General features: G+C 69.6%; 67 protein-coding genes and 1 tRNA gene (2 of these 68 cut by a window edge). 36 read left to right on the top strand and 32 right to left on the bottom strand.

Annotated elements, in window-relative coordinates:
* From BM360_RS14410 to BM360_RS14400, 3 genes are all read right to left on the bottom strand, one after another.
* A protein-coding gene (locus tag BM360_RS14410; RefSeq protein ID WP_093315725.1) for a retropepsin-like aspartic protease crosses the window boundary here: on the bottom strand, positions 1 to 294 show its start. 630 nt of this gene lie to the left of the window's left edge; only the first 294 of its 924 coding nucleotides appear in the window; it begins with the start codon at positions 292 to 294; its stop codon lies beyond the left edge, outside the window.
* 81 nt (positions 295 to 375) lie between these two features.
* Entirely contained in the window at positions 376 to 888 is a 513-nt protein-coding gene (locus tag BM360_RS14405) for a methylated-DNA--[protein]-cysteine S-methyltransferase (RefSeq protein ID WP_093315724.1), read from the bottom strand.
* Positions 889 to 930: 42 nt separating this feature from the next.
* Positions 931 to 1,494, bottom strand: a complete 564-nt coding sequence (locus BM360_RS14400) for a hemerythrin domain-containing protein (RefSeq protein WP_093315723.1) — start codon at positions 1,492 to 1,494, stop codon at positions 931 to 933.
* A 74-nt stretch (positions 1,495 to 1,568) separates the two neighbouring features.
* Between BM360_RS14400 and BM360_RS19795 the strand changes: the two genes are divergently transcribed.
* Positions 1,569 to 2,435, top strand: coding sequence for a winged helix DNA-binding protein (locus BM360_RS19795; protein WP_207544602.1), 867 nt, complete (start codon positions 1,569 to 1,571; stop codon positions 2,433 to 2,435).
* A 52-nt stretch (positions 2,436 to 2,487) separates the two neighbouring features.
* A tRNA-Val gene (locus BM360_RS14385) sits at positions 2,488 to 2,560 on the top strand.
* 18 nt (positions 2,561 to 2,578) lie between these two features.
* Here BM360_RS14385 and BM360_RS14380 read toward each other — a convergent pair.
* From BM360_RS14380 to BM360_RS14365, 4 genes are all read right to left on the bottom strand, one after another.
* Positions 2,579 to 3,319 (bottom strand): NUDIX hydrolase, encoded by a 741-nt coding sequence (locus BM360_RS14380; protein WP_093315722.1) that lies wholly within the window; start codon positions 3,317 to 3,319, stop codon positions 2,579 to 2,581.
* A gap of 93 nt (positions 3,320 to 3,412) precedes the next feature.
* The gene (locus tag BM360_RS14375) at positions 3,413 to 3,889 is read right to left on the bottom strand and encodes an RcnB family protein (protein ID WP_093316066.1); all 477 of its coding nucleotides are present in this window, start codon (positions 3,887 to 3,889) and stop codon (positions 3,413 to 3,415) included.
* Between the two features lie 161 nt (positions 3,890 to 4,050).
* A complete protein-coding gene (locus BM360_RS14370) occupies positions 4,051 to 4,593 on the bottom strand; it encodes a (2Fe-2S)-binding protein (protein ID WP_093315721.1) in 543 nt (180 codons plus the stop codon).
* Complete coding sequence (locus tag BM360_RS14365) at positions 4,593 to 5,360, bottom strand: class II aldolase/adducin family protein (RefSeq protein WP_093315720.1); 768 nt, start codon at positions 5,358 to 5,360, stop codon at positions 4,593 to 4,595. The genes BM360_RS14370 and BM360_RS14365 overlap by 1 nt, the downstream gene beginning before the upstream one ends.
* A 202-nt stretch (positions 5,361 to 5,562) precedes the next feature.
* Here BM360_RS14365 and rpsU point away from each other — a divergent pair, with 202 nt between their 5' ends.
* Positions 5,563 to 5,769 (top strand): 30S ribosomal protein S21, encoded by a 207-nt coding sequence (rpsU, locus tag BM360_RS14360; protein WP_093315719.1) that lies wholly within the window; start codon positions 5,563 to 5,565, stop codon positions 5,767 to 5,769.
* Between the two features lie 68 nt (positions 5,770 to 5,837).
* On the top strand, positions 5,838 to 6,452 hold the full coding sequence (locus tag BM360_RS14355) for an FKBP-type peptidyl-prolyl cis-trans isomerase (RefSeq protein ID WP_093315718.1): 615 nt from the start codon (positions 5,838 to 5,840) through the stop codon (positions 6,450 to 6,452).
* A gap of 316 nt (positions 6,453 to 6,768) precedes the next feature.
* Here BM360_RS14355 and BM360_RS14350 read toward each other — a convergent pair whose 3' ends face one another.
* Entirely contained in the window at positions 6,769 to 7,176 is a 408-nt protein-coding gene (locus BM360_RS14350) for a hypothetical protein (RefSeq protein ID WP_093315717.1), read from the bottom strand.
* A gap of 142 nt (positions 7,177 to 7,318) precedes the next feature.
* Here BM360_RS14350 and panB point away from each other — a divergent pair, with 142 nt between their 5' ends.
* From panB to BM360_RS14320, 6 genes are all read left to right on the top strand, one after another.
* On the top strand, positions 7,319 to 8,179 hold the full coding sequence (gene panB / locus BM360_RS14345; protein ID WP_093315716.1) for a 3-methyl-2-oxobutanoate hydroxymethyltransferase: 861 nt from the start codon (positions 7,319 to 7,321) through the stop codon (positions 8,177 to 8,179).
* Between the two features lie 66 nt (positions 8,180 to 8,245).
* On the top strand, positions 8,246 to 8,941 hold the full coding sequence (locus BM360_RS14340; RefSeq protein WP_093315715.1) for a tetratricopeptide repeat protein: 696 nt from the start codon (positions 8,246 to 8,248) through the stop codon (positions 8,939 to 8,941).
* 11 nt (positions 8,942 to 8,952) lie between these two features.
* Complete coding sequence (locus tag BM360_RS14335) at positions 8,953 to 10,293, top strand: PQQ-like beta-propeller repeat protein (RefSeq protein ID WP_093316065.1); 1,341 nt, start codon at positions 8,953 to 8,955, stop codon at positions 10,291 to 10,293.
* 83 nt (positions 10,294 to 10,376) lie between these two features.
* Entirely contained in the window at positions 10,377 to 11,759 is a 1,383-nt protein-coding gene (gene der, locus BM360_RS14330; protein WP_093315714.1) for a ribosome biogenesis GTPase Der, read from the top strand.
* Positions 11,756 to 11,971 carry a sulfurtransferase TusA family protein gene (locus tag BM360_RS14325; protein WP_093315713.1) on the top strand — a complete coding sequence of 72 codons (216 nt, stop codon included), beginning with the start codon at positions 11,756 to 11,758 and terminating at the stop codon, positions 11,969 to 11,971. The genes der and BM360_RS14325 overlap by 4 nt, the downstream gene beginning before the upstream one ends.
* Before the next feature lie 59 nt (positions 11,972 to 12,030).
* Positions 12,031 to 12,432, top strand: coding sequence for an Hpt domain-containing protein (locus BM360_RS14320; RefSeq protein WP_093315712.1), 402 nt, complete (start codon positions 12,031 to 12,033; stop codon positions 12,430 to 12,432).
* Positions 12,433 to 12,469: 37 nt separating this feature from the next.
* On the opposite strand, the gene bfr is transcribed toward BM360_RS14320, so the two are convergent.
* The 4 genes from bfr to purL form a co-directional block, all read right to left on the bottom strand.
* A complete protein-coding gene (gene bfr / locus BM360_RS14315) occupies positions 12,470 to 12,970 on the bottom strand; it encodes a bacterioferritin (protein WP_093315711.1) in 501 nt (166 codons plus the stop codon).
* A 107-nt stretch (positions 12,971 to 13,077) separates the two neighbouring features.
* Positions 13,078 to 13,254 carry a (2Fe-2S)-binding protein gene (locus BM360_RS14310; protein ID WP_093315710.1) on the bottom strand — a complete coding sequence of 59 codons (177 nt, stop codon included), beginning with the start codon at positions 13,252 to 13,254 and terminating at the stop codon, positions 13,078 to 13,080.
* A 40-nt stretch (positions 13,255 to 13,294) separates the two neighbouring features.
* On the bottom strand, positions 13,295 to 14,539 hold the full coding sequence (locus BM360_RS14305) for a DUF418 domain-containing protein (RefSeq protein ID WP_093315709.1): 1,245 nt from the start codon (positions 14,537 to 14,539) through the stop codon (positions 13,295 to 13,297).
* A gap of 1 nt (position 14,540) precedes the next feature.
* The gene (purL, locus tag BM360_RS14300; protein ID WP_093315708.1) at positions 14,541 to 16,730 is read right to left on the bottom strand and encodes a phosphoribosylformylglycinamidine synthase subunit PurL; all 2,190 of its coding nucleotides are present in this window, start codon (positions 16,728 to 16,730) and stop codon (positions 14,541 to 14,543) included.
* A 95-nt stretch (positions 16,731 to 16,825) separates the two neighbouring features.
* Between purL and BM360_RS14295 the strand changes: the two genes are divergently transcribed.
* Positions 16,826 to 17,203, top strand: coding sequence for a four-helix bundle copper-binding protein (locus BM360_RS14295; RefSeq protein WP_093315707.1), 378 nt, complete (start codon positions 16,826 to 16,828; stop codon positions 17,201 to 17,203).
* A gap of 63 nt (positions 17,204 to 17,266) precedes the next feature.
* Here BM360_RS14295 and BM360_RS14290 read toward each other — a convergent pair whose 3' ends face one another.
* The 6 genes from BM360_RS14290 to BM360_RS14265 all read right to left on the bottom strand — a co-directional run bounded on the left by BM360_RS14290 (position 17,267) and on the right by BM360_RS14265 (position 22,448).
* Positions 17,267 to 17,644, bottom strand: a complete 378-nt coding sequence (locus tag BM360_RS14290; protein ID WP_093315706.1) for a hypothetical protein — start codon at positions 17,642 to 17,644, stop codon at positions 17,267 to 17,269.
* Between the two features lie 108 nt (positions 17,645 to 17,752).
* A complete protein-coding gene (locus BM360_RS14285; RefSeq protein ID WP_093315705.1) occupies positions 17,753 to 19,372 on the bottom strand; it encodes a M28 family peptidase in 1,620 nt (539 codons plus the stop codon).
* Between the two features lie 118 nt (positions 19,373 to 19,490).
* The gene (gene rpsI, locus BM360_RS14280) at positions 19,491 to 20,042 is read right to left on the bottom strand and encodes a 30S ribosomal protein S9 (RefSeq protein ID WP_093315704.1); all 552 of its coding nucleotides are present in this window, start codon (positions 20,040 to 20,042) and stop codon (positions 19,491 to 19,493) included.
* Positions 20,043 to 20,047: 5 nt separating this feature from the next.
* Positions 20,048 to 20,524, bottom strand: a complete 477-nt coding sequence (gene rplM / locus BM360_RS14275) for a 50S ribosomal protein L13 (protein WP_093315703.1) — start codon at positions 20,522 to 20,524, stop codon at positions 20,048 to 20,050.
* A gap of 164 nt (positions 20,525 to 20,688) precedes the next feature.
* On the bottom strand, positions 20,689 to 21,432 hold the full coding sequence (locus BM360_RS14270; RefSeq protein ID WP_093315702.1) for a hypothetical protein: 744 nt from the start codon (positions 21,430 to 21,432) through the stop codon (positions 20,689 to 20,691).
* A complete protein-coding gene (locus tag BM360_RS14265; RefSeq protein WP_093315701.1) occupies positions 21,429 to 22,448 on the bottom strand; it encodes a COX15/CtaA family protein in 1,020 nt (339 codons plus the stop codon). The genes BM360_RS14270 and BM360_RS14265 overlap by 4 nt, the downstream gene beginning before the upstream one ends.
* Before the next feature lie 155 nt (positions 22,449 to 22,603).
* On the opposite strand from BM360_RS14265, the gene BM360_RS14260 reads away from it, so the two are divergent.
* From BM360_RS14260 to BM360_RS14230, 7 genes are all read left to right on the top strand, one after another.
* Entirely contained in the window at positions 22,604 to 22,927 is a 324-nt protein-coding gene (locus tag BM360_RS14260) for a MerC domain-containing protein (protein ID WP_093315700.1), read from the top strand.
* Between the two features lie 43 nt (positions 22,928 to 22,970).
* Complete coding sequence (locus tag BM360_RS14255) at positions 22,971 to 23,435, top strand: Fur family transcriptional regulator (protein ID WP_093315699.1); 465 nt, start codon at positions 22,971 to 22,973, stop codon at positions 23,433 to 23,435.
* Positions 23,432 to 23,683 carry a hypothetical protein gene (locus tag BM360_RS14250; protein WP_093315698.1) on the top strand — a complete coding sequence of 84 codons (252 nt, stop codon included), beginning with the start codon at positions 23,432 to 23,434 and terminating at the stop codon, positions 23,681 to 23,683. The genes BM360_RS14255 and BM360_RS14250 overlap by 4 nt, the downstream gene beginning before the upstream one ends.
* 48 nt (positions 23,684 to 23,731) lie before the next feature.
* Entirely contained in the window at positions 23,732 to 23,857 is a 126-nt protein-coding gene (gene ykgO / locus BM360_RS14245) for a type B 50S ribosomal protein L36 (protein WP_004210176.1), read from the top strand.
* A gap of 55 nt (positions 23,858 to 23,912) precedes the next feature.
* On the top strand, positions 23,913 to 24,530 hold the full coding sequence (locus BM360_RS14240) for an HAD-IA family hydrolase (RefSeq protein ID WP_093315697.1): 618 nt from the start codon (positions 23,913 to 23,915) through the stop codon (positions 24,528 to 24,530).
* 43 nt (positions 24,531 to 24,573) lie between these two features.
* The gene (locus BM360_RS14235) at positions 24,574 to 25,944 is read left to right on the top strand and encodes a serine hydrolase domain-containing protein (protein ID WP_093315696.1); all 1,371 of its coding nucleotides are present in this window, start codon (positions 24,574 to 24,576) and stop codon (positions 25,942 to 25,944) included.
* Positions 25,945 to 26,030: 86 nt separating this feature from the next.
* Positions 26,031 to 26,855, top strand: coding sequence for a hypothetical protein (locus BM360_RS14230; protein WP_093315695.1), 825 nt, complete (start codon positions 26,031 to 26,033; stop codon positions 26,853 to 26,855).
* On the opposite strand, the gene pyk is transcribed toward BM360_RS14230, so the two are convergent.
* A complete protein-coding gene (gene pyk / locus BM360_RS14225) occupies positions 26,846 to 28,300 on the bottom strand; it encodes a pyruvate kinase (protein WP_093315694.1) in 1,455 nt (484 codons plus the stop codon). The genes BM360_RS14230 and pyk overlap by 10 nt on opposite strands.
* Positions 28,301 to 28,381: 81 nt before the next feature.
* Here pyk and BM360_RS14220 point away from each other — a divergent pair, with 81 nt between their 5' ends.
* The 7 genes from BM360_RS14220 to ruvA all read left to right on the top strand — a co-directional run bounded on the left by BM360_RS14220 (position 28,382) and on the right by ruvA (position 33,005).
* Complete coding sequence (locus BM360_RS14220) at positions 28,382 to 28,699, top strand: DUF1244 domain-containing protein (RefSeq protein ID WP_093315693.1); 318 nt, start codon at positions 28,382 to 28,384, stop codon at positions 28,697 to 28,699.
* Between the two features lie 29 nt (positions 28,700 to 28,728).
* Positions 28,729 to 30,042, top strand: coding sequence for a metal-dependent hydrolase family protein (locus BM360_RS14215; RefSeq protein ID WP_093315692.1), 1,314 nt, complete (start codon positions 28,729 to 28,731; stop codon positions 30,040 to 30,042).
* Between the two features lie 65 nt (positions 30,043 to 30,107).
* Positions 30,108 to 30,347 (top strand): DUF2312 domain-containing protein, encoded by a 240-nt coding sequence (locus BM360_RS14210; RefSeq protein ID WP_093315691.1) that lies wholly within the window; start codon positions 30,108 to 30,110, stop codon positions 30,345 to 30,347.
* Between the two features lie 50 nt (positions 30,348 to 30,397).
* On the top strand, positions 30,398 to 31,042 hold the full coding sequence (locus BM360_RS14205) for a hypothetical protein (RefSeq protein WP_093315690.1): 645 nt from the start codon (positions 30,398 to 30,400) through the stop codon (positions 31,040 to 31,042).
* A 53-nt stretch (positions 31,043 to 31,095) separates the two neighbouring features.
* The gene (locus BM360_RS14200) at positions 31,096 to 31,845 is read left to right on the top strand and encodes a YebC/PmpR family DNA-binding transcriptional regulator (RefSeq protein ID WP_093315689.1); all 750 of its coding nucleotides are present in this window, start codon (positions 31,096 to 31,098) and stop codon (positions 31,843 to 31,845) included.
* Positions 31,846 to 31,873: 28 nt separating this feature from the next.
* Complete coding sequence (ruvC, locus tag BM360_RS14195; RefSeq protein WP_093316064.1) at positions 31,874 to 32,392, top strand: crossover junction endodeoxyribonuclease RuvC; 519 nt, start codon at positions 31,874 to 31,876, stop codon at positions 32,390 to 32,392.
* A gap of 16 nt (positions 32,393 to 32,408) precedes the next feature.
* Complete coding sequence (gene ruvA, locus BM360_RS14190; protein ID WP_093315688.1) at positions 32,409 to 33,005, top strand: Holliday junction branch migration protein RuvA; 597 nt, start codon at positions 32,409 to 32,411, stop codon at positions 33,003 to 33,005.
* Between the two features lie 34 nt (positions 33,006 to 33,039).
* Here ruvA and BM360_RS14185 read toward each other — a convergent pair whose 3' ends face one another.
* Entirely contained in the window at positions 33,040 to 33,336 is a 297-nt protein-coding gene (locus tag BM360_RS14185) for a hypothetical protein (protein ID WP_093315687.1), read from the bottom strand.
* Positions 33,337 to 33,447: 111 nt separating this feature from the next.
* On the opposite strand from BM360_RS14185, the gene ruvB reads away from it, so the two are divergent.
* The 8 genes from ruvB (at position 33,448) to BM360_RS14145 (ending at position 39,581) form a co-directional block, all read left to right on the top strand.
* Entirely contained in the window at positions 33,448 to 34,470 is a 1,023-nt protein-coding gene (ruvB, locus tag BM360_RS14180; protein WP_093315686.1) for a Holliday junction branch migration DNA helicase RuvB, read from the top strand.
* A gap of 55 nt (positions 34,471 to 34,525) precedes the next feature.
* Positions 34,526 to 34,993 carry a YbgC/FadM family acyl-CoA thioesterase gene (locus tag BM360_RS14175; protein ID WP_093315685.1) on the top strand — a complete coding sequence of 156 codons (468 nt, stop codon included), beginning with the start codon at positions 34,526 to 34,528 and terminating at the stop codon, positions 34,991 to 34,993.
* Positions 34,986 to 35,687: a protein TolQ gene (tolQ, locus tag BM360_RS14170; protein ID WP_093315684.1), complete on the top strand. Its 702-nt coding sequence runs from the start codon at positions 34,986 to 34,988 to the stop codon at positions 35,685 to 35,687. Before BM360_RS14175 ends, tolQ begins: the two co-directional genes overlap by 8 nt.
* Entirely contained in the window at positions 35,687 to 36,130 is a 444-nt protein-coding gene (gene tolR / locus BM360_RS14165; RefSeq protein WP_093315683.1) for a protein TolR, read from the top strand. The genes tolQ and tolR overlap by 1 nt, the downstream gene beginning before the upstream one ends.
* A gap of 3 nt (positions 36,131 to 36,133) precedes the next feature.
* On the top strand, positions 36,134 to 37,138 hold the full coding sequence (locus BM360_RS14160) for a hypothetical protein (protein ID WP_093315682.1): 1,005 nt from the start codon (positions 36,134 to 36,136) through the stop codon (positions 37,136 to 37,138).
* A gap of 113 nt (positions 37,139 to 37,251) precedes the next feature.
* Entirely contained in the window at positions 37,252 to 38,550 is a 1,299-nt protein-coding gene (gene tolB, locus BM360_RS14155) for a Tol-Pal system beta propeller repeat protein TolB (RefSeq protein WP_242653488.1), read from the top strand.
* Between the two features lie 36 nt (positions 38,551 to 38,586).
* Positions 38,587 to 39,126 (top strand): peptidoglycan-associated lipoprotein Pal, encoded by a 540-nt coding sequence (pal, locus tag BM360_RS14150; protein WP_093315681.1) that lies wholly within the window; start codon positions 38,587 to 38,589, stop codon positions 39,124 to 39,126.
* Between the two features lie 191 nt (positions 39,127 to 39,317).
* Complete coding sequence (locus BM360_RS14145) at positions 39,318 to 39,581, top strand: hypothetical protein (protein ID WP_093315680.1); 264 nt, start codon at positions 39,318 to 39,320, stop codon at positions 39,579 to 39,581.
* Between the two features lie 23 nt (positions 39,582 to 39,604).
* On the opposite strand, the gene BM360_RS14140 is transcribed toward BM360_RS14145, so the two are convergent.
* The 6 genes from BM360_RS14140 to BM360_RS14115 form a co-directional block, all read right to left on the bottom strand.
* Positions 39,605 to 40,054: a hypothetical protein gene (locus BM360_RS14140; RefSeq protein WP_093315678.1), complete on the bottom strand. Its 450-nt coding sequence runs from the start codon at positions 40,052 to 40,054 to the stop codon at positions 39,605 to 39,607.
* A 70-nt stretch (positions 40,055 to 40,124) separates the two neighbouring features.
* Complete coding sequence (locus BM360_RS14135; protein ID WP_093315676.1) at positions 40,125 to 40,400, bottom strand: acylphosphatase; 276 nt, start codon at positions 40,398 to 40,400, stop codon at positions 40,125 to 40,127.
* Positions 40,401 to 40,607: 207 nt separating this feature from the next.
* Entirely contained in the window at positions 40,608 to 41,549 is a 942-nt protein-coding gene (locus BM360_RS14130; RefSeq protein ID WP_093315674.1) for an electron transfer flavoprotein subunit alpha/FixB family protein, read from the bottom strand.
* Positions 41,546 to 42,295, bottom strand: a complete 750-nt coding sequence (locus BM360_RS14125; RefSeq protein ID WP_093315673.1) for an electron transfer flavoprotein subunit beta/FixA family protein — start codon at positions 42,293 to 42,295, stop codon at positions 41,546 to 41,548. The genes BM360_RS14130 and BM360_RS14125 overlap by 4 nt, the downstream gene beginning before the upstream one ends.
* 112 nt (positions 42,296 to 42,407) lie before the next feature.
* Positions 42,408 to 43,607 (bottom strand): ADP-forming succinate--CoA ligase subunit beta, encoded by a 1,200-nt coding sequence (sucC, locus tag BM360_RS14120; RefSeq protein WP_093315671.1) that lies wholly within the window; start codon positions 43,605 to 43,607, stop codon positions 42,408 to 42,410.
* Between the two features lie 104 nt (positions 43,608 to 43,711).
* Positions 43,712 to 44,047: a hypothetical protein gene (locus BM360_RS14115; protein WP_242653487.1), complete on the bottom strand. Its 336-nt coding sequence runs from the start codon at positions 44,045 to 44,047 to the stop codon at positions 43,712 to 43,714.
* Between the two features lie 117 nt (positions 44,048 to 44,164).
* Here BM360_RS14115 and BM360_RS14110 point away from each other — a divergent pair, with 117 nt between their 5' ends.
* Positions 44,165 to 44,680, top strand: coding sequence for a sterol desaturase family protein (locus tag BM360_RS14110; RefSeq protein ID WP_093315667.1), 516 nt, complete (start codon positions 44,165 to 44,167; stop codon positions 44,678 to 44,680).
* Here BM360_RS14110 and BM360_RS14105 read toward each other — a convergent pair.
* From BM360_RS14105 to crtY, 5 genes are read right to left on the bottom strand one after another with little or no spacing between them, the layout of a single operon-like run.
* Positions 44,667 to 45,344, bottom strand: coding sequence for a DUF2490 domain-containing protein (locus BM360_RS14105; protein ID WP_093316062.1), 678 nt, complete (start codon positions 45,342 to 45,344; stop codon positions 44,667 to 44,669). The two genes, BM360_RS14110 and BM360_RS14105, sit on opposite strands and share 14 nt — an antisense overlap.
* A 13-nt stretch (positions 45,345 to 45,357) precedes the next feature.
* Positions 45,358 to 46,281 carry a phytoene/squalene synthase family protein gene (locus BM360_RS14100; RefSeq protein ID WP_093315665.1) on the bottom strand — a complete coding sequence of 308 codons (924 nt, stop codon included), beginning with the start codon at positions 46,279 to 46,281 and terminating at the stop codon, positions 45,358 to 45,360.
* Positions 46,282 to 46,307: 26 nt separating this feature from the next.
* Positions 46,308 to 46,889 carry an LOG family protein gene (locus tag BM360_RS14095; RefSeq protein ID WP_093315663.1) on the bottom strand — a complete coding sequence of 194 codons (582 nt, stop codon included), beginning with the start codon at positions 46,887 to 46,889 and terminating at the stop codon, positions 46,308 to 46,310.
* Positions 46,886 to 48,388: a phytoene desaturase gene (locus BM360_RS14090; protein ID WP_093315661.1), complete on the bottom strand. Its 1,503-nt coding sequence runs from the start codon at positions 48,386 to 48,388 to the stop codon at positions 46,886 to 46,888. The genes BM360_RS14095 and BM360_RS14090 overlap by 4 nt, the downstream gene beginning before the upstream one ends.
* Positions 48,385 to 49,551, bottom strand: coding sequence for a lycopene beta-cyclase CrtY (gene crtY / locus BM360_RS14085; RefSeq protein ID WP_242653486.1), 1,167 nt, complete (start codon positions 49,549 to 49,551; stop codon positions 48,385 to 48,387). Before crtY ends, BM360_RS14090 begins: the two co-directional genes overlap by 4 nt.
* Positions 49,552 to 49,684: 133 nt before the next feature.
* Here crtY and BM360_RS14080 point away from each other — a divergent pair, with 133 nt between their 5' ends.
* Positions 49,685 to 50,599 (top strand): sulfite exporter TauE/SafE family protein, encoded by a 915-nt coding sequence (locus tag BM360_RS14080; RefSeq protein WP_093315656.1) that lies wholly within the window; start codon positions 49,685 to 49,687, stop codon positions 50,597 to 50,599.
* Positions 50,596 to 51,351 (top strand): TIGR02186 family protein, encoded by a 756-nt coding sequence (locus BM360_RS14075; protein WP_093315654.1) that lies wholly within the window; start codon positions 50,596 to 50,598, stop codon positions 51,349 to 51,351. Before BM360_RS14080 ends, BM360_RS14075 begins: the two co-directional genes overlap by 4 nt.
* Before the next feature lie 16 nt (positions 51,352 to 51,367).
* Here the strand turns inward: BM360_RS14075 and BM360_RS14070 are convergent, their stop codons facing one another.
* Positions 51,368 to 51,564 carry the end of a TonB-dependent receptor gene (locus BM360_RS14070; RefSeq protein WP_093315652.1) on the bottom strand. 2,632 nt of this gene lie beyond the right edge of the window, so 197 of the gene's 2,829 nt are visible here — the last part of the coding sequence; the start codon falls outside the window, past its right edge — the gene reads right to left on this strand; its stop codon occupies positions 51,368 to 51,370.

Raw genomic sequence — 51,564 nt, 5'->3', positions numbered from 1 at the left:
ACCCGCAACGCTGTGGAGCATGACCGAATCCTCCGGCGGCAATTCCAGCCGGGACGCGATGCCGAGGCCGACGACCGAGCGATCGGCGCCGCTATCGACGATGAAGCGGAACGGCCCCGCGCCGTTGACCCGGACAGGCACGGTGAGGCGCGTGTTGACCGAGCGTGCGGCGACGCCCTCGCCGCCAATCTCCAGCGTGTCATCGATCTGTGCGGGCGGCAGCGTGGCCGTGGGCGTCGGCGGCGCGGGAAGCGGTGCCTGCAAGGCCAGCGCCGCGACGAGGGCAGCGAGCATCGCGGGACGGTGGCGCAGTCGGGGAAATCGCGCGCGGCGAATCGACCGATCCGCCACGCGCTTCGACCGGCGGCTTGGACGTCAGAGCAGCAGCGTGCCGGCGCCGCGTCTCTCGAGCGTGAGCAGATAATGTTTGGCGGCGAGCCCGCCGGCAAAGCCGGTCAGCGCGCCGCTGCCGCCGACGATCCGGTGGCACGGCGCGACGATCGACAATGGATTGCGCCCGTTCGCCGCGCCGACGGCCCGCGCCGCACCGGGGCGGCCAAGCGTGACCGCCAGTTGGCCATAGCTGCGCGTCTCGCCATAGGGGATGGTCAGCAGCGCCGCCCAAACCTGCCGCTGGAACGGCGTGCCGCTGGGAGCGAGCGGGAGATCGAAGCTGCGGCGGGCGCCAGCGAAATAGGCGTCGAGCTGGCGCGTGGTTTCCAGGAGCAGCGGGTGATCGCTATCGTCGGCAAGCGGGCCCAGCGGCACGCGGGCCGGATCGTCATCCTGCCACAGGATCGCGACAAGTCCGGCCTCGCCCGCCACCAGCGTGAGCGTGCCGACCGGCGAGGCCATCTGTTTGCAGACAAGGCGCGGCGCGGGCGTCATGCGCCGATCCTAGCGGCGGCACCTGCGCGCGTCTCCGATCGATCACGCTGCGGTCGGAATCTCCTCGGCGTCGGCCTCGTCCGTGGGGCCGAGCTCGCCCGTCTTCTCGACCTGCGCATAGAGTTCGGCCTGGCGCGCGCGCAGCGTCTCGCCCAGCGCATCGAGATCGATCTTGCCCGCGGCATGCGCTTGCCGCGCATCCTCGAACATGTCGCGATCCTCCTCGTCGATGTGGTGGATCGTCTCCTCGCCGAGCACGTGCAGCTTGGCCTTGTAGAGCGTCTCGGTGCCGTCGAGCTGCTCGATCTCAGCGGCCAGCGTCTTGCCCGAGGCATGTTCGACGATGCCCTCGTTGATCTCGTCATCGCCGAGCACGGGCTTCAGCGCGGGATAGAGGATCTCTTCCTCGATCGTCATGTGGACGGCGAGGCGAAGGCACAATTCCTGCGCGATCGGCACCAGCGCCTCGCCCTCGGCTTCCTCCACCGCGTCGAACAGTTCGCGGAAACGGTGATGCTCTTCCTTGAGCAGGCGGGTGGCGAGGGGATCGTCCGCCTTCAGCACATGATCGCCTTCGCGGTTGCGCGCGGTATATTTGCCCGCCATGTCCTGATCTCCATCCAGATGCCCCCGGAACGGCCGCCGCGGGGCGCGGTTCCGGTGCGAAGGGGAAACCAGATATGCAGGGTGTCACCGTCCAGCCGACTGTCCTGACGATCGGCGGCGCCGCGCTGTGCACGCTGGTGGAGGCGGTGGAGGCGCGGACGGAGGGGCCGGTCGCACCCGAGGCGGCGGCGGACGCGCTGCTGCTGCGCCGGCCGGACGCGGTGCTGGCGGATCTGCGCGGCGTGAGCCCGAGCGAGGCGCTGATCGACGCGCTGGCGGAGGTGGGCGGCGTCGTCATCGTCTCGCGCGCGGATCTGGACGAGGCGGGCGCGCTCGCCTTTCCAGGTGGCCCGCGGCTGCTGTGCGATCCCGAGCCGACCGAGATTGCCGGCGAACTGGCGCTGTCGCTGGCGGCGCTGCGCGGCGGCGTGCGCGAGGAGGAGGATCAGGCGCATGCCGCACGGCTGCGCCGGCTGAGCGAGGAGATGGCCCGTCTCGCCCGCGCGATTTCGGACATCAGCGAGGAAGCGCCGTCGCGCGCGCCTTATGTTGCCGCCCCCGCGCCGCCATTCCGCGGCAGCGCGCCCGCCACGCCCGTCCAGCCCGCCGCGATCCGCGCGATGATCCGGGCGCGGCGCCAGCGCGATCAGGTGTTCGGCGAAGGGCTGTTCGCCGATCCGGCGTGGGACATGCTGCTCGACCTGACCGCCGCAAGGATGGAGGGCGTGCGCGTTTCCGTCTCCAGCCTGTGCATCGCCGCGGCGGTGCCGTCGACCACGGCGCTGCGCTGGATCAAGCTGCTGGCGGATGCGGAACTGATCGTCCGCGATGCCGATCCGAACGACCGGCGGCGCGTGTTCGTCGTTCTCTCGCCCAAGGGGCAGGAGGGGATGACGGCGTGTCTTGCCGCTGCGGCGAAGGGCGGCTGCCTGCCGATGTGAATGCGGGCGCTTGTTTGCGCGGCGCGGGGGTGGCATGCGGCGCGCACGGACGGGGCGATTAGCTCAGTTGGTAGAGCGCTTCCTTTACACGGAAGATGTCGGCGGTTCGAGCCCGTCATCGCCCACCGTCCCGCCGCCTGCGTCTAGCCGCGGCGAACGTCGCTCAACCGCTGGCGCGTGACCGGATAGCCGACATCGTCGGGGATGCAGAGCCATCCACCCTCTGCATCGGTCTCGACGAACGGCTCGATCATCCGCACCGGATGCGCCGCCGCATGTCCGCGGAGGGCGGCGAGATCGGTCAGGCCGGCGAGCCGTTCGAGATTGCGCAATGTCGGGAAGATGAGGTGGCAGCGGCCCGCCTCGGCATCGGCCAGCACGTCCGCCGGCGTGGTCCAGCGCACCGCGGTCGTCTCGCTGCCATCGGCCAGCGCGCGCGTTTCCGCCGGGGCGTCCGCCACATAGAAGCGCGTGTCGAACCGGCGCGTCTCGGCGCCTGCGGGCGGGCACCAGCGCGCGAACGGCACCAGTCGATCGAGCATCAGGCGGTAGCCGCCCGCCTCGAGCAGCGCGGCGAAGCCCGCCCCGTCGGCAAGTGCGGCGCGCATGTGGGCGAGATCGGCGGCGCCGGGCACGGGATCGAGGCCGACCGCGATCCCAGTCTCCTCGATCGTCTCGCGAATGGCGGCGATGCGCGCGGCGGCGTCCCCCGGATCGTCGGCGCCCGCTGCCAGCGCATGATCGCCCGGATCGACGCGGCCGCCGGGGAACACCATCGCGCCCGCGGCGAACGCCATCGTGGCGGCGCGCTCCACCATCAGGATTTCGGCGGGCGGACCATCGCGCCACAGAATCAGGGTGGCGGCGGGAACGGATTCCATCATGGCGCCCGCGTCTGCCAGCCGGGCGGCGGCGTCAAGCGCGCATGAAAGGACGGCCCGGGTGGTTGCGCACCCGGGCCGCCCGATCCCTCCGGCTTAGCGCCAGAAGAAGTTGTTGTAGACCTGCAGGACGCGGCCGGTGCGGACGTTCACCAGGGCGACATCGTCACCATAGCGGATCCAGCGCGCCCCGGCGCGGGCGGCCGGCAGGCGATAGCGCGGCGCATCGATCCAGTAACGCTGGCCGTAATAGCTCGGCTGGAACCGATAGCCGACCGTCACCGGGCGATAGCGCCAGCCGCGCTGCGGGCCGACATAAGCGGGCATGCGATAGGCGGCGCGATTGGTGCGGCGATAATCGCGCCAATCCTCGCGCTGCTCCTGCCGGGCGTCGCGCAGATCCTCGCGCGCGTCGCGCACGTCGCGGCGATCGCCCCAGCGCTGCGCATCGCGCAGGTCGCGCTGCGCCTCGCGCACATCGCGCCGGTTCTGGCGCAGCTCCGGCGTCTGCGCGGAGGCGACGCCCGTGACCATGGTGGCGCCCATCAGCGCCGCGACAATCAGCTTCCGCATGATCATTCTCCTGTCTTCGTCATGGGACGGGGAGAAAGTCCTCTCCGTCCGACCCGTTCCTTCTGCGCCGATTCGGCTGAATGGCCCGGGAATGCGTCCGACAGCTTGGCGACAGGCTTGCGGCGAAAAGCGGCGCGGCATTTCGCCGCTGACACGAAGCGTCAGCGGCGGGGCGGGGTGAGCGCCGGCACCGCGCGGGCGGCGTCGGCGGGATCGATGCCGGGGGGCGGCGCGGCGGCGATCGTCTCCGCACCGCGCAGCACCGCAGCGGCGCGGCGGATGGCGCGGCGGATGCGCGGATAGGTGCCGCAGCGGCAGATGTTGGTGATCGCCGCGTCGATCTCCGCATCGCTAGGATTGCGGTTGCGCTCGAGCAGGGCAGAGGCGGCCATGATCATGCCCGACTGGCAATAGCCGCATTGCGGCACCGATTCGGCCACCCACGCCTGCTGCACCGGATGGCCGCGATCGCGCGACAGTGCCTCGATTGTCGTGACGAAGCTGCCCTCGATCCCGCCGATCGGCAGCTGGCAGGATCGCTGCGCCACGCCATCGACGTGGACGGTGCAGGCGCCGCACTGCCCCACGCCGCAGCCATATTTGGTGCCGGTGAGATTCGACGCGTCGCGCAGCGCCCACAGCAGGGGCGTGGCGGGATCGAGGCGGTAGTGGACCGGCTGGCCGTTGACGGTGAAGCGCGTCATCAGTCGCGCCAGCTCGGATCGATGCGGTCGATGCGGCGGACCATGGCGGCGAAATCGGCGGCACCGGGCCCGCCCGGCGCCTGCGCCATGTGCAGATCGCGCTGGTGGACGGCGATCACCTCGGCCGGCACCTCGATCGGCTGCCCCATGCTGAGCGTCGCCAGCTGCACCTCGCAGGCGCGCTGGAGCAGCCAGTGGCGCAGGAACGTCTCCGCCACCGTGCGGCCCATGACGAGGATGCCGTGGTTGCGCAGCAGCATCTGGCGGCGCTGGCCGAGCGAGGCGACGAGGCGCGGCCCCTCCTCGTCGCGCACCGTCACGCCTTCGAAATCGTGATAGGCGACCTGGCCGGCAAAGCCTGCGGCGTAGAAGTTGATCGGCCGCAGCCCGCCCTCCAGCGAGGCGACGGCCATGCCCGCGGTGGTGTGCGTGTGCGCGATGCAGTGCGCGTCGGACAGGTGGCGGTGGAACATGGAATGCTGGACGAAGCCGGCGCGGTTCACGCCGTGAGGCGATTCGCTGAGCTTGTTGCCGTCGATGTCGATCTTGACGAGGCTGGAGGCGGTGACCTCCGAGAAATGCAGGCCGAACGGGTTGATCAGGAAGGCGCCCTCCTCGCCCGGCACCTTCAGGGTGATGTGATTGTAGATCGATTCGGACCAGCCGAGATGATCGAACACGCGGTAGCAGGCGGCGAGCTCCTGACGGGCGGCCTGCTCCGCCGTGCTCATGCCCGTTTGCGGGCGATCCTGGCTCAGCGTGGCCATCGTGCGTGTCTCCTCTGCCTCGCCCGGCAGCTTACGCCCGAACCGCGCGGAGTTGAACCTTGTGGCCTTGGGGGAATCGCGCTAGGGGGCGCGTCTTCCGCTGCGGGTCTAGCGCCCGCCGCGCACCTTTTTCACGCGTGTGGCGTTCCGGTTCCTTATCGGAGCCATCGTTGGCGCTAGGTTTTGGAGACGGCTGGGTTTTATGCAGATCATCGTTCGCGACAACAATGTCGACCAGGCGCTGCGCGCGCTCAAGAAGAAGCTGCAGCGCGAGGGCGTGTATCGCGAGATGAAGCTGCGCCGCCACTATGAGAAGCCGTCGGAAAAGCGTGCGCGCGAGCGTGCCGCCGCGATCCGCCGCGCCCGCAAGCTGGAGCGCAAGCGCGCCGAGCGCGACGGCCAGCGTTGAGCCCGGTGCCGGGCGCAGGCCCGGCCCGCTGACCGCTTACCCGTAATCGAGCTTCGCGAGGCGCACCCTTGTCCGACGTCACCGCCGTCCCTCTTCGCCCGATCAAGCGGAGCGCGCTGACCGCGCTCTGGATCGGCATCGGCCTGCTCGTCGTGATCGGTGTCGCCGCCGCGTGGGCCGGCACCGAGCGGCAGGTGCGCATGGCGACGCCGCCGGCCGCCTTCCTTGCGAAGAATGCGACGCGCGACGGCGTGCACACCACGCCGTCGGGGCTGCAGTACAAGATCCTGAAGCCCGGCACCGGTCCGCGCCCGACCGCGAACGACGTGGTGGTGGTCGATTATGTCGGCAAGCTGGCCAGCGGCGAGACGTTCGACGCCAGCGCGCTGCATGGCGGCCCGGCGACGCTGCCGGTGGGCGGCGTGATCCCCGGCTGGGTCGAGGGGCTGCAGCTGATGAACGAGGGATCCGAATACCGCTTCTGGATCCCGCCCGAGCTCGGCTACGGACCGGCGGGTGCGGGCGACGGCGTGATCCCGCCCAATGCGCTGCTGACCTTCGACGTGACGCTGCGCGGCATCAAGCCCGGCGGCATCGAGGCGATGATGCGCGGCATGGGTGGTCTGGGCGGCATGGGCGGTGCTGCGCCCGAGGGCGTTCCACCGGGCGGCGAGGGCCGCTGATCGAGCGCGGCTGACGCGGAAGCGTTGGGGCTGACAAAGTGAGAGAGGGGCTGGGCCGTGTGCCTGGCCCTTTTTCGTATCCTCGTCATGCTGAACTCGTATCAGCATCCACCGTGCGGAGCGTCCGACGCTGCCTGGAAGTGGACCAGCGACAGTGAACGACAGTTTACCCGCACTGTGGATGCTGAGCTCGTTTCAGCATGACGAGGTGAATGGACGGCGCTGCGGCTCCAGTCCGCCCTCCGGCACATGAAAAAGGGGCCGCCCTACCGGGCGACCCCCTGTTCGACCCGCCGGAGCGGGCGGCGTGAACCGCTTAGCGGCGTGCGCCGCGATTGATGCAGCGATCCTTCACGGTGCGCGAGCAGACCGGATAATTGGTCGAATCGCCCGCGGCCGGCGCGCTCGCCATGCCAGTCGGCGCGGTCGACGTATCGGTGGTCGACATCGTGCTGGTCGTGCCCGCACCGGTGGTGGTGCTGGCATCCATCCCCGCGGCCGGCGCGGTCGACATCGCACCCGGATCGGTCTGCGTGGTCATCGAGTCGGTGCCGGCGGTGGCGGCGGGCGGCATCGCGTCGGTGGCGCTGGTGGCAGGCGCCATCGAGCCCGCAGGGGCAGCGGTGTCGGCGGCGGGCGGGGTCTGCGACATGCCCATGCTCATCTCCTGCGCCATGGCGGGCAGCGAAATGGCGAGCGCAGCGGCGAAAAGAAGGCTCTTCATGGAAATCCTCCGATCGTTTCAGACGCGAGTTCATCGCGACAGCGGGCCATAGAACGCGCATAATCGCGAAAAGAGCCGCATCTGGCCAAGATTCCGCTGGCGCAAGTTGCCGCCCGGGACTCGGCCGACTAGTCTCTCACCTATGTCAACGACTTTCACAATCGACACGGCGACCAGCCGAGCCACGCCGACGCCCGCCCCGATGAAGCGCGTCACCATCCCCGCCATCCAAGGGCGCAAGGGTGGCGAGCCGCTGGTGATGCTGACCGCCTACACCGCGCGCATGGCGCAGCTGCTCGACGCGCATTGCGACATCCTGCTGGTCGGCGACAGCCTGGGCCAGGTGATCTACGGCCTGCCGTCCACGCTTGCCGTCACGCTCGATATGATGTGCGCGCATGGCGCCGCGGTGGTGCGCGGCAGCTATCATGCGGCGGTGGTGATCGACATGCCGTTTGGCAGCTATGAGGCGGGGCCGGCACAGGCCTTCACCTCCGCCGCGCGGATCATGGCGGAGACGGGTGCGGCCGCGGTGAAGCTGGAGGGCGGTGAGGCGATGGCGCCCGTCGTCGCCTTCCTCAGCCAGCGCGGCGTCCCGGTGATGGGCCATGTCGGCCTGACGCCGCAGGCGGTGAATGCACTCGGCGGCTATGGCGCGCGCGGGCGCAGCGAGGCGGAGCAGGCGAAGATCCTCGCCGACGCCAAGGCGATCGCCGCCGCGGGCGCCTTCGCCATCGTCGCGGAAGGCGTGATCGAGCCGTTGGCCGACCGGCTGGCGGCGGAGATCGCCTGCCCCGTCATCGGCATCGGCGCCTCGGCGCGGTGCGACGGGCAGGTGCTGGTGACCGAGGACATGCTCGGCATGTTCGAGCGGGTGCCACGTTTCGTGAAGCGTTATGGCGACATCGCCGGCGCCATCACCGACGCCGCCGCCGCTTATGCCGCGGACGTGCGTGCGCGGGCCTTTCCGACGCCCGATCAGGTGTATCGCCCGAAAGGCTGAGGACAGCTTCCGTTCAGCGGCAGGCGCGTCTAAAGAGGCCCGCCTTTTTTCCGGAGTTTCGCCGCCTTGGCCCTGACGCCTGCCAATCAGGACGCCTTCTTTCGTGAAGTCGACGAGGAGCTGCGCGCCGCCCAGCTGAAGCGCGCGTGGCGCCGCTATGGCGTGCTGATCGGCGCGCTGGTGGTGCTCGCGCTCATGGCTCTGGCGGGCGCGCTCTACTGGCAGCATCGCCGCGCCGCGGCACTCGATGCGCGGGCGGAGGCGTTCGACGGCGCGATCGCGGCACTGGGCGACGGGCGGGAAGCGCCGGCGCGCGCGGCGCTCGGTACGCTGGCGGCGGACGGCAGCGACACTTATGCGGTGGCCGCGCGGCTGACCCAGGCGGGGCTGGCACAGTCCAAGGGCGACCTGAAGGCCGCCGCCGCGCAGTTCCGCACCATCGCCGCAGACACCAACGTGCCGCAGCCCTTCCGCGATCTGGCGACGATCCGCGGCACCGCGGCCGAATTCGACACGCTGGCGCCGGCGCAGGTGATCGAGCGGCTGAAGCCGCTGGCGGTGGCGGGCGGCCCATGGTTCGGCAGCGCGGGCGAGATGACGGCCCTGGCCTATCTCAAGATGAACCAGCCGGCGAAGGCGGGGCCGTTGTTCGCCGCGCTGGCCAAGGACAAGACCTTGCCCGAGACGCTGCGGGCGCGGGCGGTGCGTATTTCGGGGCAGCTGGGCGTGGACGGGGTCGCCGCGGCAGGAGAGGCGGGCTGAGCGACATGGTGATGAAGCGGGTGGGCGTGGCGCTGGCGACGCTGGCGCTGCTGAGCAGCTGCGGGATCTTCCGCGGCGACGGCAAGAAATCGAAGACCCCGGTGCTGGGCGAGCGCGTTCCCGTGCTCACCGCGGAGGCGGGTGCGGAAGTCGACGCGACGATTGCGGAGCTGCCGGTGGTGGTGCCTGCCGCAGCGCCGAACGCAGCCTGGGCGCAGCCGGGCGGCAATGCCGAGAAGTCGATGGGGCATGTCGCGCTCGGCGCCACGCTGGCGCGGGCGTGGACGGCGAAGATCGATGGCGGCGGCCCCAAGGCACGGCTGGGCGCGGCGCCCGTCATTGCCGACGGCAAGCTGTTCGTGGTCGACACGCAGGCGCAGCTGCACGCCTTCGACGCGAAGACGGGGGCGCGGCTGTGGCAGTCGGCAGTCGGCAGCGTATCGGAGGACAGCAAGCGGGCGAAGGGCGATTCGCGCGCGCTTTATGGCGGCGGCGTCAGCTATGACGATGGCAAGGTCTACGCCACCAACGGCCTGGGCGACGCGGTCGCCTTCACCGCGGCAGACGGCAAGCAGCTGTGGAAGGTGCGGCCGGGCGGCCCGCTGCGCGGCGCGCCGACCGTGTCCGACGGCAACGTCTATGTCGTCTCCGCCGACAATCAGCTGTTTGCACTGAGCGCGACGGATGGATCGACGGTGTGGAATGCGGCGGGCACCCTGGAAGTGGCGGGCGTGTTCGGCGTCGCGGCACCGGCTTCGGGTGCGCAGACGGTGGTCGCGGGCTTCTCTAGCGGAGAGCTGACTGCCTATCGCTACGAAAATGGCCGCGCCGTGTGGCAGGACGCGCTGTCGCGCACGTCCATCTCCACCGCCGTCGCCTCGCTGTCCGATATCGACGCGTCGCCGGTGATCGATCAGGGCCGCGTCTATGCCGTCGGGCAGGGCGGGCGCATGGTGGCGATGGAGCTCGTCACCGGGCAGCGCGTATGGGAGCTGAACATCGCCGGCATCTCGACGCCGTGGGTGGCGGGCGACTGGCTGTTCGTCGTCACCGACGATGCGCGCTTGCTGTGCATCCAGCGCACCACCGGCCGCGTCCGCTGGTCCGCGCAGCTGCGCCACTTCCGCAACCAGAAGAAGAAGACCGGCCCGATCACCTGGATCGGCCCGGTGCTGGCGGGTGACCGCCTGCTCGTGGCATCGAGCCGGGGCGAGCTGGTCAGCGTCGGCGTGGCGGACGGCAAGGTGGGCGATGCGGTGGACGTGGGCGACTCGGTCGCGCTGCCGCTCGTCGTTGCGGACAACATGCTCTACGTGCTGACCAACGACGGCCAGATCACCGCCTGGCGATAAGCGTTCGGGGCGGCAGTGGCTTATTGCCGCCCCTTGCCTGCAAGTTGATCGAACCTGGCGGCAAATGCGGCTATAGGCGCGCAATGCCTCTTCCTACCGTTGCGATCGTCGGCCGCCCCAATGTCGGCAAATCCACCCTGTTCAACCGTCTCGTCGGCAAGCGTCTCGCGCTGGTCGACGATCGGCCCGGCGTCACGCGCGACCGGCGCGAGGGCGAGGCGGAGCTGATCGGCCTCAAGTTCCGCGTCGTCGACACCGCCGGCTTCGAGGACGAGGATCCCGAAACGCTGCCCGGCCGCATGCGCCAGCAGACGGAGGCGGCGGTGCGCGGTGCCGACGTGGCGCTGTTCCTGATCGATTCGCGGGCCGGCGTGACGCCGCTCGACGAGGAGATCGCCCGCTGGCTGCGCGAGCAGGACACGCCCGTCGCGCTCGCCGCCAACAAGGCCGAGGGGCGTGCGGGCGACAGCGGCGTGCTGGAGGCCTTCGCGCTCGGCTTCGGCGATCCCGCGCCCATCTCCGCCGAACATGGCGAGGGCATTGCCGACCTGTTCGAGGCGCTGCTGCCGCATCTGGAGCCCGAAGGCCCGCCGGACGACGTGGAGGCGGATGACGAGGACGAAGACGAGGATCGCCCGCAAGGGCCGCTGAAGCTCGCCATCGTCGGCCGGCCGAATGCGGGCAAATCGACGCTGGTCAACCGCATCCTCGGCGAAGATCGCATGATCACCGGCCCGGAGGCAGGCATCACGCGCGATTCGATCGCGATCGACATGGATTGGCCGACGATCGACGGCGGCACCCGGCCGCTCCGCCTGATCGACACGGCGGGCCTGCGCAAGAAGGCCCGCGTACAGGACAAGCTGGAGAAGCTGTCCGTCGCCGATACTCTGCGCGCGGTGGATTTCGCCGAAGTGGTGGTGCTGCTGCTCGATGCGACGCTCGGGCTGGAGGCGCAGGACCTGCGCATTGCGGATGCGGTGCTGCAGGAAGGCCGTGCGCTGGTGATCGCGCTCAACAAGTGGGACATTGCCGGCGACCCCTCCTCGCTGTTCGGCGGCGTGCGCCACGCGCTGGATGAGGGGCTGGCGCAGGTGAAGGGCGTGCCGCTGATCGCCGTGTCGGCGGCGACGGGCAAGGGCCTCGGCCAGCTGATCGACGCTGCCTTCGAGGTACGCGACGCCTGGTCGAAGCGCGTCTCCACCGGCCAGCTCAATCGCTGGTTCGAGCGCGCGGTCGAGGCCAATCCGCCGCCCGCGCCGGGGGGCAAGCGGATCAAACTGCGCTATCTGACGCAGGCCAAGACGCGGCCGCCCGGCTTCATCCTGTTCGGCACACGCGTCGATCAGCTGCCGTCCAGCTATCAACGCTATCTCGTCAACGGCATCCGCAAGGAGCTGGGATTCGGCGCGGTGCCCGTGCGGCTGACGCTGCGCGCGGCGAAGAACCCGTTCGACAACAAGTGATCGAGGTGGATGCACGCGGCCTGCGCTGCCCGTGGCCGGTGCTGCGGCTGGCGCGCGCGATGCGCGATGCATCCGCAGTGCGGATCACGGCGGACGACCCCGCCGCCGCGCGCGAGATCGCAGCGCTGGCGCGGGAGCGGGACTGGCGGCTGAAGGACGAGGGCGGCGCGTGGATCGTCTCCCGATCCGGACCGACCGTAACGATCGCTTAACCGCAAGCCGGTTAGACATCGGCGTCGCCCCACCTCCCGCGGGGCCGAAGGGCAGCCGCATGCAGAGCGAAGCGATCGTCGACTGGCCTGCCTTCGCCCGGGCACGCGCGCAGCTGGGTGCCGAGTTCGTCCGGATCGTCGGCTATTTTCGCGAGGATGGCGCCAAATCCGTCCGCGCGATCGAGGCGGCGATGCGCGCCAACGATCCCGTCGCGCTGGTGATGCCCGCACATACGCTGAAGGGCGAGGCGGCGCAGTTCGGCGCGATGCCGCTGTCGATGCTGGCCGAATTGATCGAGATGACCGCGCGCCGCTGCATCGAGACGCATGACGGTCCGAACGAACTGATCGAGGACGTGGTGCGCCTGCGCCCGCTGTTCGAGGCGACCATGGCGCTGTTCGACCGGGAGTTGAACCCGCTACGCACGCGCGCCGGCGGGTTCGGCCGGCGCGTGGCGTAAGCCGCCCCGGCAGCCGACCGGGGCGACGTCGCGAGCCTCAGCCCTTTACCGCGCCTTCCTGCTCACCCGCCGGCTTCGACTGGAGCTGGATGTAGTTGTGGATGCCCATCCGCTCGATCATGTCGAACTGCCGCTCGAGGAAGTCGACATGCTCCTCCTCATTGGCGAGGATCTGCTTGAACAGATCGCGGCTGATGAAATCGCGGACAGTCTCGCAATGGGCGATGGCGTCGCGGAGCAGCGGGATCGCGTCCTCCTCAAGCGCGAGATCGGCCTTCAGCACCTCCTCGGTCGACTCGCCGATGCGCAGGCGCCCGAGCAGCTGGAAATTAGGCAGGCCATCCAGGAACAGGATGCGCGCCGACAGCCAGTCGGCATGCTTCATCTCGTCGATTGATTCGTGCCGCTCATATTCGGCAAGACGTTCGATGCCCCAGTGATCGAGCAGCCGGTAATGCAGCCAATATTGGTTGATCGCGGTCAGCTCGTTCTTGAGCGCCTCGTTCAGATAATCGATGACCTTTGCGTCGCCCTTCACGGCCGGCTCCTGATCTTGGGGGATATGCCGTGCGGATAACGCCGCATGCCCCCAAAACGAAGCGCGAACGACTCGCGCGAGTCGTTCTCAGGGCAAGGTCGCGCCGGTCAGGCCGCGATGGTGGCGCGTTCGGAGGCGATGATTTCGCGCGCGAAGGGCACGCACTGGCCGCACCGGGCACGGCGGCCGAGACTGGCATAAGCAGCGCACGGGCTTGCCGCACCGGCACGTGCGGCACCGCGCACGTCGCGCTCCTTGATCGCATTGCAAACGCAGACGATCATCTGAGGGCCTCTCCGCTTTGATTCTGCGAGCACGATACCGCTACTGATAATCCTTCGCAATAGCTGTTCGTCGCATCGGCTGCGCCTCCCACCGCGCGAGACTGCGCCAGAGCCACTCGAACGGGCCATAGCGGAAGCGGGCGAGCCAGGGCTTCGACCAGAGCAGGATCAGCATCCATTGGCCGAGCACGAGCAGGTAGAGCTCCGCCCGCTCGAGCCGGCCGAACAGGCCCAGGCCGTAGCCGTAGAAGATCGTCGTCATGACGAGCGTGGTGCCGAGATAGTTGGTGAACGCCAGCCGGCCCGCCGCCGCCAGACGGGAGACCAGCCCCGACGCTCGCCCGCTTCGGACGAGCAGAATCAGCGCGGATGCATAACCGAGGGCGATCGGGAGGCGCATGAGCTGGCTGAGCGCATCCGTCAGCGGCAGGAACGCCACGTCGAACCGATGCGCGACGATCGTCCGCGCGATCGCCGCGGTGCCGGCGAGACCGATCGCCCCCGCCACGACGAAGCGGCGGTAGGACAGCGCGCGCCATGTGCCCTGCCAGAAGCCCAGCCGGTAGAGCGCCATGCCGAGCAGTCCGATGCCAAGCGTGCCGCACAGCAGGAACGGCAGAAACACCGTCTGGAACAGCAGGATCATCGGCTTTCGCGCGGCGAACGCGTCGAGAAAGCCGCCGCGATAGAGCGTCAGTTCGCGCGCGATCACCGAGGGGTCCGGCGCGCTGATGCTGAGCGCCTGCCGCCACGCGGCGATCGCGTCGGCCGGCGCGCCGGGCGTGCTGACGATCGCCTGCAGGTGGGTGAGATCGTGCCACGTGATCAGCTGGCGCGCGATGTCCGCGGCGAACAGCAGCCCGGCGGCATAGAGGAGCGCGCTGACCGGCCAGCGCCGCGCGAGGAACAGCAGCGATCCGGCGACCGCATATTCCACCAGGATGTCGCCGAACCAGAATAGCCAGCCGTGGATCATGCCGAACACGAACAGCCAGAAGATGCGCGCATAATGCGTCCGGGCGGGCCCGGGCGTCCGCCCCTCCGCCGCATCGGTGACGATCAGCAGCGATGCGCCGAACAGCATCGTGAACAGCGCGCGCATCTTGCCGTCGAACAGCACATAGGCGGCCGCCCATGCGGCGAGGTTCAGCCCGTCGGCCCCGCCATAATAATTCGGATCGACATAGGCATAGCCCGGCAGGCCGAGCGACACGATGTTCATCGCGAGGATGCCGAGCACCGCCACGCCGCGCACGACGTCCAGCGTGGCGATGCGCTCGCTCACCTCATGCCAGCGCGTCGGCCGCGCTGCCCATCAGCGCGGGAAAGAAGCCCTCATGTGCGCGGCGCAGCTCGGCCAGCGGCACGCCCGCCACCGCATCGCCCCCGGCCGAGCCGAGGAAAAGATGCGGCACGCTCGCGGCCGCCAGCGCGCGCACCACCGGATCGGAGTTGGCCGTCGCCAGCACGTAACGGCCCTGATCCTCGCCGAACAAGGCGGCGGCGGTGAGCGGCACGTCCCGGTCCAGCGTCACGCCCAGGCCGCTCGCCAGCGCCATCTCCGCCAGCGCGACGAGCAGCCCGCCATCGGCGAGATCGTGCACCGCGGTCAGGCGCCCGGCGACGATCAGCGCGCGCACCGCATCGCCATTCGCCCGCTCGGCGGCGAGATCGACCGGGGGCGGCGGGCCTTCCTCGCGGCCGTGCAACTCGCGCAGCCACAGGGATTGGCCGAGATGGCGGCCCCAGTCGCCCACCAGCCAGAGGTCGTCGCCGGCCCCCATGCCGCCGACGCGCGCGGCGCGGCGCCAGTCCGCCATCAGGCCGACGCCGCCGATCGCGGGGGTGGGCAGGATCGCGCTGCCGCCGCCCGTCGCCTTGGATTCGTTGTAGAGGCTGACATTGCCCGACACGATCGGGAAATCGAGCGCGCGGCACGCCTCCGCCATGCCTTCGAGGCAGCCGACGATCTGGCCCATGATCTCGGGCCGCTGCGGATTGGCGAAGTTGAGGCAGTTGGTCACGGCGAGCGGCGTCGCGCCGACCGCGGTCAGGTTGCGCCACGCCTCGGCGATCGCCTGCGCGCCGCCGGCCTTGGGATCGGCGAAGCAGTAACGCGGCGTGCAATCGGTGGTGATCGCCAGCGCCTTGTCCGTGCCGTGGACCCGCACCACCGCGGCATCGCCGCCGGGCGCCTGCACCGTATCAGCGCCGACCATGTGGTCATATTGCTCCCACACCCAGCGGCGCGAAGCGAGATCGGGGCAGCCGATCAGGCGAAGCAGGTCCGCCGAAGCGTCAGCCGACTCGGGCACGTCGCCGAGCGGCGCGGGCGGCGGCGTAGGAACATGCGGGCGGTCGTAGAGCGGCGCCTCGTCGGCGAGGGGCGCCAGCGGGATGTCCGCCACCGTATCGCCGCGCCACTTCAGCACCATGCGACCGGTGTCGGTGACGTGGCCGATGACGGCGAAATCGAGCGCCCACTTGCGGAAGATCGCCTCGGCGAAATCCTCGCGGCCGGGCTTCAGCACCATGAGCATCCGCTCCTGGCTCTCCGACAGCATCATCTCATAGGGCGTCATGCCGGTCTCGCGCTGCGGCACGTCGTCCATGATCAGCTCGATGCCGACGCCGCCCTTGGACGCCATCTCGACTGAGGAGGAGGTGAGGCCCGCCGCACCCATGTCCTGGATCGCGACGATCGCGTCGGAGGCCATGAGCTCCAGACACGCCTCGATCAGCAGCTTCTCGGTGAACGGATCGCCCACCTGCACGGTCGGCCGCTTGGCATCGGCATCCTCGCCGAAATCGGCGGACGCCATCGTCGCGCCGTGAATGCCGTCGCGCCCCGTCTTGGAGCCGACATAGACGATCGGATTGCCGACGCCCGAGGCCGCCGAATAGAAGATCCTGTCCTGATCGGCGATGCCCACCGTCATCGCATTGACGAGGATGTTGCCGTCATAAGCGGGGTGGAAGTTCACCTCGCCGCCCACCGTCGGCACGCCGACGCAATTGCCGTAGCCGCCGATGCCGTGGACGACGCCGGCGATCAGGTGGCGCATCTTCGGGTGATCGGGCCGGCCGAAGCGTAGCGCGTTCATGTTCGCCACCGGCCGCGCGCCCATCGTGAACACGTCGCGCAGGATGCCGCCGACACCTGTCGCCGCGCCCTGATAGGGCTCGATGTAGCTCGGGTGGTTGTGGCTCTCCATCTTGAAGATGGCCGCCTGCCCGTCGCCGATGTCGATCACGCCGGCATTCTCGCCGGGGCCGCAGATGACGTGCGGCCCTTCGGTCGGCAGCTTCTTCAGGTGGATGCGGCTCGACTTGTAGGAGCAGTGCTCCGACCACATGACCGAGAAGATGCCGAGCTCGACCAGGTTCGGCTCGCGCCCGAGCGCGTGCAGCACCCGCTCATATTCCTCGGGGGACAGGCCGTGCTCGGCGACGATGTCGGGCGTGATGCTGGTCATGCGCGAGCGGATAGCCGAGGCTGTGCGCGCTGTCAGCCGGGAACCCCGCGACGGATGCGCCGGTTCGCCCATCTCACCGCCAGAGGAGCCCGGCCATGTCCGTCCACAAGATGATGGGGCTGCACCCGTCGCCCGCCGCCAATGTCGAGGCGCTCGCCACCGCGGCGAAGCATGCCGCTTATTGCGCGCTGTTCTGCACGTCCTGCGCCGACGCCTGTCTGGCCGAGGACATGGACATGACAACGTGCATCCGCCTCGATCTCGACTGCGCGGAGGCGTGCGCCGCCGCCGCGCGCGTCCTTGCCCGCCAGACCGCGACCGACGAGACTGCGCGCCGGGCGATCGTCGAGGCCTGCATCGCCGCGTGCGAGGCCTGCGCCGCCGAGTGCGAGCGGCACGATCACGACCATTGCCGGCTGTGCGCGGAAATGTGCCGCGAGTGCGCCCGCGATTGCCGCGCGGCGCTGAACTGAGCGCCCAAGAAAAAGGCCGGCGGGATCGCTCCCGCCGGCCGCATCATCCTTGAGGCGGGAGGCTTACGCCTTGCAGGCCTGGGCGCTGCCGCCCGGCTTGGTGATCGTCAGCGCCTTGCCGTCGCCGGCCACGGTGTAGCCGCCGCCGGTATAGGGCTCGCCCTTGGCCGGCGCGGTCAGCACGGTGGGCGTGCCCGTCTTCTCGGTGCGCAGGTTCGCCGTCATCCCGTCGTTGAACAGGTCGACGTAGAGAAGGCTGTTGTCCTTGCAGCGATAGGTGAGGCTGGACACCATCGCGGGCGGCAGCTTCACCGGCGGCGCGGCGGCGACCTCCTTGGCGGTGGGATCGGCCGTCCCCGCGGTGACCGTCTCCGGCTGCGAATTGCAGGCGGCGAGCGCGAGGAGGGGAAGGGCGGCGAGCGTGAGGGCGCGGTTCAGCATAGCGCAGGTTACTTCGCGGTCGCAGCACGGACCGTCAAGCCGCCATTTCATGTCAAATGCGCGCAACTATCGGTTGGCTCCGGGCCGGCCCCAATCCTCTCTGGAGTGTCAGCGCCGTGCCGCGTCGCTCCGTGCGCGATCTGCGGCGAACGGCTGACCTGCGCTCCACGCCGGCCACTTGTCACCCTCGGCAATCTCGCGACCGAGCGCGAAGGCCACGCTGCCTTCCTGTGCGGCGCCGGTCATGTCCCATGCCGGATCAAATTCGTCGCAGGGCTGGTGATAGCAGCGCGAGTTATAGGCGGCGCGCTTCGCCTCGCCCGCGGCCATGCCGCCGGCGACGAGATCGCGGCCGGCGCGGAAATAGACGCCGGGCACGCCCTTCTGCGCGAAGGCATAATGGTCCGAACGGTAATACCAGCCCGCCTCGCTATTCTCCTCCGGCACCACGCGCAGACCCTGCGCCAGCGCAACGCGGTGCAGATCCGCCTCCAGCGGGGTACGGCCGACGCCGATCAGCTCCAGATTGCGCGTGCGGCCGAGCACGACGTGCGGATCGAGGTTGAACTGCGCGGCGGTCGTCTCCAGCGGCAGGGCAGGGTGGCCGGCATACCAGCTGGCGCCGAGCAGGCCCTTCTCCTCCGCCGTCCACAGGCCGAAGACGACGCCGCGGCGCGGGCGCGGGCCGCTGGTGAAGGCGCGGGCGATTTCCAAGAGCGTCGCGGTGCCGGTCGCATTGTCGATCGCGCCGTTGCGGATCTGGTCGGCGGGCGGGTCCGAGGCGTTCTCGCCATTGGCGTCCCAGTGCGCGCCGTAAAGGATTGTGCCGGCTTTCGGATCGCTGCCGGGCAGCAGGCCGACGACGTTGTGGCTGACGACGCGGTCGAGCGCGGTCTCGACCGTGGCCGACAGGGTGACACCCTTCAGCATGACGCCGCGGAAGCTGGCCGCCTGCGCCGCCCGCTTCATCGCGGCATAGTTCAGCCCCGACGCTTTCAGCATCAGCCGGCCGATGTCGCCGCGCACGTTTCCGCGCAGACCATAGGGCGTCGGCTCCGCCCCCTCGTCGAGCGCATAGCCGGGCATCGCATCGCCATTGGCGATCTGGCTCCACGGATAGCTGGCGGCAAACTCCTCGTGGATGGTCAGGAAGGCGGCGGCGCCGCGCTTCTGCGCCTCGCTGATCTTGGTGCGGCTGGCGGGAACGGCAGCGCGGCCGCCGAAGCCGAGATCGCGTCCGGCCTCGACATCGGGATCGCCGGCAAGCGCGAGCACCACTTTGCCGCGCACGTCGAGACCCGCATAGGGATCATAGCCCAGCCGCGGCTCGACCACGCCATAGCCGACGAACACGACGGGCACGTCGGTCAGCGTCGTCGTGCCGGCGATGCGCGACGAGGCGGCGATCTCGATCCCCGGGCGCAGCGGCACGGCCTTGCCGCGGACGGTGGCGGTGATCGTCGTCGCGCCGCGCGTCCAGCGCAGCAGCGGCACCGGCTGGAGATAGGAGCCATCGGCGCCGAGTGGCTTCAGGCCGAGCGCGGCGAAGCGCTTGGCGAGGAAATCGGTGGTGAGCGGTTCTCCCTGCTGCGTCGGCCCGCGGCCGCGGAGATCGTCCGCGGCGAGCGTGGCGACATCCGCCTTGATCCGCTCGGGCGAAAGGATCGGCGCGGCAGGCTCCGGCGGAGCGGAGGCGGCGAGGAAGAGGAGGGGGAGGAGGCGCAGCATGGCGGCGACGCTAGCGGCCGTGCGACGGTCCGCCAAGCGGAGCGATGCGCCTGACTCCACAAAAGAAAAGGGCGCCCCCGTTGCCGGGAGCGCCCTTTCGAACAGAGGGATGAGCCGATCAGCGCTTGGAGAACTGGAAGCTCCGGCGCGCCTTGGCCTTGCCGTACTTCTTGCGCTCCACCGCGCGGCTGTCGCGCGTGAGGAAGCCCGCTGCCTTGACGGGCGAGCGCAGCACCGGCTCGTAGCGGGTCAGCGCCTGCGCGATGCCGTGCTTCACCGCGCCGGCCTGGCCAGAAAGGCCGCCGCCGGTGACGGTGCAGACGATGTCATACTGGCCGGTGCGCTCGGCGACGACGAACGGCTGGTTGATGACGAGGCGCAGCGTGGGCCGTGCGAAATAGACTTCCTGATCGCGGCCGTTGACCGTGATCTTGCCGGAGCCGGGCTTCAGCCACACGCGGGCAACGGCATCCTTGCGGCGGCCGGTGGCGTAGGAGCGGCCCTGCGCGTCGACGATGCGCTCGCGCAGCGGGGCCATCGGGTGCGACGGCGCGTCGGGCGTGGCGGCATAGTCGCCACCGGCGGCGTCGGACGCCTGCGGGGTGGGGGCCGGGGCAGCCGCGCCGGTCAGCGCGGCGAGATCGGCGAGGGACTGGCGGTTATCGGACATGGCGTTCAGCCCACCTTGTTCTTGCGGTTCAGCGCGCCGACGTCGAGCACGGTCGGGCTCTGCGCTTCGTGCGGATGTTCGGTGCCGGCGAAGATGCGCAGGTTGCGCATCTGCTGGCGGCCCAGCGGACCGCGCGGGATCATCCGCTCGACGGCCTTTTCCAGCACGCGCTCGGGGAAGCGGCCATCCAGCACCTTGGCCGCCGTGACGCCCTTGATGCCGCCGGCATAGCCGGTGTGCTTGTAATACACCTTCTGCTGCGCCTTGCGGCCGGTGAAGCGCACCTTGTCGGCATTGATCACGACGACATTGTCGCCGCAGTCGATGTTCGGGGTGAAGCTCGGCTTGTGCTTGCCGCGCAGGATGTTCGCGATGATCGTGGCGACGCGGCCGACGACGAGGCCGTCGGCGTCGATCAGGTGCCACTGCTTGTTCACCGTCGCCGGCGTCGCCGACTTGGTGGTCTTCATGAGCGCCTTCATGGGGCGGATGACCTCTGTTGTGGGGCCCGGGGCCCTGAAACGAACCGCGCCGCCCGGCCGGTGAGGGCTGAGGGCGGCGCGTGGTGGCGGCCAAATGCGGGCCGGCCCCTGAAAAGTCAAGCAATTCCGCGGTGCAGCTGACGGGTATTTGGATACCGCACAGATCAGGGCAGGCGTTGGAGCGTCCGCACCATCGTCTGCGCGGGAGCGCCGGGCAGGCGCACGGTACGGCGGCTGACGCTGCGCAGGACGAGGCCGGTCGCACGCTCCACCGTCAGCTCGTCACGCCGCTCGATGCCGTCGCCGGCGAGGTCGATCGCATAGCTGACGCTCTGCGCATCGGCGCGCAGCCAGCGTGCATGGCCGCCAAGCGGGCCGGCGCTGACGACGGTCTCGCCCGCGGCCGGCAGCGAATCGGCCGCGGGGGCGACCAGTTCGGTCGGCCATTCCGCCAGTGCCGCCTGGCGCTCGGCCGGCCTCATCGCCGCTGCCTGCGCGAACACGCCGTCGGCCGCCGCACGCACGGCCGGCGGCAGACCCGGACGCGCGGCGATCGTGCGGCGTGCGGCCGCCTGCCCCGCCAGCACGCGCGCCCAGACCGCCTCCCCACCGATGAGCGCGCCCGCTGCCCCGCCGCGGCCGAGCATCAACGTGACCGGCACCCCCGTCATCGGCGCCATCGCCGCATCGAGCAGGGCCGCGGCATTGGCGGAGCCGGTCGCGCCATAACCGGTCTGCACCGCCTCCAGCCGCCAGCCCGCACCCTCGCGCGTGAAGCGGACGTCGTGCGTCATGCGCAGCACGATCGGCCCGCGCGCGCCGGGCCGCTCCAGCCGCGTCTCGTAGCGAAGGGGGGTGGGTGGCGGGGCGAAGACGATGGCGGGCGGCGGTGCGGCAGCGGCGATCATCGCCGCCCGAGCCGGTGCGCGACCGCCACCAGCAGGGCGAGCAGCAGCGCCGCGACCGCCTGGTGCGCCGCCGCCAGCACGATCGGCACGCCGAGCAGCAGCGTCAGGATGCCGAGCAGGATCTGCAGGCCGACGACGACGGCAACCGCCGGCAGCGCCCATGCCGCGCCGGCGCGCCCGGCCCGCCACGCCAGGGCCAGCGCCGCCGCGGCGGTGAGCCAGGCCCACCAGCGATGGACGAACTGCACCGCCACCGGATTGTCGACGAGGTTGGTGAGCAGCGGCCAGTCCGCCTGCCAGCCGCCCGCGGGGAACAGCGCGTCGCCCATCAGCGGCCAGCTGGAGAAAGCATAGCCCGCATCCAGCCCGGCGGTGAATGCGCCGAACAGCAGCTGCACGAACAGCACCAGCAGCACCGCCGCCGCCATGGGCCGCAGCTTTGCCGGCCGCCGCCCCGCCTTTGCCAGGCCGCGCAGATCGAGTGCGGTCCACACCAGCCCGCCCAGCGTGACCAGAGCGGTGAGGAGGTGGACGGCGAGGCGGACATGGCTGACGTCGGTGCGGACGGACAGGCCCGATTTCACCATCCACCAGCCGATCGCGCCCTGGAGCCCGCCCAATGCCAGCAGCGCCACCAGCCGCGGCCCGTAGCCCTGCGGGATCGCCCGCCGCCACCAATACCAGGCGAGCGGCAGCGCGAAGGCGAGGCCGATCACGCGGCCGATCAGCCGGTGGAGATATTCCCAGAAGAAGATGCGCTTGAACCCCTCAAGCGTCATGCCCTGGTTGAACGTCTGATATTCGGGGATGCGCTTATAGGCGTCGAACTCGGCCAGCCACTGCGCCTGCGTGAGCGGCGGGATGGTGCCCGTCACTGGTTTCCAGCTGGTGATCGACAGCCCCGATTCGGTCAGCCGGGTGATGCCGCCGACGACGAGCATGACGAAGACGAGCCCGGCGACAATCAGCAGCCAGCGGGCGAGCGACAAGGGGCGGGGAGCGGGAGCGGGACGCATCGGCCACGGCGCATAGACGCTCGCGCAGGCAGCCGGAACCCTCCTGCCGATGATATGTTGTAACGCGGCGAGGTTCGTGCCAAAGACCGCGCTTGAGGAGAGTGTTCGGCGTGACTCGAAGCGGTGGATGGGCGGATTGGCTGGACCGGGCGGCCATGGGGCTGTCGGGGCTGTGCGTAATCCATTGCGTCGCCTCGTCGGTGCTGCTCGTGGCGCTTGCCTCGGTCGGTGGCGCGCTGATGCACCCGGCGGTGCACGAGATCGGGCTGGTGCTCGCCATCGTGCTGGCGGCGGTCGCGCTCGGCCGTGGCATCATGCTGCACGGTTATATGCTGCCCGCCTCGGTCGGGGGCCTTGGCCTCGGCGTGATGGCGGGGGCGATGACGCTCGGCCACGGCCCGGCGGAGGTAGTCTATACCATTCTCGGCGTCGCGCTGGTCGCGCTCGGCCACGATCTCAACCGCCGCGCCTTCACCTGAGCGCAACTGGACGCGGCGGCGCCGCGCGCCTATCTTGGGCGTCATGGCCGCGCATCCGCATGTTCTGCACGAGGGCGAGTCGCTCGCCGAAGCTGCCGCCGCGACGCTGAAGGCGGCGGGCGAGCAGTGGACGCCGATGCGCGCCGCCGTGTTCGACGCGATCAGCGGGTTCGAACGGCCGGCCTCCGCCTATGACATCGCCGAGGCGGTCTCCAAGGCCGAGGGGCGGCGGGTCGCGGCGAACAGCGTGTACCGCATCCTCGACCTGTTCACCGCGTCCAACCTCGTTCGCCGGGTGGAAAGCGCGAACGCCTATGTCGCCAATGCGCATCCGGGCTGCCTGCACGATTGCATCTTCCTCGTCTGCGACACGTGCGGGCAGGCGACGCATCTCGACGATGACCGGCTGACCGGCAGCGTGCGATCGGTGGCGAGCAAGACGGGCTTCGCGCCGACGCGCCCGGTGATCGAGGTGCACGGCACCTGTGCCGAGTGCGGCGAGGATTGAACGGCTTCGCGCTCGACGGATTGAGCGCCTTCGGGCTGTTCGCGGTCGGTTTCACCCTCATCTGCTATGCGCTGGAGGCACGCAGCCCTTGGTGGACGCTGGCCTTCGCGTTCGGCTGTCTGCTCGGCTCGGCCTACGGCTTTCTGCAGGGGGCGTGGCCGTTCGGGCTGGTGGAACTGGCCTGGACGGCGGTGGCTCTGGTTAAATGGCGGCGGCAAATGGTTGACTCAAGGGCGGTGCCTGGCTAGGGGCGGCGCCTCATTTTCCGGCATAACAGGTTCACGAAGGCGCTCGCGATGAAGATCCGCAATTCTCTGAAGTCGCTGAAGGGGCGCCATCGCGACAACCGCGTGATCCGTCGCCGCGGCCGCACCTACGTCATCAACAAGACGAACCGTCGCTTCAAGGCGCGCCAGGGCTGATCCGGTCGGGGGCCCGGCAGGGCCCCTCCTCCATGCTCGGGCGGACGGGGCGGTGATGAGCAAGGTTCGCGCCGCCGTCTTCGATGTCGGCCATGTCCTGTATGATTGGGATCCGCGCTACCTCTACGAGGCGCTGATCGAGGATGAGGCGGTGCGTGAGCGCTTCCTCGCCGAAGTGGTCACGCGCGACTGGCACTTTCAGCACGATGCCGGCCGGCTCTTCGCGGAGACGAGCGCCGAGCTGATCGCGCGCTTCCCCGAACATGCCGCGTTGATCGAGGCGTTCGGGCCGCGCTTCAACGAGACGATCCCGCATCCTATCCCCGGCATGATCGAGATCGTCGAGGAGCTGGATGCGCGCGGCGTGCCGCTCTTCGCCATCACCAATTTCTCGGGCGAGTTCTGGCCGCCCTTCCGCACCCGCGAATCGCACCTGTTCGATCGCTTCCGCGCCATCGTCGTCTCGGGTGACGAGCGGATGGTGAAGCCCGATCCCGCCATCTACGCACTCGCGCTCGACCGCTTCGGCCTCGGCGCGTGCGAAGGCGTGTTCATCGACGACCGGGCGGACAATGTCGCCGCGGCGAACGATGCCGGGCTGATCGGCCATCTGTTCGAGGGTGCCGAGGGCGTGCGCGCCAAGCTCGTCTCGCTGGGGCTGCTGGACAAATAGGGCGTCGCCTGTCACGCATCCCATGAACCAGATGGGATAGACGATGCGGCCGATCCTCGCACTTCTGCTGTTTGCCGCGCCGGTTGTGGCGCAGGCGCAGCCGTTCACGCCTGCCGAAGAGGCGCAGGTCGATTCGCTCGTCCAGCAGGCCTTGCAGCGCACCGGGGTGCCGTCTGCATCGGTGGCGGTGGTGCGCGGCGGCAAGCTCGCCTTCACCCGCGCTTATGGCGACCAGCGGGGCAACCGCATGGCCGCGCTGCCGGACGCGCGCTACGCCATCGCCTCCGTCTCCAAGCAGATCACCGCCGCGGCCGTCCTGCTGCTGGCGGAGCAGGGCCGCCTGTCGCTCGACGACAAGGTCGCGAAATGGCTGCCCGACCTGACCGACGCCGACAAGGTGACGATCCGCCAGCTGCTCAGCCATACCAGCGGCTACCGCGATTACTGGCCGCAGGATTATGCCTTCTCCGCGATGGAGAAGCCGACCGCGCCGCAGGGCATCCTCGATCGCTGGGCCAAGCTGCCGCTCGATTTCGCGCCGGGCAGCCAGTGGCAATATTCCAACACCGGCTATGTCGCCGCCGCGCGGATCGTCGAGAAAGCGAGCGGGCAGGATTTTCACGCCTTCATCCAGTCGCGCATCCTCAGGCCCGCGGGCGTCACCGGCGCGGTGCCGCAGGAAGCGGTGGAGCCGATTGACGCCAGGGGCTTCCACCGATTCGCACTCGGCCCCGTGCGGCGCGTGACGCCGGAGGGCGCGGGCTGGCTCTACGGCGCGGGCGACTGGGCGATGTCGGCGGCGGATCTCGCCCGCTGGAACATCGCGCGGATCGACCGCCGCGTGCTCAGGCCCGCCTCGTGGGAGCGCCAGGAGAAGGAGGTGGTGCTGACCGACGGCACGCCCTCCGGCTATGGCCTCGGCGTCACGCTGGAGCGGTCGAACGGCTTCACCCGGATCAGCCATGGCGGCGAGGCGAATGGCTTTCTCACCGCCAACCGCGTCTATGCGCCGATCCGCGGTGCCGTGGTGGTGATGGTCAATGCCGATTTCGGCAATGCGCAGACGACCATCGCCGACGGGCTGGAGGCGATCCTGATCCCGCAGGCGGATACGACGCGCGTCGCGCGCGAATTGTGGGATCAGGTGCGGAGCGGCCGGATCGACCGCGCGCGCTTCACGGACAACGGCAATTACTATTTCACCGCGCAGACGCTGGAGGATTACCGCACCAGCCTGACGCACTTGGGCGAGCCGACCAGCTTCGTCCGCACCGGCCCGCCGCGGCTGCGCGGCGGCTTCACCGTCGAAAGCTACGTGCTGACCTTCCCCACGACCAAGCTGCGCATCGTGCTGCGCGCCGAGCCGAAGCAGGGCGGGCGCGTGGAGCAGTTCACCGTCTATCCGGAGGGCTGACGCCCGGCGCCCTGTGCCGAAAGTCACCGGGGCGTGTGGCCGGATCGGCCATATCATGCCATCCTGACCGGGAAGGGGGATGGCCGATGCCCTATCGTCGCAGCCGCTGGATCCTGCTGGCGCTGTTCCCGCTGGTGCTCGTCGCCTTCTGGCCCGGCTATTTCGGGGTGATGCGCACCGCTTCCTTCGCCTTCCACGCGCACGGCCTCGCCGCGACGGCGTGGCTGGTGCTGGTGGCGGTGCAGCTCTGGTCGATCCATGCGCGGCGCGTGCGGCTGCACCGCGCGGCGGGGCTGCTGACGTTCGTCGTGGTGCCGCTGTTCGCCGCTGGGAGCCTGCTCGCGATGCGCGACAATGCTCTGCTCTCCGCCGCGAAGGCCGATCCGTTTCATGCGGCGTTCGGCATGCGGCTCGATCTCGTCGATCTGGTCGCGGTGACGACGCTGGTCACGCTCGTCGCGGTCGCGCTGCGTCACCGCCGCCGGGTGGGCCTGCATGCGGGGGCGATGGTGGCGACGGTGCTGCTGGCGCTGCCGCCGGTGCTGGCGCGGCTGTTAACCGGACCGTTGATCGGTCTGGGCGGGCTGTCCTTCGTCTCCGCCTTCTCCACGTCCTTCCACATGGCCCAGCTCTGCGCGGCGGCGCTGGCGCTGCTGCTGGCGCGCGGCGAGTCGAGGGCGCCGATGCTCGCGGTCGCAGCCATGCACATCGGATCGCAGCTGCTGTTCGAGACGCTCGGCCGGACGGCGGCGTGGGAGGCGGCGCTGATGACGCTCGCCGCGGTTCCGCCGCTGCCGCTCGGCCTGGTCGGGCTCGTGCTCGCCGTCGCGGCCTTGGGGTTCGGCTGGGCGCGTGGCGGTCGCGGAAGGGCGTTCTTGGTGCGACCTTCGCGACCTTCGCCTCAGCTATAGCCCTTCAGCTCGTCCCCGGTGATGCGCGCGACATGGAGCACGTTGGTCGCGCCCGGCGTGCCGAAGGGAACGCCCGCGACGATGATCACGCGGTCGCCGCCATGCGCGATCTTGTGGCGGAGCGCCATGCGCTTGGCCTTGGCCACCATCTCCTCGAACCCGCCGACATCCTTGGTGACGACGGCGTGGACGCCCCACAGGAGCCCGAGCCGCCGCGCGGTGGCGCGCTTGGGCGTGAGGACGAGGATCGGCACGTCCGGCCGCTCGCGCGCGATGCGGCGCGCGGTGGAGCCGGACAGCGTGTAGCAAATGATCGCCGCTGCGCTGACGGTGCGCGCGATATGCTTGCACGATCCGGCGAGCGCGTCGGCGGTGGTCGCCTCCATCGGCGTCGCGGTGAAGTGGATGCGCGCGGAATAGCCGGGATCGCGCTCCACCTCGTGCGCGATGCGGTCCATCATGCCGACCGCCTCGGCCGGCCAGTCGCCCGCCGCGCTCTCCGCCGACAGCATCACCGCGTCGGCGCCGTCATACATGGCGGTCGCCACGTCGGACACCTCGGCGCGAGTCGGGGTGGGCGCCTTGATCATCGATTCGAGCATCTGGGTGGCGACCACCACTGGACGGCCGAGCCGCCGCGCGCCCTCGACGATCCGCTTCTGCAGGGGCGGTACCGCCTGCGGCGGCAGTTCCACACCCAGATCGCCGCGAGCGACCATCACGCCGTCCGCCAGTTCAAGGATCTCGTCCAGCCGGTCGATCGCCTGCGGCTTCTCGATCTTGGCGAGGAGCGCCGCCTTGCCGCCGATCAGCCGCCGCGCCTCGGCGACGTCCTCGGGACGCTGGACGAAGGAGAGGGCGATCCAGTCCGCCCCCTGATCCAGCGCGAAGGCGAGATCGCGCCGGTCCTTGTCGGTCAGCGCCGCCATCGGCAGCACCACGTCGGGCACGTTCAGCCCCTTGGAGTTGGACAGGGGGCCGCCGACCTCGACCAAAGTCTCGATCCGCTCAGGGGAAGCGCGCGTCACGCGCAGCACCAGCTTGCCGTCGTCGAGCAGCAGCCGCGCGCCCACCTCGATCGCCTCGAAGATCTCGCGGTGGGGCAGCTGGACGCGGCTGGTGTCGCCAGGGGCGGGATCGCGGTCGAGCACGAAGCGCTCGCCCGTCTTCAGCAGCACGATGCCCTCGGCAAAGGCGCCGACGCGCAGCTTCGGCCCCTGCAGGTCGAACAGGATCGAGATGGGCCGGCCGGCCGAGCGCTCCACCTCGCGGATGCCCTGGATCAGCGGCAGCTTGCCGGCATGATCGCCGTGGCTCATGTTGATGCGAAAGGCATCGGCACCGCCGAGAAACAGCGTGCGGATCATCTCCGGCGTGTTGCTGGCGGGGCCCAGCGTGGCAAGCACGCGGACCTTGCGGCTCCGGGGGGCGGCAAGCTCGGTCAAGCCGGATGTCCTTCCATACTGGCCTCGGCGTCGCGGGGGCGATAGTCGGTTGCGGCCAAGGATCAACCCGGGAGTGTGCCCATGTCCTGCGCCGAGACCGCGCCCGTCACTGTCGACATCACCGACGAAGAAGCGGCCGCCGCGTTCCGCCGGCTCGTCGCGCATTTGCGGCATCGCAGCGACGCGGAGAATATCGACCTGATGGGACTGGCCGGCTTCTGCCGCAACTGCCTGGGCGATTGGGTGTCGGAGGCGAGCGGCGGACGGCTGACCCGCGACGCCGCGCGCGAGGCGGTCTATGGCATGCCGGCGGGTGAGTGGAAGGCGCGCTTCTCGACACCGGCAACGCCGGAGCGGATCGCGCGGATGGAAGCGAGCGTCGCAAAGAATCAGGCCTGACACGTCGGTCGGGCAAACAGGGGGGCAGTATGACGAAGACGTTTATCGGCATCGCAGCGGCGATGCTGCTGGCAGGCACGGCCGCGGCACAGGCGCCGCAGCCGGCGACCTATGTGCATGCGGGCGCGCTGCTCGACCGGCCGGGCCAGGCGCCCCGCGGGCAGAGCACGGTGATCGTGCGCGGCGGCAAGGTGGAAGCGGTGCGCGACGGCTTCGTCGCACCCGAGGCGGGCGCGCGGCTGATCGACCTGAAGGACAAGTTCGTCCTGCCCGGGCTGATCGACATGCACGTCCACCTGTGGGGCATCGGCGGCGATCCGCAGCGCGCGCGGCTTGGTGGGCTGACGCGTGACGACGGCGACAACATGATGGAGGCGATCACCAACGCCCGCCGCACGCTCGCCGCCGGCTTCACCACGGTGCGCGATCTGGGCGGCTCGCCCCGCGGTATCCGCGCGCTGCGCGACGGCATCGCCCAGGGCGTCGTCGAGGGGCCGACCATCGTCAATGCGGGCAGCATGGTGTCCGTGACGGGCGGGCATGGCGACGGCAGCAACGGTCTGGCGGAAGAGTGGGCCGACACGGTCCACCAGCATCAGATCAACACCTGCGACGGCCCGGACGATTGCCGCCGCGCGGTGCGGGCGCAGGTTGGCCTGGGCGCGCAGGTGATCAAGTTCGCGGCGACGGGCGGCGTGCTGTCCAACGTGTCGGGCGGCCTCGGCCGGGCGATGACGCCGGAAGAGATGCGCGCGATCATCGACACGGCGCACGCGCTCGGCCGCAAGGTGGCGGCGCACAGCCATGCCGCGGAGGGCACCAAGGCGGCGCTGGAGGCGGGGGTCGATTCGATCGATCACGGCACTTTCCTCGACGACGAGGCGATCCGCCTGTTCAAGGCAAAGGGCGCTTTCCTGGTCCCGACGATGATCGCCCCAGTGACCGCGCTGGCGCAGGCGCGTGCCGGCGCGCTGCCCCCCGCCACCATCCCCAAGGCGGAGGAAGCGGCCACCGTCGCGATGGCGAGCCACAGCAAGGCGATCGCCTCGGGCGTGAAGATCGCCTTCGGCACCGATACGGGCGTCTCCAAGCATGGTGAGAATGCCAAGGAGTTCGCGCTGATGGTGCGGGCGGGGATGACGCCCGCGCAGGCGATCCGTGCCGCCACGGTGGGCGCGGCCGAGCTGCTCGGCCAGAGCCAGCGGATCGGCACGCTGGAGCCCGGCAAGGCGGCGGACCTGATCGCGGTGGCAGGCTCGCCGCTGGAGGACGTGACGCGGCTGGAGCGGGTCGACTTCGTCATGCATGGCGGCGTGCCCGCCACCCCGGCTGCGGTGCAGTAAGGGTTGAGACGTGCGGGCGCCGCCCCTATCGGGCGGCGCTCAACGTTTTCCGGGGACCGAATCACATGAGCGAGGGCAACGTCGCGGCGGATCAGCTGCGCCTCTTCATCGAGCGTATCGAGCGGCTCGAGGAAGAGAAGAAGGGCATGGCCGACGACATCAAGGACGTCTATCTCGAGGCCAAGAGCCAGGGCTATGACGCCAAGACGATGCGCACCATCGTCCGCCTGCGTAAGATGGAAAAGAACGCTCGCGACGAGGCGGACGCGCTGCTCGAGACGTATCGCTCGGCGCTCGGCTTCTGACGCACGGCCGCATCACGGCGGCTGAGGCCCGCGCCGCCGTCTTCGGCTCGGTGCGGGCGCTGGGGCCCGGCTGGTGGCTGCTGGTGCTCGCCGCGACCACCCTGTCCGACCTGATCGACCTGGCGGTGATCGCCCCGCCGGGCGCGACCGCGCTCGTTCGCATGGTGCTGCTGACCTGCACCGGCTGTGCGGTGCTGCGGCGGCTGGGCGGAATCGCCGCTCCCGGCAGGCCCAGCCGGGCGCTCGCCCGATATGCGCTGTTCGAGACGGGCATGGCCTTGCTGTTCGGCATCTCGTCGCATCTGCTGTTCGTCGTCGGCGGGCTAGGAGATCGTCCGCTGGCGACGACGTGGCTGGTGACGTTCCTCGTCGCCGCGGCGTGGAGCATCGCGACGATCCGGCTGACCGGCATCTCGGCGGCACTCGCCTGCGGGGCGCCGTTTGCGGCGATGCGCGGGGCCGTCGCCAAGACGAAGGGCCATGCCACCGCGCTTGCCGCGTGCGTGGCGCAGATCGTCCTGCCCTTCACCGCCATCCATCTGGCGCTGGTGCTGCTGGCGACATCGCTGCCGCTGCCGCCAAAGGCGATTGCGGCCCTGGCGCTGCTCGACGGCGTCGTCTCGGCGATCGCGGTGCTGCTGGCGCTTGCGCTGTTGGACGCGGCGTGGCGGATCGATGCGCGGCGCTTCCCCTGAACGCCATCCCGCACTAGATCGCGAAACAATCCTTTTCCAACGAGAGACCGCGCGTGGCCGGCCATAGCAAGTTCAAGAACATCATGCACCGCAAGGGCGGGCAGGATAAGAAACGGGCGATCCTGTTTTCCAAGCTGAGCCGCGAAATCACGGTGGCGGCGAAATCGGGGCTGCCCGATCCCGACATGAACGCGCGCCTGCGCGCCGCGGTGATCGCCGCGCGCAAGGGCGGAATGCCCAAGGACAATATCCAGCGTTCGATCAACAACGCCTCGGGCAGCGACGGCGCGAATTACGAGGAAGTGCGCTATGAGGGCTTCGGCCCCGGCGGCGTGTCCCTCATCATCGAGACGCTGACCGACAATCGCAACCGCACCGCCACCAACGTGCGCACCGCAGTGTCGAAGAATGGCGGCAACCTTGGCGCCTCGGGCTCGGTCAGCCACGGGTTCGACCGGATGGGCCTGATCTCCTATCCGGCGACCGCGGGCGATGCCGACAAGGTGTTCGAGGCGGCGCTGGAAGCCGGCGCCGAGGACGTCTCCTCCACCGAGGAGGGCCACGAAATCTGGACTGCGACCGACGGCCTGCACGAAGTCGCCAAGGCGCTGGAGCCGGTGCTGGGCGAGCCGGAGGGCGCGAAGCTGGCGTGGCGGCCGCAGACGCAGGTCACCGTGGACGAGGGCGATGCGACGCAGCTGTTCAAGCTGATCGATGCGCTGGACGACGATGACGACGTGCAGACCGTCTGGGCCAATTACGATGTGCCCGAAGCGGTGATGGAGAAGCTCGGCCAGGCCTGATATGGTCGCCGGGTCGGAGGTGCTGCGGATGAACGTCGAGAATAAGGGTCGCTGGACCGTGCTGGGGATCGACCCGGGCCTCGGCGTCACCGGGTGGGGCATTGTCGGGCTGGCGGGCAACCGCATCCGCCATCTCGCCAACGGCCAGATCCGCACCGACAAGACGCTGGCGCTGCCCGACCGGCTGGTCGAGCTGCACGAGGCGCTCGTCGAGGTGATCAAGGAGCACCAGCCCGACGCCTGCGGCATCGAGGAAGTGTTCGTCAACGAGAACCCCCAGTCGACGATCAAGCTGGTGCAGGCGCGCGGCGTGCTGCTGCTGGCGGCGGCGCGGGCGGGGATGGCGATCGGCGAATATGCGCCGCGCGTCGTCAAGAAGGCGGTCACCGGCACCGGCACCGCCGGCAAGGAGCAGGTGCGCGGCATGGTCTCCACGCTGCTGCCGGGCGTGTCGGTGGCGGGCAATGACGCGGCGGATGCGCTGGCCGTGTCGATGACGCACGCGCATCACCTGTCCACCGCCAAGGCGATGCAGGCACGCACCTGATCGCTGGTCACAGGGCATGATCGCAAGGTTGAGCGGCGCGCTCGTGGAGGCGGGCGCGGATCATCTGGTGCTGGATGTGGCCGGCGTCGGCTACCTCGCCCTCGCCTCCGCGCGCACGCTGGCGGCGATGCCGCCGCTGGGCGGGCATGTCGTGCTCTTGACCGAGATGCAGGTGCGCGAGGATGCGATCACGCTGTTCGGCTTCGGCTCGCCCGGCGAGCGCGACTGGTTCCGCCTGCTCACCGGCGTGCAGGGCGTGGGCGCACGCGTGGCGCTGGCGATCCTCTCCGCCCTTGCGCCGGACGAGCTGTCGCGTGCCGTGTCGGCCGGCGACAAGGCGATGGTGACGCGGGCGCAGGGCGTCGGCCCCAAGCTGGCCGAGCGGATCGTGCGCGAGCTGAAGGACAAGGTCGGCGCGGTGGCGCTCGGCCCTGCGGGCGCTCTGGTGCCGGCATCGGGCGCGAGCGCGGATGCGGTGGCGGCGCTCACCGGTCTGGGCTTCCGCCCGGCGGAGGCGGCGACGGCGGTCAAGGCGGCGGAGGATGAGCTAGGGGCGGGCGCCGGGCTCGATGCGGTGGTGCGGCTGGCGCTCAGGAAATCGGCGAAGAGCTGATCGAGGCGCGCCCGCCCGATCAGCCCGGCCCCGGTCAGCGGCGATAGACGCGCCGACCGCGATCGTTGAGGTAATATTCCCGCCCACGCCGGTCGCGATAATAGCGACGATTGCCGTCCGACGTCGCCACGCCGACCGCGGCACCGCCGGCCGCGCCGATGGCTGCGCCTTCACCTACGCCGAGACCGGGGATGAGTGCGCCGGCGACCGCGCCACCCGCCGCACCGAAGCCCGCGCCGCGCAAGCCGTCACGCGTCGTGCCCGAGCTGCAGGCGGACAGGCCCAGCGCCGCGGTGCACGCCAGCGTGAGCCCGAAAAGGGGCTTGGTCATGGTAATTCTCCCGATGTGACAGACTTCCCCAACGGCCGGGCGGTCGGATCGTTCTGTGTAGAAGCTTGTCTCGCTCGACTTTGGCCTGTGCGAACAGCTAGGGAACGGCGGATGACCGACGCGCGCCTGACCACGCCCAATCGCCGGCCCGAGGATGTCGACGCGGCGCTCCGGCCGAAGAGCCTCGACGACTTCGTCGGGCAGAAGGCGGCGCGTGACAATCTGCGCGTGTTCACCAGCGCGGCCAAGGCGCGGGGCGACGTGCTCGACCATGTGCTGCTGTTCGGCCCCCCGGGTCTCGGCAAGACGACGCTGGCGCAGATCGTCGCGCGCGAGATGGGGGTGGGCTTCCGCGCCACGTCCGGCCCGGTAATCGCCAAGTCGGGCGATCTTGCCGCCTTGCTGACCAATCTCGAGGACGGCGACGTGCTGTTCATCGACGAGATCCACCGCCTCCAGCCCGCGGTGGAGGAGGTGCTCTATCCCGCGATGGAGGACCGTGCGCTCGACATCATGATCGGCGAGGGGCCGTCCGCCCGCTCGATCCGCATCGATCTGCCGCGCTTCACCCTCGTTGGCGCGACGACGCGGCAGGGATTGCTGACGACGCCGCTGCGCGATCGGTTCGGTATTCCGATCCGGCTGATCTTCTACACGGTGGACGAGCTCGTCTCGGTCGTCACGCGGGCGGCGGGGCTGCTCGGCCTCGCCATCGCGCCCGATGGCGCGCGCGAGATTGCGCGACGTGCGCGGGGCACGCCGCGCATCGCCGGCCGGCTGCTGCGCCGCGTGCGCGATTTCGCCGACGTGGCGGGTGCGCCTGAGGTCGACGCGGCGGTGGCCGATGCTGCGCTCAACCGGCTGGAGGTGGACAAGCTCGGCCTCGATGCGATGGACCGGCGCTACCTCCGCATGATCGCCGACATCTATCGCGGCGGCCCGGTCGGCGTGGAGACGCTGGCCGCCGGCCTGTCCGAACCGCGCGACACGGTGGAGGAGGTGATCGAGCCCTACCTCATCCAGGTCGGCCTCGTCGCACGGACCGCGCGGGGGCGGTGCCTGAACGGCGCGGCCTGGACGCATCTCGGCCTGCCGATGCCGGAGGGGATGCAGGGCGGCCTGTTCGAGGCCTAGCGTGGTTAATCACTGTGCTTGGCCTCACGGTCCGCAGTGACTAGACCCCGCTGACATGACCGGCAGCGACCCGACCATCGAGCCGCCGAGCCTCGGCGCCTTTTCCGGCAAGGTGCACCGCCTGCCCTTGCGCGTATGGTTCGAGGACACGGACATAACCGGCATCGTCTACCACGCCAATTACGTCCGCTATCTGGAGCGCGGCCGCAGTGCCATGCTGGCGCTGGCCGGGGCCGGGCAGCGCGCGGTGTGGGATGCGGGCGAGGGCGCCTATGCCATCACCGAACTGACGCTGCGCTATCGCCGCCCGGCGCGGCTGGAAGACGTGCTGGTGGTGGAAAGCCGGCTGACGGCACTTCGGCCCGTGTCGTGCGTCATTCAGCAAAGGGTCATGCGCGACGTGGAGGTGCTGGTGGAGGCGGAGGTGACCGCCGCCTTTCTCGACGCGTCCGGCCGGCCGCGGCGGCAGCCGGCATCATGGATGGAGCGGTTCCGGCCGCTGCTGAAGACAGGGGATGAGTGAGTTCATGGAAGGCTTCACGGTAACGGCCAGCGGCGCCACGATGTCGCCCATCGCGCTGTTCATGCAGGCGGATATCGTCGTGAAGGGGGTGATGCTGGGGCTGCTGTTCGCCAGCATCTGGACGTGGGCGATCATCATCGGCCACAGCTTCCGCCTGACCCGCCTGGCCAAGAAGAGCGACGCGTTCGAGCGCGAATTCTGGAAGGCGGAGGACATCGACCGGCTCTATGACGGCGCCGGTCGCGAGGATCTGCCATCGGCCAAGGTCTTCTCCGCAGGCGTCTCCGAATGGCGCCGCTCGACGCAAGGCAAGGCGGTGGACCGCGAGGGCACGCGCGCCCGGCTGGCGACGGCGATGGGCGCGGCTGTCGCGGCGGAGGCGGATCGCCTGTCCGACCGGTTGAACATCCTCGCCACGATCGGCTCGGTCGCGCCCTTCGTCGGCCTGTTCGGCACCGTGTGGGGCATCATGCGCAGCTTCACTGACATCGCCGCCTCGCAGAATACGTCGCTCGGCGTCGTGGCACCCGGCATCGCCGAGGCGCTGTTCGCCACCGCGCTCGGCCTGTTCGCCGCCATCCCCGCGGTGATCGCCTATAACCGGCTGAGCCACCGCGTCGGCCGGTTCGAGGCGAAGCTCAATCGCTTTGCCGACGGCTTCCACGCCACGCTCAGCCGCGAACTGGAACGCTGATGGCGATGGGGCCGATCTCCAACCGCTCGGGCAATGGCCGGCGTGCGCCGATGTCCGAGATCAACGTCACCCCGCTGGTCGACGTGATGCTGGTGCTGCTGATCATCTTCATGGTGACGGCGCCGCTGATGACCGCGGGCGTGCCGGTGAACCTGCCCGACAGCCGCGCCGGCGCGCTCGATCAGGAGCAGAAGCCGCTGGAGATCGGGCTGGACGAGAAGGGCCAGATCTTCATCGGCGAGGAGCCGGTGGCGGACGCGATCTTCCCCGCGCGCCTGGCCCAGGCGGCCGCTGCGGCAAAGGATGAAAAGGGGCCGCAGGTGTTCCTGCGGGCGGATCGCGCGCTCGATTACGGGCGGGTGATGAAGGTGATGGGTGAGCTGAACGCCGCCGGGCTGAACCGCGTCGCGCTGGTGACGACGCAAAGCCAGGAGCGCCGCTGAGCGATGGAGCGCGCCGAGCGCACCGGTTTCGCGATCGCGCTGGTCGGGCACGTCCTGCTGTTCGGCGTGCTGTCCCTCGGGCTTTTGACCAAGTCCAAGCCGCTGCCGCCGATGAACGATCCGATCGACGTGCAGCTGGTCGACGTGGTGGCGCCGCGCTCCGCCGCGCCCGAGATCAGCCAGGAGGCGCCGGCCCCTGCCGCTGCGCCCGAGGCCGGCCCGCCGGAAGAAGCGGCACCCGAGCCGGAGCCGGAGCCCGAACCCACGCCGCCGCCGCCCAAGCCGACGCCAGCACCCCCGCCGCCGGCGCCCAAGCCGACGCCGAAGCCCGCGCCGCCGGAGCCGGTGAAGCCGAAGCCCACGCCCAAGCCGAAGCCGGAGCCGACCAAGCCGACGCCCAAGCCCGTACCGCCGAAGCCCGCACCAGCGAAGCCGACGCCGGCAAAGCCAGCGCCCGCCAAGCCTGCGCCGGCCAAGCCGACTCCGGCGAAGCCCGCGGCGGCGTCATCGGCCAAGCCCGCGCCCGCCAAGGCCGCGCCGGCCAAGGCGGCACCCGCCAAGCCCGCGGCGAAGCCCGGCGCGGGCACGGGCAAGAAGACGAGCGGCGGCCTGCTCAGCGACGATTTCCTGAAAGGCATCACGCCCGAGAAATCCGCCGGCAAGGCGCAGACGCCGCGCGCGGCGATGACGGGGGCGCAGGCCAATGCGCTGGCCGGGCTGATCCGCGAGCAGCTCAAGCCCTACTGGTCGCCGCCTGCCGGCACCGACGTCGATCAGCTCGTCACCACGCTGCGGGTGCGGCTGAACAAGGATGGCAGCCTTGCTGGCGCGCCGGAGGTGCTCGGCACGACGGGCACCAATGCGTCGAACCGCGGCTATGTCCGCCAGCACCAGGATGCGGCGCGCCGTGCGGTGCTGCGCGCGGCGCCGCTGAAACGCCTGCCCGCCGAGTTCTACGAGGACTGGAAAGAGCTCGACACGAATTTCGACAACCGCCTGAGCGGTTGAGGAGTGGAAGAGGTATGACCCTGATGACCCCGTTCGCCCTGAGCTTGTCGAAGGGCCGTTCTTTTCTCCGCCGCGCCAAGGGCAGGGCTTCGACAGGCTCAGCCCGAACGGCTTTGCTGGCGGCGGCCGCTCTCTTCGCCACCCCCGCCGCGGCGCAGCTGCGCGTCGACGTGTCGGGCGGCATCGCGCAGCCCATGCCGATCGCCATCCCGGTGATGCCGACGCCCGCCGCCACGGGCACGCCCGCGGGCGACACAGCGAGCCTCGGCCAGCGCGTCGCCGAGATCGTGACCAACGACCTGAAGGGCTCGGGCCTGTTCTCGCCGCTGCCGCAGGGGCAGCTCGCCCCCGTCGCCTTTGCGCAGGTCACCGCACCCGATTTCCCCTTCTGGACGCAGACGGGCGCGCAGGCGCTGGTGCAGGGCTTCGTCCAGGCCAATGGTGACGGCTCGCTGACGGTCGGCTGCTACCTCTACGATGTCGTCTCGGGCGCGGAGATCGCGCGGCAGGGCTTCGTCGTGCAGCCGGCCGCCTGGCGGCGTGGTGCGCACAAGTGCGCCGACACGGTCTACACCCGGCTGACCGGCGAAGGCCCCTATTTCGACAGCCGCGTCGTCTACGTGTCGGAAACGGGCCCCAAGAAGAAGCGCATCAAGCGCCTGGCGATCATGGACCAGGACGGCGCCAACCACCGCTTCCTGACCAACGGCCGCGCCATCGTGCTGACGCCGCGCTTCGCGCCCAACCAGCAGACGATCGCGTACATGTCTTTCGAGAATGATCGGCCGCGCGTCTACGTCTATCAGATCGGCTCCGGCACGCAGCGGCTTGTCGTGGATCAGCCGAACATGACGTTCGCCCCGCGCTTCTCGCCGGATGGGCGCTCCATCGTCTTCTCGATGGCGGTGAACGGCAACACCGACATCTACCGCGTGCCCGCGAGCGGCGGCCAGCCGGTCCGCCTGACCACCTCGCCCGGCATCGATACGTCGGCCAGCTATTCGCCCGACGGCAGCAAGATCGTGTTCGAGAGCGATCGCGGCGGCGGGCAGCAGCTTTACGTGATGAATGCGGACGGATCGGGCCAGCAGCGCATCAGCTTCGGCGGCGGCCGCTATGCGACGCCGGTGTGGAGCCCGCGCGGCGATCTGATCGCCTTCACCAAGATCGGCGGCGGCTTCTCCGTCGGCATCATGTCGCCGACGGGCGGGGGCGAACGCATCCTGACGCACGGCTGGCAGGATGAGGGGCCCACCTTCTCGCCCAATGGGCGCGTCATCATGTTCTTCCGCACCGGGCAGGGCAGCGGCAAGGCGGACCTGTGGTCCGTCGATCTGACCGGCGTAAACGAGCGCCGCATCCCCACCCCGCTCGACGGATCGGACCCCGCCTGGGGCCCGCTGCTTCCCTGAACGACCCCCTAAGATTACTGCCAAGGAGACAGGACGATGGCGAACCTCCCCTTCCGGATCGTGATGGCGAGCGCGCTGGCGCTGGCCGTCGCGGGCTGCGCCAAGAAGAAGCCGGCCGAGCTGCCGCCCCCCCCGGCGAGCGGCCCCGCTGACACGGGTGCCGACACATCTGGCACCTCCACCCAGACCGGCGACGTGCCGGGCAGCCGGGCCGACTTCCTGCGCCAGGCGGGCACCGACACGGTCTATTTCGTGACCGACAGCCACGACATCGACAGCGAGGCGCAGGCCATCCTGCTGCGCCAGGCACAGTGGCTGGCGCGCAATCCGCGCGTGCGTGTCACCGTCGAAGGCCATGCCGACGAGCGGGGCACGCGCGAATATAACCTCGCGCTGGGGGATCGCCGCGCCAACTCGGCCAAGAACTTCCTCGCTGCGAACGGCGTGGATGCCGGGCGCATCTCGGTCATCAGCTATGGCAAGGAACGGCCTGCGGCGACCGGATCGGACGAGAGCGCGTGGGCGCAGAATCGGCGTGCCGTCACCGTCGTGCCGGTGGGCGGCACGGGCTTCTAAGGCCCAGGCGGCGGCGTGGTATCCCCGCGCCGCCGCTGATCGCTCGCGACGATTACAGAGGGCGAGATCGTTCCGGCATCGTAAACGTCGTCGTAACTAGATTGCGCGCATAGCCCCCTCGCGGTGCTTCCGGGGGGAAGCGATGTGAAGCCGCCCGAAGTCGCCGGACCGCGGCCGAAAGCATCGCTGCCATGAAGATCCAGACCCTGTTCGCCGCCCTCCTCATGGGGGCGAGCGCCACCGCCGCACATGCCGGCTCCATCCCCGAGCCTGTGATACTCACCGCCGAGCGTCCCGCCGGGCAGAGCCGCGCCATGCTCCAGCGCGCCGCAATCGAGGAGCGGATGGGCCAGCGCCAGCTGGATCTGCTCGTCTCCGGCATTGTCGGCGACGCGCAGGAGCGCGCCGCGGCCAAGCGCCTCGACAAGCTGACGCTGGTCGATTTCCACCGCTGAGCCGATCGGCTCGCGCGGGTGCGTCAGCGCTCCAGCGCGAGCAGATGGTCGCGGAGCGCGCGCGCATCGTGCAGCGCGTTGTGCGGCACCTTGCTGGCGCGCGCGGTGGCAAAGCCGGGCGTGCGGACATAATCGAAGGCGAGCCGCGGCAGATCGACCACGTCGGTCGCCCCCGGCATCATCAGCCGGCAAAACAAGGCGATATCCTCCGGCCAGTCCGCCACGATCAGCGGGTCGGGATCGGCCCCCAGATAGCGGGCGATATCGTGCGCGGCGGCGACGCGGTCGAGCCGGTTGTCCTGCTCCGGCGGCACGTGGAAGAGGTAGGGGATGACGTTCCGCTCGACCCACGGCTCGATCCGGTCGGGGAGTGGCAGCGCGACGTAATAATCCTCGCCATGCTCGGCCGCGAGTCCGACGCTGATCAGTGCCCCGCCGAAGCCATTGAACTCGGTATCCAGAAAATAACGCATGACGTTCCGCCTGACTTGCGGGGGAAGCAACAGCCGAACGCGCCAAGGGTTCAAGCGCTGGTCTGGCCGATCAGTTGGCCGGTGAGCGGCGAAAGCCGTCCAGCGGCATGGGCTCGGCAGGGGTGACGATCACGTCGTCCACGCGTGCGGCGGACGGCCCGGTACGGCAGGCGCTGACGAAGGCATCGATGGCTGTCTGCGTCCCGGCGGCGTGCGCCTCGACGCTGCCATCATGACGGTTGCGCACCCAGCCCGACAGGCCGAGCGCCTGTGCCGTCGAGACTGTCCAGTCGCGGAAGAAGACGCCCTGCACCCGGCCGGTCACCCGCAGTCGGACGTGGATCATCGCGTCGGTCAGTGCTTTCGAAAGCGCCCGACCTGATAGCGGATCTGGCGGAAGAGCGTCATGATGTCGGAGATTAACCGGCGCAGGTTCATCGCCATGCCTCCACGATCGACGATCCGGAAGCGGAAGGGCGGTCGTGAAAGGAGCGTAGCGGGCCCGATTGCCGCGTGCAAGGCGGGCCGCCCGGAGGCAACCCGCCTGCATGACTTACTTGTTGGCCAGCTTCTCGGTGAGCTCGGGCACGAGCTTGAACAGGTCGCCGACGAGGCCGAGATCCGCCACCTGGAAGATGGGCGCGTCCTCGTCCTTGTTGATCGCGATGATGACCTTGGAGTCCTTCATGCCCGCGAGATGCTGGATCGCGCCGGAGATGCCGACCGCGACATAGATTTCCGGAGCGACGATCTTGCCGGTCTGGCCGACCTGATAGTCGTTCGGGGCGTAGCCCGCGTCGACCGCCGCACGGCTGGCGCCGACGCCCGCCTTCAGCGTGTCCGCCAGCGGATCGATCAGCTCGTGGAACTTCTCCGACGAGCCAAGCGCACGACCGCCCGAGACGATGATCTTGGCCGAGGTCAGCTCCGGCCGCTCCGACTTGGCGATTTCCGCGCCAATGAAGCTGGACAGGCCCTGATCGCCGCCGCCCGAAACCGGCTCGACCGAGGCCGACCCGCCTTCCGCCGCCGCCTTCGCAAAGGCGGTGCCGCGCACGGTGATCACCTTCTTGGCGTCCGACGACTGGACGGTCGCGATCGCGTTGCCGGCATAGATGGGCCGGGTGAACGTATCCGCGCTCTCGACCGACAGGATGTCGGAGATCTGCATGACGTCGAGCAGAGCGGCAACGCGCGGGGCGACGTTCTTGCCGGTGGAGGTGGCGTTGAACAGGATAGCGTCATGATCGGCAGCGATGCCGACGACCAGCGCCGCGACATTCTCCGCCAGCTGATGCTCATAGGCGGCATCGCTCGCCACCAGCACCTTGGTCACGCCGGCGATCTTGGCAGCGGCCTGGGCGGCCTCCTGCGCATCGCCACCGCCGACGACGAGGCCGACCACGTCGCCCAGCTTCTGCGCGGCGGTGATGGTGGAGAGCGAGGCGTCCTTGATGCGGGCGCCCTCATGCTCGATCAGAACCAGGACGCTCATGCCACCACTCCCATGTCCTTGAGCTTGTCGACCAGCGCGTCGACGTCGGCGACCTTGACGCCCGCCTGGCGCTTGGCCGGCTCGGACACCGTCAGCGTCTTCAGCCGCGGCGCGGTGTCGACGCCGTAATCGGCGGCGGTCTTCTGCGCGAGCGGCTTGGACTTCGCCTTCATGATGTTCGGCAGCGAGGCATAGCGCGGCTCGTTCAGGCGGAGGTCGGTCGTGACGATGGCGGGCAGCTTGAGGCTGACCGTCTCGAGACCGCCGTCGATTTCGCGCGTGACGGACACCGTCTCACCCGAAACCTCGACCTTGCTGGCGAACGTGCCCTGCGGCCGGCCGGTCAGCGCGGCGAGCATCTGGCCCGTCTGGTTGGCGTCGTCGTCGATCGCCTGCTTGCCGAGGATGACGAGGCCCGGCTGTTCCTCGTCCACGATCGCCTTCAGGATCTTGGCGACGGCGAGCGGCTCGACCACGCCCTCGACGGTGACGAGGATCGCGCGGTCCGCACCCATGGCGAGCGCGGTGCGCAGCGTTTCCTGCGCCTTCGGCTCACCGATCGAGACGGCGACGATCTCCGTCGCGGCGCCCTTCTCGCGCAGGCGGATCGCCTCTTCGACGGCGATCTCGTCGAACGGATTCATGCTCATCTTGACGTTGGCGAGATCGACGCCCGAGCCGTCGGGCTTCACCCGCGGCTTCACGTTATAGTCGATCACCCGCTTCACGGGCACGATTACCTTCATCGTCTCTTCCTTCCTCTCGCGCCGTCATCCCGGCGATGGCCGGGATCTCGTGCGGGCGTGCCGCGCCCTCGCAGGAGATGCCGGCCACCCGACCGGCATGATGGCTCTTTCGTCAGGCCGCCTTCTTCACCTCGGCGACGATCTTCTTCGCGGCATCGCCCAGATCGTCCGCGGGAACGATCGGCAGGCCGCTATTGGCGAGGATGTCCTTGCCCTGCTGCACGTTGGTTCCTTCGAGCCGAACGACCAGCGGCACCGAGAGGTTCACTTCCTTGGCGGCGGCGACGATGCCGTTGGCGATGATGTCGCACTTCATGATGCCGCCGAAGATGTTGACCAGGATGCCCTTCACCGCCGGATCGGACAGGATGATCTTGAACGCCGCCGTCACCTTCTCGGTGGTGGCGCCGCCGCCCACGTCGAGGAAGTTGGCGGGGAAGGCGCCGTTCAGCTTGATAATGTCCATCGTCGCCATGGCGAGGCCGGCGCCGTTGACCATGCAGCCGATGTCGCCATCCAGCTTGATGTAGGCGAGGTCATACTTGGACGCCTCGATCTCGGCCGGATCCTCCTCCGATTCGTCGCGCAGGGCGAACACGTCGGGATGGCGGAACAGGCTGTTCGAATCGAACGACACCTTGGCGTCGAGCACCAGCAGCTTGCCGTCGGTCGTCTCGACCAGCGGATTGACCTCGAGCATCGACATGTCGGTGCCGATGAACGCGTTGTAGAGCTGCTCGACCAGCTTCACGCACTGCTTGTTCAGGTCGCCCTTCAGCTTCAGCGCGAAGGCGACGGCGCGGCCGTGATGCGGCTGGAAGCCTTCCGCCGGATCGATCGTGATCGTGCGGATCAGCTCGGGCGTGTCGTGCGCCACCGTCTCGATGTCCATGCCGCCTTCGGTAGAGGCGACGACGGCGATACGGCCGGTCTTCCGGTCAACCAGCATCGACAGGTAATATTCCTTGGCGATGTCGGCGCCATCGGTGACGTAGAGGCGGTTGACCTGCTTGCCCGCTTCACCCGTCTGGATGGTGACGAGCGTGTTGCCGAGCATGTCGGTCGCCGCCGCGCGCACTTCGTCGAGCGACTTGGCGAGGCGCACGCCGCCCTTGGCATCCGGGCCCAGCTCCTTGAACTTGCCCTTGCCGCGGCCGCCCGCGTGGATCTGCGCCTTCACGACGTAGAGGGGCCCGGGCAGCTGCGAGGCCGCGTTCACCGCCTCGTCGACGGTCAGCGCCGCATGGCCGGCGGGGATCGCCGCGCCGAATTTCGCCAGCAGCTCCTTGGCCTGATATTCGTGAATATTCATCGCGCGGACGAGCCCCTTGAAGGTTCAAAAAGAGTCCCGGCCGCTAAAGCACAGCCGCGCCGCCATTCCAAGCTTCGCAGGTGCAGCGCGCCAATGATACGGGGTCAGCCGGCGATGAAGCAGCCGACACCTGCGCGCGTCACCACCTCGACGATCTCGGGATCGCCGATACCCCGCACGCGGCCGATCAGTTCGTCCACCGTCATCGCGCCGACCCGGCGCTGCGTGATCTGCGCCGCACGCCCGAGCTTGCGCAGCTGCATGATCGACAGCCGGTCGGACAGCCGCTCCGCCATGCAGCCGGCCATGCGCGGCTGGACGCCGGCGCGGAGCAGTTCGCTGCGCACGCGATCCTCGGTGGAAGGCGTCGCGCAGGCGGTGACCGCGAGGAGGCCGATGAAGGCCAGCCCCACTCGACCATGCTGGACGTGTCGACGCACTCGCCTTCTCCTTCGCGCAAAGACCGGTGACCACGTCCCGAAGGCGGCGGGCACGCGCGTTGAACCGGCCAGCGCGGGAATGGTGCCGAAGCCGCGACATCGCGCTATATGGGCCCAATGTCCCCCATCGTCGGCATCGCCCTGTTCCTGCTCACCATCGCCTTCATGGAGGGCGTGGCCTATGTCGCGCATCGTTGGGTGATGCATGGGCCCGGCTGGTTCCTCCACGAAAGCCACCATCGCCCGCGCAATGGCAATTGGGAGCTGAACGATCTCTACGCGGTGATCTTCGCCGTGCCGTCCTTCGTGCTGCTGCTGGGCGGCGTGCAGCTGGGCTGGTGGCCGGGTTTCGCGTGGATTGGCGCGGGGATCGCCGCTTACGGTGCGATCTATTTCGGCTTTCACGACTGGATCGTGCATCGCCGGCTGCCGCACCGTTACGTGCCGCGCTCGACCTATATGAAGCGCATCGTCCAGGCGCATCGGCTGCACCATGCGGTGGAGACGAAGGAGGGCACGGTCAGCTTCGGCTTCCTCGTCGCGCCTCGGCCCAAGGCGCTCAAGGCCGAGCTGGCCCGCCGCGGCCGCAAGGGCGTGCGCGCGCCGGCGAAGGACGGCGTCAGGGCCGGATGAACAGGCTGAGCGAGGCGACGTGGTTCACCCGCGTCACCCCGCCCGTCGCGTTGACCAGCTGGTTGAGATAGCCGAGCTCAACCGTGCTGCGGCCTTTCAGCGGCACCTCGACACCGACGAAGCTGCGCAGCTGGTCGAAGCCGCGGCGTGCACCCCAATCCGTGTCGTTCAGCGCGACGAACGGCTCGACATAGACGAGCGCGCGGGTCTTGTCGGGGGCGGTGATCGGGCGGACGTAGCGCAGCCAGTTGCGAAAGCGCCAGCCGGCGTCGCGCCCGTTCGACAGGTCGCGATATTCGAGCCGCGTGCGTGAGCTGAGCGTGCCGCCCGCCACCTTGCCGATGGTCGAGGACACCTGGCCGAACAGGCGGTCCTCGTTGCGATCGGGCCCGTTCTCGATCGGCAGGACGACATGCGCATAGCCGCCATAGACGGTGACCGCATCGGACAGCTTCCACCCGACCATCGGCCGCAACAGCAACTGGCCGAGGCGCCCGGCGCCGTCCGTGAAGCGCGGCTGCGCCTCAAGCCAGTAGGCGAAGCCCGACTTGGTCGTGCCGCTGACGACCGCGTTCAGCCAGACCTGCTCGTCCTCGACGGTGCGGGCATGGGCGGTGCCGCCAAGCAGCAGAAACAAGGCGGAAATATATCGGAGGGGCGACATGCGGCCCTGTGCCTCAGCCGCGTGGCCGCGTCCATAATCCACGACGGGAAGCGGGCGGGGGTGAGCGCACCGCCTGACCCCATGCGCGCGCGACCCAGCCCAGCTTCGCCGCCTTTGAGGTGACGACGCGCGCATCCCACGCGCGCGCGCCGCGGCGGACGACCTCGCGCGCAATGTCGCCATAGATGCCGGCGGCAGCCAGCACCGCCCAGCGCGCGCGGAAGGGCAGCCGCGTGGCACCGACGCGGGCCGATGCCTCGTGCGCCGCCGCCTTGTCGCCCAGCCGGCGCGCGAGCGTGGCGATGCGATCGCGATAGATCGGGCGCATCTGTTCGCCCGGCGGAACGTCCACCTCCGCCAGCCAGTCGGCCGGCAGGTAGCAGCGGCCCGCGGCATCGTCCTCGCACAGGTCGCGCGCGATGTTGGCGAGCTGGAAAGCTTGGCCGAGGTCGGCGGCGCGATCCAGCGTCTCCTCGTCACCCGGCGCGACGCCCATCAGCACCGCCATCAAACAGCCGACCGCGCCCGCGACATGATGGCAGTAACGGTGCAGGTCGTCCTCGCTGCGCGGCCGCCAATCCGCCGCGTCGAGTGCGAAGCCCTCCACCACCTCCCACACGAAGGCATGTGGCAGGCGGCACTCGGTGGCGACGAAGCCGAGGGCATCGAAGGCGGGCACGCCCGTTGCCTCGCCCGCCAGCGCGGCCGCGGTGAGCCGGCGGATGTAAGCCAGGCGCTCCTGCGGATCGTCGACCGCCTGCATCGCGCCGCCATGATCCTGCCCGTCGGCAATGTCGTCGCATGCGCGGCACCAGGCGTAGAGCAGCCAAGCCCGGTCGCGCGTTGCGGGATCGAACAGCCGCGCGGCGGCCGCGAAGGATTTGGAGCCGCGTGCGATCGACTCGCGCGCAAAGGCGACGAGCGCGGCGCGGTCCATCGCCCCGGCCCCCGCGGGGGCCGAAGTCACAGCTCGCTCGACGACATGCGGAAGATGGGCGTGTGCGGCTGGTGAGCGGCCATGCGGGCGAGCAGATCGGTGAGCACGTCGCCGACGATCAGGATGTCGCGGTGCTGCGGGCGGAGGAAGCCGACCTCCGCCATCTTGCCCACGAACTCGATCAGCCCGTCATAATAGCCGGCGACGTTGAGCAGGCCGACGGGCTTGGCGTGATAGCCGAGCTGCGCCCAGCTCATCGCCTCCCACAGCTCGTCCATCGTGCCGGTGCCACCAGGAATGGTGAGGAAGCCATCGGACAGATCGGTGAACAGCTGCTTGCGCTGGTGCATCGTGCCGACGGTGTGCAGCTCGGTCAGCCCGCGATGCGCGACCTCGGCCGTGACCAGCGCCTCGGGGATCACGCCAATCACCTCGCCGCCCGCGGCAAGGCACGCATCCGCCACGGCGCCCATCAACCCCAGCCGCCCGCCGCCATAGACGAGGCCGATGCCCTGTTCGGCGAAGGTGCGGCCGACGTTCCGTGCACACTCGATATAGACCGGATCGGCGGGCGTCGCCGATCCGCAATAGACGGCGATGCGCTTCATCCCCGCAAATCCTCCAGCATCAGCTTGGCGGTCGCTTTGGCCGATCCGACCACGCCCGGAATGCCTGCGCCCGGATGCGTGCCGGCGCCGACGAAATAGAGGTTGGGGATCGTGTCGTCGCGATTGTGGACGCGGAAATAGGCGCTCTGCGTCAGCAGCGGCTCAAGGCTGAAGGCGGAGCCGAGATGCGCCGACAGATCGCGGCCGAAATCCGCTGGCGTGTAATGGAAGCGCGTCACCAGGCGCTCGCGCAGGCCCGGGATCATGCGCCGCTCCACCTCATCAAGGATGCGGTCGGCATAGGCTGCGCCCGCCTCTCCGTCCCAGTCGATCGGCAGCTTGCCCATGTGCGGCACCGGCGCCAGCACGTAGAAGGTGGAGCAGCCCTCGGGCGCGAGGCTCGGGTCCGTCACGGTCGGATGGTGGAGATAGAGCGAGAAGTCGCTCGACAGCACGCCATTGTCATAGATGTCGCTGAGCAGCCCTTTGTAGCGGGGGCCGAACAGGATCATGTGGTGCGGAATGCCCGGCCACGCGCCGCGAATGCCGAAATGGACGACGAACAAGGAGGGCGAGAAGCGCCGCCGCTCCAGCTTCGCCCCCGCCGACCGCCCGCGCGGGGCATGACCGAGCAGGTCGCGATAGCTGTGGACGATGTCGCCGTTGCTCGCCACCGCATCGAACGTCTCGGACCAGCCGGAGGCGGTGGTGACGCCGGTGACGCGATCCCCCAGCGTGTCGATGCGGATCGCCTTGTCGTTCAGCCGGACGATGCCGCCCAGCCGCTCGAACTGGCGCACCATGCCGGCGACCAGCGCATTGGTGCCCCCGCGGGCGAACCACACGCCGCCATCCTTCTCCAGCTTGTGGATCAGCGCGTAGATGGCGCTGGTGGTCATCGGATTGCCGCCGACCAGCAGGGTGTGGAAGCTCAGCGCCTCCCGCAGCTTGGGGCTGCGGACGAAGCTCGACACCATCGAGTAGACCGAGCGCCACGCCTGGTATTTGGCGAGCGCCGGCGCCGCCTTGATCATCGACGCGAAGTCGAGAAACGCGACATGGCCGAGCTTCTCATACCCCTCGCGGTAGACGCCGGCGGAATAATCGAGGAACCGGTCATAGCCCTCGACATCGGCCGGATCGAGCTTCGCGATCTCGCGCCGCAACCCCGCCTCGTCGTTGGAATAATCGAAGTTCGTGCCGTCCGGCCAGTTGAGCCGGTAGAAGGGCGTGACCGGCGAGAGCGTCACGTCCTCACCCATGTCGCGGCCGCTTAAGCCCCAGAGCTCCTGCAGGCAGGCGGGATCGGTGATGACGGTAGGGCCGGCATCGAAGGTGAAGCCGTCGCGCTGCCAGACATAGGCGCGGCCGCCGGGCTTGTCCCGCGCCTCGACCACGGTGGTGGCGATCCCGGCCGATTGCAGGCGGATGGCAAGGGCGAGGCCGCCGAAACCTGATCCGATGACGCAGGCGCGCTTGGCGCCCGAGGGGACGGTCATGCGCGTCCCTCCCGCAGCGCGGCGATGGCGCGCAGCACCGGCACGGGCGGCTTGCCCGCCAGCACGCGCAGCTTGTCCCCCTTGGTCGAGCGGCCGGCATAGAAGCGCGCGATCAGCTGCGGCGACAGCGTGTAGAATCGTTCCAGCACCTTGTAGCGCTGGGTCGGGGCGGCGGCACGGAACAGCATTCGGTCAAGCATCCGGTAAAAGCCGCGCTCCTTCCAGGCGGAGGCGGCGTGATCGTGGAGCGCGGCGGCCAGCGCCGCGCCGGAGAGGTCTTTCAGCGAAGCGACGAGATGCGCGGTGCGCACCGCATCGGGCAGCGAATAACCCGTGGTGGGGTGGAAAAGACCCGCGCGCACGCCCGCCTTGGCAACGCTGCCGCCGCCCGACTGCCAGTAAGCGGCAAAGTCTCCGCCCATGGCGACAGGCAGCACGCCCGATTCGCGCCGCGCGACCGACTCGACCTGCCAGCCCTTGGCAGCGGCATAGGCCTGGATGCGGTGGGCGAGCAGATCGGGCTGCAACTCGGCCGAGGTGGAGTAATAAGTGTCCTCGACGAACAGGGTCCGCTCATCGAATGGGAGGACGTAGACGAAGCGGTAGCCGTCATATTGCTCGACTGTCGCGTCCATCACGATCGGCCGGTCGAGCCCGTGCGGGGCCGCCAGCAGCAGCTCCTCGCCGACGAACTTCTGCCAGCCGAGATCGAGCGTGGAAAGGCTGGCGGCGCCGCGCGCGTCGATCACGCCGCCCGCCTCGATGCGCGTGCCGTCCTCCAGCACTGCGGCGCGGGCCGAGACGGCGAGCGCGCGCCGGCCGGTATGGACACGCCCCTCGGGCAGCGCGGCCCGAACCGCCGCATCGAGCCGTTCGGAGCGGATCGAATAATAAGGCTGGTTCAGCCGGCGGCGATGGCCGGGAAAGGCGACATCGTAGCCGGGCCAGGCATGGCTGACGAGCGGAGCCAGCAGGTTGCGCTCGTCCCTGGCGACATCGCCTTCGAAGAAGGACCAGATGTGGTTGCCGCCGATCGTCGCACCCGCCTCGATCAGCGTGACCGACAGTTCGGGGCGGCGCGCGGCCAGTGCCAGCGCGATCAGCCCGCCCGCCAGGCCGCCGCCGACAATCGCCACGTCGCAGGATGAGGTGCCGGGCGCCACGCCGCAAGCGTTAGCCGAGGCGGGCGGACGGGGGAAGGGGGCGGCGTGCAACGGCCAGCGGGGAGGACGGCAGGCGCCCGGCATCCGCCTCTCAGGGCATGACCTGCCGCGCCTTTCACGCTAGGCCCCTTCCATGGATCTCTACCTCCCCATCGCCGGCCTGTCGGTCAATGCGCTGGTGATCGTGGCGCTCGGCCTCGGCGTCGGGGTGCTGTCGGGCATGTTCGGGGTGGGCGGCGGCTTTCTGACGACGCCGTTGCTGATCTTCTACGGCATTCCGCCGGCGGTGGCGGTGGCCTCGTCCGCGACGCAGATCACCGGCGCCAGCGTGTCGGGCGTGATGGCGCACATGCAGCGCGGCGGGGTGGACGTGAAGATGGGCTGGGTGCTCGTCGCGGGCGGCGCGGTGGGGTCGGTCGCCGGAGGCTATGCCTTTGCCGCGCTCCAGGCGAGCGGCCAGATCGATACGGTGGTGGCGGTGCTCTATGTGGTGCTGCTCGGCTCGATCGGCTTGCTCATGGCGAAGGAAGCGCTGGGCGCGGTGCTGGCGGTGCGTCGCGGCACGGCCCCGAGTGCGCCAGAGCGGCGGCACCACCCGCTTGTCGCGGTGCTGCCGTTCCGCTGGCGGTTCAACCGTTCTGGCCTCTACATCTCGCCGCTCGCCCCCTTCCTGCTCGGGCTCGGCACGGGTGTGCTGACGGTGCTGCTGGGCGTGGGTGGCGGCTTCGTGCTGGTGCCGGCGATGATCTATGGTCTGCGCATGTCGACGCGCACGGTGGTCGGCACCTCCCTGTTCCAGATTCTCTTCGTCACCGCCGCGACGACGATGGTGCATGCACTGACGACGCAGGCGGTGGATATCGTGCTGGCGGTGCTGCTGCTGATCGGATCGGTGACGGGGGCGCAGCTGGGCGCGGGCTTCGCGATGCGGATCAAGCCCGAATATCTCCGCCTCGCACTCGCCTTCATGGTGCTGACGGTGGCGCTGCGCATGCTGCTCGGCCTGACGTGGCGGCCGGCGGAGCTCTATTCGGTGCAGCCGCTGTGAGGCGGATCGTTTGGCTGCTGCTCGCCGCGCCGCTGCTGACCGCGCAGGACAAGCCGAGACTCGTGCCCGACGTCTCGCAGCGGCAGATCGACATCGTCTACTCCTTCACCGGCGCCGAGCTGCTCCTGTTCGGCGCGATCCTCTATCCGGGCGGCCGCGTGCCCGAGCGGGATGCCGACATCGCGGTGGTGGTGAAAGGGCCGGCCGAGGGCCTCGTGGTGCGCGAGAAGCGCAAGATTGCGGGCGTCTGGCTGAATGCGGAGAGCGCGCGCTTCCGCTCGGCGCCGGCCTTCTATGCGGTGGCGGCGTCCAAGCCGCTCGACCGGCTGGTCGATGCACGCACCGCGGCGATCTACGAGATCGGTGTCGACAATCTCCAGCTCTCGCCCGCCAGCGGCGAGACGCCCGAGGCACAGCGACGGTTCGAGCGCGGGCTGGTCGATCTGAAGCGCCGCTCAGGCCTCTACCGCGAGGAGCCGGGTGCGGTGGAGATCAGCGAGGGTGTGCTCTACCGCGCGCGCATCGCCATCCCCGCGCGCGTGCCGACGGGAAGCTACACCGCGGAGACGTTCCTGATCCGCGACGGTCGCGTGCTGGCGGGCGCGACCAAGCGGATCGTGATCGACAAATCGGGCTTCGAGCGGTTCACCGCCGCGGCCGCGCAGAGTCATGCCTTTCTCTACGGGCTGGCAGCGGTGGCGGTGTCGCTGCTGCTCGGCTGGGCAGGCGGGGCGGTGGCGCGGCGGCGGTGAGCCGCCGCGCTCGGGTTCAGAACCGCGTCCGCACCGTCACGCCGTAGGTCCGCGGCTCCGCGAGATAGGCGGAGTAGAGCGAATTGCCGACGCCGCCGAAGGCCGCCACGTTCGCGACCGAACCCGACCCCTGATAGGGCGAGTTGAACGCGACCTGGGTATATTTGGCGTTGAATACGTTCTGGCCCCAGAATTCGAGCGCCCAGCGGCTGT

The sequence above is a fragment of the Sphingomonas jatrophae genome (genome assembly GCF_900113315.1).
Taxonomy (GTDB): domain Bacteria; phylum Pseudomonadota; class Alphaproteobacteria; order Sphingomonadales; family Sphingomonadaceae; genus Sphingomonas_P; species Sphingomonas_P jatrophae.
This window is presented reverse-complemented; position numbering and strand designations above follow the sequence as displayed.

What these genes read in the sequence shown, in the direction of transcription:
- BM360_RS14405 (WP_093315724.1), bottom strand. Translation starts at nt 888, where the DNA reads ATGACGCCCGCGCCGCGCCTTGTCTGCAAACAGATGGCCTCGCCGGTC.
- BM360_RS14400 (WP_093315723.1), bottom strand. Translation starts at nt 1,494, where the DNA reads ATGGCGGGCAAATATACCGCGCGCAACCGCGAAGGCGATCATGTGCTG.
- BM360_RS19795 (WP_207544602.1), top strand. Translation starts at nt 1,569, where the DNA reads ATGCAGGGTGTCACCGTCCAGCCGACTGTCCTGACGATCGGCGGCGCC.
- BM360_RS14380 (WP_093315722.1), bottom strand. Translation starts at nt 3,319, where the DNA reads ATGATGGAATCCGTTCCCGCCGCCACCCTGATTCTGTGGCGCGATGGT.
- BM360_RS14375 (WP_093316066.1), bottom strand. Translation starts at nt 3,889, where the DNA reads ATGCGGAAGCTGATTGTCGCGGCGCTGATGGGCGCCACCATGGTCACG.
- BM360_RS14370 (WP_093315721.1), bottom strand. Translation starts at nt 4,593, where the DNA reads ATGACGCGCTTCACCGTCAACGGCCAGCCGGTCCACTACCGCCTCGAT.
- BM360_RS14365 (WP_093315720.1), bottom strand. Translation starts at nt 5,360, where the DNA reads ATGGCCACGCTGAGCCAGGATCGCCCGCAAACGGGCATGAGCACGGCG.
- rpsU (WP_093315719.1), top strand. Translation starts at nt 5,563, where the DNA reads ATGCAGATCATCGTTCGCGACAACAATGTCGACCAGGCGCTGCGCGCG.
- BM360_RS14350 (WP_093315717.1), bottom strand. Translation starts at nt 7,176, where the DNA reads ATGAAGAGCCTTCTTTTCGCCGCTGCGCTCGCCATTTCGCTGCCCGCC.
- panB (WP_093315716.1), top strand. Translation starts at nt 7,319, where the DNA reads ATGTCAACGACTTTCACAATCGACACGGCGACCAGCCGAGCCACGCCG.
- BM360_RS14335 (WP_093316065.1), top strand. Translation starts at nt 8,953, where the DNA reads ATGAAGCGGGTGGGCGTGGCGCTGGCGACGCTGGCGCTGCTGAGCAGC.
- der (WP_093315714.1), top strand. Translation starts at nt 10,377, where the DNA reads ATGCCTCTTCCTACCGTTGCGATCGTCGGCCGCCCCAATGTCGGCAAA.
- BM360_RS14320 (WP_093315712.1), top strand. Translation starts at nt 12,031, where the DNA reads ATGCAGAGCGAAGCGATCGTCGACTGGCCTGCCTTCGCCCGGGCACGC.
- BM360_RS14310 (WP_093315710.1), bottom strand. Translation starts at nt 13,254, where the DNA reads ATGATCGTCTGCGTTTGCAATGCGATCAAGGAGCGCGACGTGCGCGGT.
- purL (WP_093315708.1), bottom strand. Translation starts at nt 16,730, where the DNA reads ATGACCAGCATCACGCCCGACATCGTCGCCGAGCACGGCCTGTCCCCC.
- BM360_RS14295 (WP_093315707.1), top strand. Translation starts at nt 16,826, where the DNA reads ATGTCCGTCCACAAGATGATGGGGCTGCACCCGTCGCCCGCCGCCAAT.
- BM360_RS14290 (WP_093315706.1), bottom strand. Translation starts at nt 17,644, where the DNA reads ATGCTGAACCGCGCCCTCACGCTCGCCGCCCTTCCCCTCCTCGCGCTC.
- BM360_RS14285 (WP_093315705.1), bottom strand. Translation starts at nt 19,372, where the DNA reads ATGCTGCGCCTCCTCCCCCTCCTCTTCCTCGCCGCCTCCGCTCCGCCG.
- rpsI (WP_093315704.1), bottom strand. Translation starts at nt 20,042, where the DNA reads ATGTCCGATAACCGCCAGTCCCTCGCCGATCTCGCCGCGCTGACCGGC.
- rplM (WP_093315703.1), bottom strand. Translation starts at nt 20,524, where the DNA reads ATGAAGGCGCTCATGAAGACCACCAAGTCGGCGACGCCGGCGACGGTG.
- BM360_RS14270 (WP_093315702.1), bottom strand. Translation starts at nt 21,432, where the DNA reads ATGATCGCCGCTGCCGCACCGCCGCCCGCCATCGTCTTCGCCCCGCCA.
- BM360_RS14265 (WP_093315701.1), bottom strand. Translation starts at nt 22,448, where the DNA reads ATGCGTCCCGCTCCCGCTCCCCGCCCCTTGTCGCTCGCCCGCTGGCTG.
- BM360_RS14260 (WP_093315700.1), top strand. Translation starts at nt 22,604, where the DNA reads ATGGGGCTGTCGGGGCTGTGCGTAATCCATTGCGTCGCCTCGTCGGTG.
- BM360_RS14255 (WP_093315699.1), top strand. Translation starts at nt 22,971, where the DNA reads ATGGCCGCGCATCCGCATGTTCTGCACGAGGGCGAGTCGCTCGCCGAA.
- ykgO (WP_004210176.1), top strand. Translation starts at nt 23,732, where the DNA reads ATGAAGATCCGCAATTCTCTGAAGTCGCTGAAGGGGCGCCATCGCGAC.
- BM360_RS14240 (WP_093315697.1), top strand. Translation starts at nt 23,913, where the DNA reads ATGAGCAAGGTTCGCGCCGCCGTCTTCGATGTCGGCCATGTCCTGTAT.
- BM360_RS14235 (WP_093315696.1), top strand. Translation starts at nt 24,574, where the DNA reads ATGCGGCCGATCCTCGCACTTCTGCTGTTTGCCGCGCCGGTTGTGGCG.
- BM360_RS14230 (WP_093315695.1), top strand. Translation starts at nt 26,031, where the DNA reads ATGCCCTATCGTCGCAGCCGCTGGATCCTGCTGGCGCTGTTCCCGCTG.
- BM360_RS14220 (WP_093315693.1), top strand. Translation starts at nt 28,382, where the DNA reads ATGTCCTGCGCCGAGACCGCGCCCGTCACTGTCGACATCACCGACGAA.
- BM360_RS14215 (WP_093315692.1), top strand. Translation starts at nt 28,729, where the DNA reads ATGACGAAGACGTTTATCGGCATCGCAGCGGCGATGCTGCTGGCAGGC.
- BM360_RS14210 (WP_093315691.1), top strand. Translation starts at nt 30,108, where the DNA reads ATGAGCGAGGGCAACGTCGCGGCGGATCAGCTGCGCCTCTTCATCGAG.
- ruvC (WP_093316064.1), top strand. Translation starts at nt 31,874, where the DNA reads ATGAACGTCGAGAATAAGGGTCGCTGGACCGTGCTGGGGATCGACCCG.
- ruvA (WP_093315688.1), top strand. Translation starts at nt 32,409, where the DNA reads ATGATCGCAAGGTTGAGCGGCGCGCTCGTGGAGGCGGGCGCGGATCAT.
- BM360_RS14185 (WP_093315687.1), bottom strand. Translation starts at nt 33,336, where the DNA reads ATGACCAAGCCCCTTTTCGGGCTCACGCTGGCGTGCACCGCGGCGCTG.
- ruvB (WP_093315686.1), top strand. Translation starts at nt 33,448, where the DNA reads ATGACCGACGCGCGCCTGACCACGCCCAATCGCCGGCCCGAGGATGTC.
- BM360_RS14175 (WP_093315685.1), top strand. Translation starts at nt 34,526, where the DNA reads ATGACCGGCAGCGACCCGACCATCGAGCCGCCGAGCCTCGGCGCCTTT.
- tolQ (WP_093315684.1), top strand. Translation starts at nt 34,986, where the DNA reads ATGAGTGAGTTCATGGAAGGCTTCACGGTAACGGCCAGCGGCGCCACG.
- tolR (WP_093315683.1), top strand. Translation starts at nt 35,687, where the DNA reads ATGGCGATGGGGCCGATCTCCAACCGCTCGGGCAATGGCCGGCGTGCG.
- BM360_RS14160 (WP_093315682.1), top strand. Translation starts at nt 36,134, where the DNA reads ATGGAGCGCGCCGAGCGCACCGGTTTCGCGATCGCGCTGGTCGGGCAC.
- pal (WP_093315681.1), top strand. Translation starts at nt 38,587, where the DNA reads ATGGCGAACCTCCCCTTCCGGATCGTGATGGCGAGCGCGCTGGCGCTG.
- BM360_RS14145 (WP_093315680.1), top strand. Translation starts at nt 39,318, where the DNA reads ATGAAGATCCAGACCCTGTTCGCCGCCCTCCTCATGGGGGCGAGCGCC.
- BM360_RS14140 (WP_093315678.1), bottom strand. Translation starts at nt 40,054, where the DNA reads ATGCGTTATTTTCTGGATACCGAGTTCAATGGCTTCGGCGGGGCACTG.
- BM360_RS14135 (WP_093315676.1), bottom strand. Translation starts at nt 40,400, where the DNA reads ATGATCCACGTCCGACTGCGGGTGACCGGCCGGGTGCAGGGCGTCTTC.
- BM360_RS14130 (WP_093315674.1), bottom strand. Translation starts at nt 41,549, where the DNA reads ATGAGCGTCCTGGTTCTGATCGAGCATGAGGGCGCCCGCATCAAGGAC.
- BM360_RS14125 (WP_093315673.1), bottom strand. Translation starts at nt 42,295, where the DNA reads ATGAAGGTAATCGTGCCCGTGAAGCGGGTGATCGACTATAACGTGAAG.
- sucC (WP_093315671.1), bottom strand. Translation starts at nt 43,607, where the DNA reads ATGAATATTCACGAATATCAGGCCAAGGAGCTGCTGGCGAAATTCGGC.
- BM360_RS14110 (WP_093315667.1), top strand. Translation starts at nt 44,165, where the DNA reads ATGTCCCCCATCGTCGGCATCGCCCTGTTCCTGCTCACCATCGCCTTC.
- BM360_RS14105 (WP_093316062.1), bottom strand. Translation starts at nt 45,344, where the DNA reads ATGTCGCCCCTCCGATATATTTCCGCCTTGTTTCTGCTGCTTGGCGGC.
- BM360_RS14100 (WP_093315665.1), bottom strand. Translation starts at nt 46,281, where the DNA reads ATGGACCGCGCCGCGCTCGTCGCCTTTGCGCGCGAGTCGATCGCACGC.
- BM360_RS14095 (WP_093315663.1), bottom strand. Translation starts at nt 46,889, where the DNA reads ATGAAGCGCATCGCCGTCTATTGCGGATCGGCGACGCCCGCCGATCCG.
- BM360_RS14090 (WP_093315661.1), bottom strand. Translation starts at nt 48,388, where the DNA reads ATGACCGTCCCCTCGGGCGCCAAGCGCGCCTGCGTCATCGGATCAGGT.
- BM360_RS14080 (WP_093315656.1), top strand. Translation starts at nt 49,685, where the DNA reads ATGGATCTCTACCTCCCCATCGCCGGCCTGTCGGTCAATGCGCTGGTG.